Genomic DNA, 55132 nt, shown 5'->3' with positions numbered 1-55132 from the left:
CCAGTCCAGCACCTGCGGCAGGCGAACCCCGAGCGAATTGACGTTCCAGGTGGCGATCTTCATGAGGCGTGGGCGGTGGACGAAAGAGGCGATTATTCACCTCCAGCAAAACCCGGCTGGCGGCTCAAGCCTTTCGCAGCCGCTCGACGGCATCCGCCGGCACGCTGGCCACCAGCCAGGTGCCACTGCCTGCGCCTGAATGCACCTCGAAGCGTCCACCGATCGAGGCCATGCGCTCGCGCATGTTGCGCAGGCCGATGCCTCGGCGCGGATCGAGCTGCACCGCCGCGGCGTCGAAGCCGCATCCATCGTCGCGGATGTCCAGCCGCAGCGAGTGCGCATCGAAACTCAGCACGATGTCCACTTCCAGCGCGTCCGCGTGCTTGCTGATGTTGGTCACGGCCTCCTGGGCCACGCGGAACAAGGCAGTCTTCACCTCCACCGGAAGGTCGGACTGCGTGCCTTCGATGCGGACGCGAACCCGGGCGCTCGAGTGCTCGCCCCACTCGCGCCCCAGCAGTTCGAGGGCGGCAGGCAGCCCCAGCGTGTCCAGCATGGCCGGGCGCAGGCGGTGCGAGATGCGGCGCACTTCATCCAGCGAGTCGTTGAGCCGCGCCAGCGCCTTGGCCAGCGACAGCACCACTGCGCGCTCGCCGCGACCGAGCTTGTCCATCGCCGCTTCGATCTGCAGCTTGGCCGACACCAGGGTCTGGCTGGTGCCGTCATGCAGCTCGCGCGCCAGATGGGCGCGCTCGTCTTCCTGTGACTGCACGACCTGGCGCGCGAGCAGACGCAACTTGGCATCCGTCACCTTGTGCTCCGACAGGTTCAGCCACACGCCGCTGGCGGTGAGCAGGCCGATGCCCAGCGCCGCGATGCCGGCGATCCACAGCAGCGTCGTCTGGATGTGCCCGCCGGCCTGCCGGTCCAGCTCTGCCATGGTGGCATCGATGTCGTCGAGGTACAGGCCCGTACCGATCATCCAGTCCCAATCGGGCACCGTGACCACGTAGCCCAGCTTGCGCGCCATCAGTCCGCTCGATGGCTTGCGCCAGAAGTAGGGCACGTAGCCTCCACCGCTGCGGGCGCGAGCGATGAGTTGCTGGATGGTCTGCTGGCCCTCCAGGTCGCGCAGCGTCCACAGGTTCTGCCCGACGAGGTCGGGCTGGCGCGAGTGCATGAGCACGCGGCCTTGCAGGTCGTAGACGAAGAAGTAGCCGTCGTCGCCGTAGCTCAGCAGCGACAGCAGGCGAAGCGCCTCGCGCTGCACGTCGGCCGTGTTGCCGCCTTGCTCGCGCAAGGCGCGCACCATGCCCGTGGCCAGCTCGACGTAGTGCTTGAGCTCGGCCTGCCGTGCGGCCATGTAGGCTTGCTCGACGAGCAGGTGTTCCCGTCGAGCAAGCTCTTGCGACTGCGTCCGCACTGCTGCTGCGATCAGGGCGAGCGACAGCAGCAGCGGGACGGCCGCCAGCAGGATCAGCTTGGCCTTGAGGCGCACGAAGAAGGCATCATCAACCCGCTGCGCCTTGTGCAACGGCCTCCGGTTGCTGCTTGCCGGCCATGCCAAGCACGGCATGCACCAGCAGGGCAACGGCAATGTTCACCACCAGCGCGAGCAGCCCGGTGTAGACGGCGAAGCTGCTGCCACCCATCACCAGCGTGTGCACAGGCTTCAGGCCATCGGCCCAGGCCAGCCAGCTGCCTCCGGCAATGCCCACTGCCCAGCCCGCGAGCAGGGCGGTGGAATGCAGGCGCTTGAAGAACAGGCCGAAGACGACGGCGGGGAAGGTCTGCAGGATCCACAGGCCGCCCAGCAGTTGCAGGTCGAGCGCGAACTTGGTGGGCAGGAAGAGGATGAACACCAGCGCGCCGAACTTCACCACCAGCGAGACGATTTTCGCCACCTTGGCTTCACCGGCCGGGGACACGTTCGAGTCCACGTAGGGCTTCCAGAAGTTGCGCGTGAAGAGGTTGGCCGCACCGATGGACATCACCGCTGCGGGCACCAGCGCGCCGATGGCGATGGCCGCGAAGGCGAAGCCGCTGAACCAGCTCGGGAAGAGCGCGTTGAACAGCGCAGGCACCACGTCGTTGTTGCTCTTGACCGAGATGTGCGCCGCATGCGCCATGAAGCCCAGCAGCGCGATCAGGCCGAGCAGCACGGTGTACGCCGGCAGGAAGACGGCGTTCTTGCGGATGGTGTCCGCATTCTTCGCAGCGAAGATGCCGGTGAGCGTGTGCGGGTACATGAAGGCCGCGAGGGCCGAGCCCAGCGCCAGCGTGGCGAAGGGCAGCACCTGCGCCGACTTGAGCGTGAGGCCGGTCATGCCGCCCTTGGCCGCGAAGGCATCGCTTGCGGAGGCGAACACCACGCCGTAGCCGCCGAGCTTCATCGGCACGATCACCACCGCCACCAGCACCACGATGTAGATCATGATGTCCTTGACGAAGGCGATGAGCGCCGGTGCACGCAGGCCCGCCGAGTAGGTGTAGAGCGCGAGGATCACGAAGGCGGCGGCCAGCGGCAGTTCGCCGGTGAGCCCCAGCGCCTTGATGACCACCTCCATGCCGATGAGCTGCAGCGCGATGTACGGCATGGTGGCGACCACGCCCGTGATCGCGACCGCCAGTTCCAGCGCGCGCGAGCGATGCCGGCCGTACACCACGTCGGCGGCGGTGACGTGTCCGTCGCGCTGCGCCGCGGCCCACAGCTTGGGCATGATCATGAACACGATCGGGTACACGAGGATGGTGTAGGGCAACGCGAAGAAACCGTACGCGCCCACCGCGAACACGAGGGCCGGCACGGCGATCACGGTGTAGGCGGTGTAGAAGTCGCCGCCCACCAGGAACCAGGTGATCCACGTGCCGAAGTTGCGGCCGCCCAGGCCCCATTCATCCAGGTGTGCATCGCCGCTGGCCTTGCCGCGCTGCCAGCGCGAGGCGGCGAAGCCCAGCACCGTGACGAGCACGAAGAAGAATGCGAAGACACCCAGCGCCGTCCAGTCGAGGTGCTGTTCCATCACTCGTCTCCCTTCTTCACGCCGTGGCGGTACACGATCCAGATCAGCAGCGAAGTGAGCGGCACCCAGGCGAGCTGGTACCAGTAGAAGAAGGGAAAGCCCCACAGCGCTGGCGTGGTGTCGTTGTAGAACGGCACCCCCAGCAGGCCTAGGAACGGAAGCGCAAGCAGTATCCGCATGGCATGTCTCCTGAGATGAAAATCCTGTCGCGGCGCGTGCATTGCGCGCAGCGGCGTCCATGCGAGATCATCGGAAAGCGCGCCTCCCGGCGCATCCGTCGCAATGCGCGGCGGGACCGCGCCAGACCACCTAAGGGTTAGCCCGAGGACTTGTTGCCGTGGCGGCGCACGTGCTCCACGGCGTACTTGATGAGCTCGGCCTGGCCGTCCAGGTCCAGCTTGCGCTTGATGCTCTGGCGGTGCGCATCGACCGTGCGCACGCTCAGGTCGAGCTCGCGGGCAATCTGCTTGCTCGCCAGTCCCCGCGCGAGCGCGGAGAGGATCTGGCCCTCACGGGCCGAGAGCGCCGGCTCCGGCGCTTCCTTGTCGAAGAGCCGGCGCGACACGTCCGGCGCGAGGAAGGTGCCGCCCGCGGCGACGGCGCGGATGGCATTGACGATCTCGATCGACGGCGCGCCCTTGAGCACGTAGCCACGCGCGCCGGCCTGCAGCGCGCGCTGAACGTACTCGGCGTTGTCGTACATGCTGAGCATCAGCACGCGCAGCTGCGGATGCTCGCGCAAGAGCATGGCCGTGAGCTCGATGCCGTTCATGTCGCGCATGCCCACGTCCATCAGCACGATGTCGGGCGCGAGGGCGCGAACCTGTTCCTGCGCCTCGGTGGCATTGCCGGCCTCGCCGGCCACGTCCAGCCCGGCGACGCCCGACAGCCGGGCACGCAGCCCGTCACGCACCAGCGGGTGGTCGTCGACGAGCAGCAGGCGGATCATGCGTGCGGCGCGGTGGCCTTCAGTAGTGCAGCCAGGCGGCGATGCCCAGTCCCACGCCGACCACGCTCAGGCCGTACACGACGTACTCCGCCCATTGCTTCTTGGTCAGCAGCGCGATGGCCGCCATGGCGATGGAGATCTGCAAGGCGGTGGTGGCCTGGGCCCAGCGGTGGTGCTGGTGGATCTGCTCATCGCTCTTCTTGTCGAAGTCCTTGGCCTCGGCTTCGAGTTTCTCCGCGGCGGTCTTGATGTCGGCCTTCTCGGCCTTGTAGCGCTTGATCTCTTCCGTGTAGAACGGCTTGCGGCCCTCAGGCGCGAGTTCGAGCGCCAGCTCCGAGAGGTTCTGCTTGCTGCTCTTGGCCTGGTAGTAGTTCCACTGGTTGGACGCTTCCGTCTTCTTGATGGCCGCGTCGTTCTTCAGCAGGCCCGCATTGGCCTGCGTGGCTCCGCCCATGTAGCCGAAGATGGCGCCCACCGTGGCGAGGATGGCCGTCACCACCGCCAGCTGGCCGGCATGGCCGTCGCCATGCTGCGCCGCGTGTTCCAGTTCGTGGTCGTGCGGACCATGCACGTGAAAACCGTGTCCCGACATTGTTCAAGCTCCGTGTTGTCGTTGGTAGGTGACCCAGCGGTAGGGGTACCCGTGTTCGCTGGTCTGGGGTTCGCTGGCCTGCGAGGTGAACTGCGTGCGGTCCCATTCGGGAAAGAATGCATCGGCCTCGAAGTCTGCATCGATCTCGGTCAGCACGAGCTCATCGGCCATTGGCAGTGCCTGCCGGTAGATCTCGCCGCCACCGATGATGAAGACCTTGGGCGCATTCTGCACAAGCGACAAGGCTTCATCGAGAGACCCCGTCCGCTCCACGCCCTCGGCCTGCCATTGCCGGTTGCGGGTGATGACGATGTTGCGGCGCCCCGGCAGCGGCCGGCCGATGGAGTCCCAGGTCTTGCGGCCCATGATGACCGGCGACCCGAGGGTGGTCCGCTTGAAGAACTTCAGGTCTTCGGAAATGCGGCACAGCAGCTGGTTGTCGCGGCCGATGGCGCCGCGGCGCGCGACGGCGGCGATGAGGCTGAGGGTGGGGCGGGGCATGCCACGGATTGTATGTAGGGTGGGTCAAGCGCAGCGGACCCACGCGTTGACCATCGAAGTGGCAAAGTCCGCGTGGGCTATCGCTGCGAAGCCGCGTCCTTGCCTTGCGCCAGGTGTTGCTGCATCAGCTCGCGCACCTTGTCGGCGTCGCGTGCCTTCAACGCCGCCATGATCTTGCGGTGCTCCTTGAGCGACGCCTCCAGCCGGCCTTGCTTGAACAGCGAATGGTGCCGGTACAGCTTCATCACCTTGCGCAGGTCGGCCACCATCTGGTTGCGCCAGCGGTTGTCGGCGATCTCCAGGAGGCGCATGTGGAAGCGCTCATTGGCGGCGAAGAAGGCGTCGCGCTCGGCGACGGTGGCTTCAAGCTGGCCGTGCAGCGCAGCCAGCTCGGCCAACTGCTCGTCGCTGCCCTGGGCGGCCACCACGGCGGCGGCATCGCTTTCCAGCAGGGCCAGCAGGTGGAACACCTCGGACAGGTCGCGTTCGGACACCTCGGTCACGTACGCGCCGCGCCTCGGCTTCATGGTGACCAGGCCTTCGGCGGCCAGCACCTTCAGCGCCTCGCGCAAGGGCGTGCGGCTGATGCCCAGCTCGCCGGTCAGGGCTTGTTCGTCGATCCAGCTGCCCGGGGCCATGCTGTGTGCCACGATGCGCTCGCGCAGCCGTTCGGCCACCCGCTGGTACAAGGGCACGTCCGCCAGCCGGGCGGCAGGCGGGGCAACGGGGGCGGTGATGTCGGTGCGGGGAGCGGCCATGGCGGGCTGGTGCGGGAAAACAGCCTGAAGCTATAATTCAATTTTGAATTATGGAGGAGACGGCGCGGCACTTCAAGCCGCCAGCGGCAACAAGGCGTGATTCCCGCCACCCGTTTTGACGCTCGCCGTTCCTTCACGACGCAGGGGCATGCATGTCCGATGATCTGTTGAATTCGAAGTCGCTCGACGCGTGGGCCAAGGCTGCGGCCAAATCCGCGCCGGGCGGTGATGTGCAGGCGCTGGACTGGCACACGCCGGACGGCATCACCGTCAAGCCGCTGTACACCGCGGCCGACGTGCAGGGCCTGCCCCACACCGACACCTTGCCCGGCTTCGCACCCTTCGTGCGTGGCCCGCAGGCCACCATGTACGCCGTGCGGCCCTGGACCATCCGGCAGTACGCGGGCTTCTCCACCGCCGAGGCGTCCAACGAGTTCTATCGCAAGGCCCTGGCCGCCGGCGCGCAGGGCGTGAGCGTGGCCTTCGACCTGGCCACCCACCGCGGCTACGACAGCGACCACCCGCGCGTCACCGGCGACGTCGGCAAGGCCGGCGTGGCGGTGGACAGCGTGGAGGACATGAAGATCCTGTTCAACGGCATTCCGCTGGACAAGGTGAGTGTGTCCATGACGATGAACGGCGCGGTGCTGCCGGTGCTGGCGGGCTACGTGGTGGCCGCCGAAGAGCAGGGCGTGCCGCAGGACAAGCTGAGCGGAACCATCCAGAACGACATCCTCAAGGAGTTCATGGTCCGCAACACCTACATCTTCCCGCCCGAGCCGTCGATGCGCGTCATCGGCGACATCATCGAGTACACGGCGAAGAACATGCCGAAGTTCAACTCGATCTCCATCTCCGGCTACCACATGCAGGAGGCGGGCGCGAACCAGGCGCTGGAGCTGGCCTTCACGCTGGCCGACGGCAAGGAGTATGTGAAGACGGCGATCAAGAAGGGACTGGACGTCGACGACTTCGCCGGGCGGCTCAGCTTCTTCTGGGCCATCGGCATGAACTTCTACCTCGAAGTCGCCAAGATGCGCGCGGCCCGCCTGCTGTGGTGGCGCATCATGAAGGACTTCGGTGCCAAGAACCCCAAGAGCCAGATGCTGCGCACGCACTGCCAGACCTCGGGCTGGTCGCTGACGGAGCAGGACCCGTACAACAACGTCGTGCGCACCACCATCGAAGCCATGGCCGCGGTGTTCGGCGGCACGCAGTCGCTGCACACCAACGCGCTGGACGAAGCCATCGCGCTGCCCACCGAGTTCAGCGCCCGCATCGCGCGCAACACGCAGCTCATCATCCAGGAAGAGACGCACATCACCAACGTGGTGGACCCGTGGGCCGGCTCCTACATGATGGAGAAGCTCACGCAGGACATGGCCGACAAGGCCTGGGCCATCATCGAAGAAGTCGACAAGATGGGCGGCATGACCCACGCCGTGGAAAGCGGCTGGGCCAAGCTGAAGATCGAGGCGAGCGCGGCGGAGAAGCAGGCGCGCATCGATTCCGGCCGCGACGTGATCGTCGGCGTGAACAAGTACAAGCTGGCGAAGGAGGACCCGATCGAGATCCTCGACATCGACAACCATGCGGTGCGCGAGAACCAGGTGGCGCGCCTCAAGCAATTGCGTGCCACGCGCGACGTGAAGGCGGTGGAAAGCGCGCTTGCACAACTGTCGCGCTGCGCGGAGACTGGCGAGGGCAACCTGCTCGACCTGTCCATCCAGGCCGTCCGCCTGCGGGCGACGGTGGGCGAGGTGTCCGATGCGCTGGAAAAGGTCTGGGGGCGCCATCGCGCCGATACGCAAAAGGTGACCGGTGTGTACGCAGCTGCCTACGACAGTGCCGAAGGCTGGGCCAAGCTCCAGCAGGAGATCGCGGAGTTTGCCGAACAGCAGGGCCGCCGCCCGCGCGTGATGATCGCCAAGCTGGGGCAGGACGGGCACGACCGCGGGGCCAAGGTCGTGGCCACGGCGTTTGCTGATCTGGGCTTCGACGTGGACATGGGGCCGCTGTTCCAGACGGCCGAGGAGTGCGCGCGGCAAGCCATCGAGAACGACGTGCATGCGGTGGGCGTGTCCACGCTGGCGGCCGGGCACAAGACGCTGGTGCCGGCGATCATCAAGTCGCTCAAGGAACAAGGTGCCGACGACATCATCGTGTTCGTGGGCGGCGTGATTCCGCGGCAGGACTACGACTTCCTGTACGAAGCGGGCGTGAAGGGCATCTACGGCCCCGGCACGCCGATTCCGGCAAGTGCGAAGGATGTGCTGGAGCAGATCCGGGCCAACCTCACCAAGGCCTGACCGCGTGGAGATGAGTCCTGCCGACCTCGCGTTGACAAGTGGCGTTCGCCGAGGCGAACGCAGAGCCATTGCCAAGGCCATCACCTTGCTGGAGTCCACGCGGCCGGATCATCGCGAGAGAGCCGATGGTTTGCTGAATGCATTGCTGGCCGAAACCGGCAAGGCCCTGCGCATCGGCATCTCCGGCGTGCCGGGCGTGGGCAAGTCCACGTTCATCGAGGCCCTGGGCCTCGACTTGATCGCCAAGGGCCACCGCGTGGCCGTGCTGACGGTCGACCCGTCATCCACCATCTCCGGCGGCTCCATCCTCGGCGACAAGACGCGCATGGAGAAGCTCTCCGTGCATGACGCCGCCTACATCCGCCCCTCGCCCTCGTCCGGCACGCTGGGCGGCGTGGCCGAGAAGACGCGCGAGGCCATGCTCGTGTGCGAAGCCGCGGGTTACGACGTGGTGATCGTCGAGACCGTCGGCGTCGGCCAGAGCGAGACCGCGGTGGCCAACATGACCGACATGTTCGTGCTGCTGCAACTGCCCAACGCCGGCGACGACTTGCAGGCGATCAAGAAGGGCGTGATGGAGCTGGCCGACCTCGTGGTCATCAACAAGGCCGACATCGACCCCGATGCCGCCATGCGTGCGCAGGCCACCATCACCAGCGCCCTGCGTGTGTTCAGCTTCCACGGCAAGGCCGGGCACTGGACGCCGCAGGTGATGCAGATGAGTGCCCTCAAGTCGCAGGGCATCGACGAATTCTGGCAACGCGTGACGCAGTTCAAGGACCAGCGCCAGTCCAGCGGCGAGTTCGAAGCACGCCGCAAATCGCAGGCCTTGTCGTGGATGTGGGACCTGATCCACGCCCGGCTTCAGTCCGACTTCAAGCGCCACCCATCCGTGCACGACGCACTGCCCCACACCCTGCGCGACGTTGCTGACGCGCGCATCGCTCCGTCAGCCGCCGCGCGCGCGCTGCTCGACCTGTTCGAGAACCGATAAGCACCGAGGACCACACACCATGCACGACATCAATGCCCTGCTCGAGAAGAAGCGCGAACAGGCGCGCCAAGGCGGCGGCGAGAAACGCATTGCCGCCCAGCACGGCAAGGGCAAGCTCACCGCCCGGGAGCGCCTGGAGCTGCTGCTGGACGAGGGCACCTTCGAGGAATGGGACATGTTCGTGGAGCACCGCTGCCACGACTTCGGCATGGCCGACAACAAGGTGCCCGGCGATGGCGTGGTGACGGGCTACGGCATGATCAATGGCCGCCTCGTCTTCGTCTTCAGCCAGGACTTCACCGTCTTCGGCGGTGCGCTCTCCGAGGCGCATGCCGAGAAGATCTGCAAGGTGATGGACCAGGCCATGAAGGTCGGCGCACCAGTCATCGGCCTGAACGACTCGGGTGGCGCGCGCATCCAGGAAGGCGTGGCCTCGCTGGGCGGCTATGCGGATGTGTTCCAGCGCAACGTGATGGCCTCGGGCGTGGTGCCGCAGATCAGCATGATCATGGGACCCTGCGCCGGCGGTGCGGTGTACTCGCCGGCCATGACCGACTTCATCTTCATGGTGAAGGACAGCTCGTACATGTTCGTCACCGGTCCCGAGGTGGTGAAGACGGTGACGCACGAGGAAGTGACCGCCGAGGAACTGGGCGGCGCGGGCACGCACACCAGCCGCAGCGGCGTGGCCGACCTGGCCTTCGAGAACGACGTGGACGCGCTGATGATGCTGCGCCGGCTCTACAACTACCTGCCGCTCAACAACCGCGAGAAGCCGCCGGTGCGCCCGAGCAACGACCCGGCCGACCGCATCGACTACTCGCTGGACACGCTGGTCCCGGACAACCCGAACAAGCCCTACGACATCAAGGAGCTCATCATCAAGACCGCCGACGACGGCGAGTTCTTCGAGCTGCAGCCCGAGTACGCGAAGAACATCGTCATCGGCTTTTGCCGCATGGAAGGGCAAACGGTGGGCATCGTGGCCAACCAGCCGCTGGTGCTGGCGGGCTGCCTGGACATCAAGAGCAGCATCAAGGCCGCGCGCTTCGTGCGCTTTTGCGATGCCTTCAACATTCCCGTGGTGACCTTCGTGGACGTGCCGGGCTTCATGCCGGGTACCTCGCAGGAGTACGGCGGCATCATCAAGCACGGTGCGAAGCTGCTGTATGCGTATGCCGAGTGCACGGTGCCCAAGATCACCGTCATCACGCGCAAGGCCTACGGCGGCGCCTATGACGTGATGGCTTCCAAGCACCTGCGCGGCGACGTGAACTTCGCCTGGCCCAACGCGGAGATCGCGGTGATGGGCGCGAAGGGCGCGGTGGAGATCATCTTCCGTGAAGACAAGAACGATCCGGTCAAGCTCGCGGCTCGCGAAGCCGAGTACAAGGCCAGGTTCGCCAATCCGTTCGTGGCGGGTGCGCGTGGTTTCATCGACGACGTGATCCAGCCCCACGAAACCCGCAAGCGCATCTGCCGCTCGCTGGTGATGCTGCGCGACAAGAAGATCGAGAACCCGTGGCGCAAGCACGGCAACATCCCCCTCTGAACGACGAAGGACACCCCAAGATGTTCAGCAAGATCCTCATTGCCAACCGCGGCGAGATCGCCTGCCGCGTCATCAAGACGGCCCGCAAGATGGGCATCCAGACGGTGGCGGTGTATTCCGACGCCGACAAGGAAGCGCGCCACGTCGAGCTGGCCGACGAGGCCGTGCACATCGGCCCGGCGCCGTCGCGCGAGTCCTACCTCGTGATGGACAAGATCATCGCCGCCTGCAAGCAGACGGGTGCGCAGGCGGTGCATCCGGGCTACGGCTTCCTCAGCGAGAACGAGGAGTTCGCGCGCCGCGTCGAGGAAGAGGGCATCGTCTTCATCGGTCCCAAGCACGCTTCCATCGCGGCCATGGGCGACAAGATCGCGTCCAAGAAGCTGGCCAAGGAAGCGAAGGTCAACACCATTCCGGGCTACAACGCCGCCATCGACACGGCCGAGCAGGCGGTGGAGATCGCCAAGGGCATCGGGTACCCGGTGATGATCAAGGCCAGCGCCGGCGGCGGCGGCAAGGGCCTGCGCGTTGCCTTCAACGACAAGGAGGCCTTCGAAGGCTTCACTTCCTGCCGCAACGAGGCGCGCAACAGCTTCGGCGACGACCGCGTGTTCATCGAGAAGTTCGTGGAGGAGCCGCGCCACATCGAGATCCAGGTGCTGGGCGATGCGCACGGCAACACGGTGTACCTGTGGGAGCGCGAATGTTCCATCCAGCGCCGGCACCAGAAGGTGATCGAGGAGGCGCCCAGTCCCTTCCTCGACGACGCCACGCGCAAGGCCATGGGCGAGCAGGCGGTGGCGCTGGCCAAGGCGGTGAACTACCAGTCCGCAGGCACGGTGGAGTTCGTCGTCGGCCGGGACAAGAGCTTCTACTTCCTGGAGATGAACACGCGGCTGCAGGTGGAGCACCCGGTCACCGAGGGCATCACCGGGCTGGACCTGGTGGAGCTGATGATCCGCGTCGCCGCCGGCGAGAAGCTGCCGTTCACGCAAGGCGAGATCAAGCGCGATGGCTGGGCGATGGAATGCCGCATCAATGCGGAGGATCCGTTTCGCAACTTCCTGCCCTCCACCGGCCGCCTCGTGAAGTACGCACCGCCGCCGCAGGAGAACGGCGTGCGCGTGGACACCGGCGTCTACGAAGGCGGCGAGATCCCGATGTTCTATGACTCGATGATCGCCAAGCTCATCGTGCACGGGAAGGACCGGCGAGAAGCGATCGCGAAGATGCGCCAGGCGCTCAACGGCTTCGCCATTCGCGGCATCAACTCCAACATTCCGTTCCAGGCCGCGCTGCTGGCGCATCCGAAGTTCGTCTCGGGCGACTTCAACACCGGGTTCATCGCCGAGAACTACGGGCGTGGGTTCTCGGCCACCGACGTGCCGCATGACGACCCCGTGTTCCTGCGGGCGCTGGCCGCCGTGGCCAACCGCGTGCACACGCAGCGGGCCATGCGCATCAGCGGCCAGTTGCCCGGCCACGAGTACAAGGCGGGCGAGGATTTCGTGGTGGTCACCGGCCGCAACGGCGACACGCAGTCGGTGCCGGCAACGGTGAAGGTCATCGACAAGGCATTCGATGTCGAGGCCGGCGGCAGGCACTATCGCATCGAGATGTTCACGCCCTTGCGCGACCTGGTCATCCGCGGCAGCTGCAACGGCGAGCCGTTCGTCGCGCAGATCGAGCGCATCGGCCTGAGCTACCGCGTCATGCACAACGGCACGCAGATCGACGCCAAGGTCTTCACGCCGCGCGCTGCGGAACTGAACACACTGATGCCGTTCAAGGCGCCGCCCGACCTGTCGAAGTTCCTGCTCTCGCCCATGCCCGGCCTGCTGGTGGATGTGGCGGTCACGCCCGGCCAGACGGTGCGCGCCGGCGAGAAGCTGGCCGTCATCGAGGCGATGAAGATGGAGAACATCCTCCTGGCCGTGCAGGACTGCGTGGTGAGCGAGGTGGTCGCGAAGAAAGGCGAGAGCCTGGCGGTCGATCAAGTCATCGTGAAGTTTCAGTGAGGATGCAGCCATGACGACCGCACGTCCCTTCAAAGTCCTTGGCATCCAGCAGGTCGCCATCGGCGGCCCCAGCAAGGAGCGGCTGAAGACCCTGTGGGTCGACAAGCTCGGCCTGGAAGTCACCGGCAACTTCGTCAGCGAACGCGAGAACGTGGACGAGGACATCTGCGCGATGGGCCACGGCGCCTTCAAGGTCGAGGTGGACCTGATGCAGCCGCTGGACCCCGAGAAGAAGCCGGCTGTCCACACCACGCCGCTCAACCACATCGGCCTGTGGATCGACGACCTGCCCAAGGCCGTGGAGTGGCTCGCGGCCAATGGCGTGCGCTTCGCGCCGGGCGGCATCCGCAAGGGCGCCGCGGGATACGACATCTGCTTCGTGCACCCGAAGAGCAGCGATGAATTCCCGGTGGGCGGCGAGGGCGTGCTGATCGAACTCGTGCAGGCCCCGCCGGACATCGTCAAGGCACTGGGTGGTACCCAGGCCTGACGATCTTCATCAGACGATGTTGAGCTCCACGTCGATGTTGCCGCGCGTGGCCTTCGAGTAGGGGCAGATCTGGTGCGCGGCCTCGGCCAGTTCGCGGGCCAGCGCCGGATCCACGCCCGGCAGGCTGATGTTCAGCCGCGCGGCCAGGAAGAACTGGCCGTCCGTCTGGCCCAGGTCGACTTCGGCATCGATGGTGGCATTCGCCGGAACGGTCATGCGTCGTGCCGCGGCTGCGCGTCCCATGGCACCCAGAAAGCAGGCGGACCAGCCCGCGCCGAGCAACTGCTCGGGATTCGTGCCGGCGCCTTGGCTGCCGGGCCGCGTGAGCTTGACGTCGAGGCGGCCGTCGTCGCTGCGGGCACTGCCGTCGCGGCCGGAGATGGTGTGGGTGCGGCCGGTGTAGAGGACGTCCTGGATGTGGGGCATGGTGGGGGCTCCTTGGGGTGGGTGGTTGAAGGAATGGGTGTCTAGGTCCTGGCGACATCGACCACGGCCTGCGCGAAGGCCTGCGGCGCCTCCTGCGGCAGGTTGTGGCCGATGCCGCCGGACAGGTTGCGGTGCTCGTAGCGGTGGGTGAACTTCGTCGCGTACGACGCCGGTTCAGGATGCGGTGCGCCGTTGGCATCGCCTTCCAGCGTGATCGCCGGCACGGCGATGGGCGGCGCCGAAGCGAGCTTTGCCTCGATCTCGTCGTACGTCGACTCGCCAGCCGCCAAGCCCAGGCGCCAGCGGTAGTTGTGGACTGCAATCGCCACGTGGTCCGGGTTGTCCAGCGCGCGGGCGGAACGTTCGAAGGTCGCGTCGTCAAAGTCCCAATGCGGCGACGCCTGCCGCCAGATCAGCTTGGCGAACGCATGCGTGTTGCGCTGGTAGCCCAGGCGGCCGCGCTCCGTCGCGAGGTAGAACTGGTACCACCACTGCAGTTCCGCCTGCGGCGGCAGGGGCTGCTGGCCGAGCTTCGGGTTGGCCACGAGGTACCCGCTCACCGACACCAGGCCCTGCACGCGCTGCGGCCACAGCGCGGCGACGATGCAGGCGGTGCGCGCACCCCAGTCGCAGCCCGCGACGATCGCCCGGTCGATGTGCAGCGCGTCCATCAAGGCGATGACATCCGCAGCGAGCGCGGCCTGCTGCCCGTTGCGCGGCGTGTCGCTGGAGAGGAAGCGCGTGCTGCCGTAGCCGCGAAGGTAGGGCACGATCACGCGGTAGCCGGCCGATGCCAGCAGCGCTGCGACATCGGCATAGCAGTGGATGTCGTAGGGCCAGCCGTGCAGGCACAGCACGGGCTGGCCGTTGGCCGGGCCCGCCTGCGCGTAGCCGATGTCGAGCACGCCGGCATTCACTTGCTTCAGTGATGCGAACGAGGTGTGCGTGCCCGGCTTGATGCCTGGCAAGGTCGGCGACGACTGTGCAAACGCGAGGCTGAACTGGGATGTCGCGAGGCCGGCAGCCGCAGCAGTGAAGATGCGCCGGCGCTGAAGGTCGATCTCGGGTGTCATGGTGACGGTCCTTTCGGTGGATGTTCTTGGCGCCTCAGCCAAAGGTGAAGGCGTAGGCCCGCACACCGGGGTCGAGGAATTCGATCTCGAACGTTCGTTCGGCATGGGGCGATGCCTGGCGCACGAGTTGGTACAGCCGCTGCGACTGGACGGTCCCGCGGCCTTGCGCGTCGGTATCGGCCCCGTGGTCCTGGCCCGGCGGACGGCCGTCGATGCTCACGCGAAAGCGCACGGGTTGTCCGTTGTCTGAGCCGAGCACGAGGTGCAGGTCGCGGGCACGGAAGCGGTAGGTGATGCGCCCGCCCGGTTGGCGCAGCAGCGCGAACTCGTCCTCGACCTTCCAGGTGCCCGCGAGCGTCCATTCATTGGTTCGCAGGCTGGGCGCGCCAGCGTAGGTGTGCTCTCGCGCATGGCGCAGGGCGCCATCGCTCGAGGTGAAGCCGCTGGCGCGATCGAAGCCCACGTAAGTCTCGCCGGACTCTGCCGTGACCGCGCTCGGGGCCGCTTGCGTGCTGTCGCCTTGGGGTGCGACGAGACCGGTCGGCACAGCTTGGCCACGGCCGGCTTCCTTCAGCAACTGCTGGATCAGCCGCTCGGCATCCTCATATCCGCCTTCGCCGTACTGGCGATGCCGGATGCGGCCTTGTGCATCGACGAAGTACAGCGCCGGCCAGGCCCGGTTGCCGAAGGCCTGCCAGACGGCATGGCGGCTGTCCAGTGCCACGGGGTAGTCGATGCGCAGGTCGCTGACGGCACGCTGCACGTTGGCCGCCTGCTGCTCGAACTCGAACTCCGGCGTGTGCACCCCCACGACCACCAGCCCGGCGGCACGGTACTTCTGTGCCCAGGCCCGCACGTAAGGCAGGGTGCGCAGGCAGTTGATGCAGGAGTAGGTCCAGAAATCGACCAGCACCACCTTGCCGCGCAGGTCGGCCTGCGCCAGCGGGGCGGAGTTGATCCAGCCGGTGGCGGCGTCCAGCGAAGGCATGGCGGAGGTGGAGGGCAGTGAGCGGCTCAAGGGCGGGAGGTCGGGCGAGGCCGCGAAAGGCGAGGCCACCACGCCGATGGCAAGCACCGCGATTGCGCTTGAAATAAGTCGTATTAGATTAGATCGCATGCGAGTTAGTTTATCGGCGATTCGGACCTTGTCAAGCAGCGACGAGGATTCGTAGGACATCGCCGAGCCGGATGCACGGGACCGTCCGACTGCGCAGGTGCGTCGGCAGGGCCAGACTGGTGGCCACAGCAACATCAGGAGCGCACGATGATCCGCAAGCTGGCGTCTGGTGAATACCGCCTCTACTCGCGAAAGACCGACCCCAAGACCGGCAAGCGCCGCAACCTCGGGACCTTCGACACGCTGGAGCAGGCCAAGCGGCACGAGCGTGAAGTGCAGTACTTCAAGCGGCACTGAGCCGCTCAGCGCCGGTGCCTGGCGAACTTGTCAGGGCGCCGGCTTGAGCAGCGGCTTCCAGCCGTCGCCCGGTGCGCTGCGGAGCTGCACCACGGCCTCCCAGGTCGCATCGCTCTTCCACTGCGGCCCTTCGAACTGCAGGTCCCACAAGGCAATGCCGGCGCCCAGCGCCTGCACTTCCCTCAGGTGGGCCACCGCATGGCTGCCCTGGCCGCCTTGGCCCCAGGTGTCCACCCACGTCGGCATGCCGAGCACGATCTGGTCCACGCGGTAGCCGGCCTTCAGCCCGTACTGCAGCTGCCAGCTGTACTTGAAGATCCGTGCGCCGCCTTCGCAGACCGGCTTGCCCGGCGGCGTGAACGTGTCGGTGCTGCCTTCGTACAGGTCTGCATAGCCCATGCTGTGGATGGCGTCGATGCGGCCGGTCCAGTCGGCCCACCAGCTCATGTTGGGCGCGTTGTCGCAGGGGCTGTGGAAGCTGTCCACCGTGAGCAGCTTGCCGCGCGGCTTGAGCGCCGCCGACAGCTCGCTCACGAACCTGGCATACGCTGCACGGTCGGCGCTGTGGTCGCCTTCGCCTTCCAGGTCGATGTCGGTGCCGTCGAGCTGGTATCGGTCCATCTCGGCGACCAGCGCGCGCACGAACTCGGCACGGTGCTCGACGAAGGCATGGCGCGCCAGCGACCAGTCCCACTTCGCCAGCACCTGCGAGTTGTTGTAGACCGTGAGCAGCACAGGAATGCGCCGTTGCTTCGCCCAGTCTCGAAAGCGCGCCACGTCCGCGGCGGTGACGGGAGCGCCGGTCTTGTCGATGGGCGCAAAGACAAGGCCCTTGCCGTCCGAACTCGGGTTCCAGAACTGCAGGGCGATGCGTGTCAACCCCTTGGCCACGCCCGGCGCCGATTCCAGCCCGCGCATGGCGGCGTCCATGCCATAGGGCGGCACCCAGCCGATCACCGGCGGTTGCTGCGCGAGGGCCGATGACGCGGCGAGCAGTGCCAGCGCGGCGGCGGCCTTCGTGTTCACACCGCCACCGGCGCCTTGATCGCAGGATGGTGCTCGTAGCCCAGCACCTCGAAGTCCTCGTACTCGTAGTCGAAGATGGAGGCCGGCTTGCGCTTGATGTTCAGCGTCGGGTAGGCGAAGGGCGTGCGCGACAGTTGCAGCGCCACCTGTTCGGCGTGGTTGCTGTAGATGTGGCAATCGCCGCCCGTCCAGACGAAGTCGCCCACGTCCAGGTCGCACTGCTGCGCAAGCATGTGGGTGAGCAGGGCGTAGCTCGCGATGTTGAAGGGCACGCCCAGGAAGATGTCGGCGCTGCGCTGGTAGAGCTGGCAGCTCAGCCGCCCATTGGCCACGTAGAACTGGAAGAAGGCGTGGCAGGGCATGAGCGCCATCTTCGACAGGTCCGCCACGTTCCATGCGCTCACGATGATGCGCCGCGAATCGGGGTTGGACTTGAGCATCTTCACGACTTCGGCGATCTGGTCGATGTGACCGCCGTCCGGCGTGGGCCAGGAGCGCCACTGCACGCCGTAGACCGGCCCCAGGTCGCCATCGGGCTTGGCCCATTCGTCCCAGATGGTCACGCCACGCTCCTGCAGCCAGCGCGCGTTCGAGTCGCCGCGCAGGAACCACAGCAATTCGAGGATGATGGACTTCAGGTGCACCTTCTTCGTGGTGACCAGCGGGAAGCCCTCGTTGAGATCGAAGCGCATCTGGTGGCCGAACACGCTCTTGGTGCCGGTGCCCGTGCGGTCGGCCTTGGTCACGCCGTGCGTGTCCACATGGCGCATGAAATCTTCGTACTGGGAGCGGATGGGGCGGGTCACTTCAATAGGCTCCGAAGAGAGTGTCGAGGGCTTCGAGGACGAGCGCATGCTGGTCGCGGATGTTGGCCACCGGCTTGCGGAGCTCGGACAGGGGAATGGCGCCCATTGTGGCCGTGTCCAGCACCACATTGTCCGCGCCCACGGCCAAGACCGGGTTCAGTCCGCGGGCGCGCGGGCCGAAGGTCGCTTCCTTGCGCAGTGGGATGACCACCCGCGTGGTCAGTTCGTCGATGTAGTCGTTCTGGACGTCCAGCAAATAGGGAATGAGCTTGCGCTCGGCCGCGTCGGGATTGGGGTAGACGTCGTAGCGGGCCATTGACGTCAGCGGCCCTTCGCGAAGGTGCGGTACTTGGCCAACGGCAGGCCTTCACGCTCGATGCGGTCGTTGTAGGCCGTGATGGCTTCCTTGTTCTCTGTGTTCCAGCGCTGCCAGTACTGGCGCTTCACTTCTTCGGCGAGCAAGGCATCCACGGTCTGCGACACGTTCATGCCCAGTTCACGGGCCATGTCGAGCACCTTGGCGTTGAGGCTGAGGTTGGTGGGGCGCTTGGGGGCGTTGTCAAAACGAAGCATGGTGTGGCCTCATCAGGTATGCGCATGGATTATGCACATCTTTGAAGGCCGTCAGCCATCGGGAGACGCATTTGCCGCCCGAGCAAAAGCAAGGCGGGCATGCCCCATGGCATGCCCGCCTTGATGCGATGCGCAATTGCTGGATCAGCCTTGGCCCGGCTCGCGCAGGAACATTTCCACCCGGCGATTCTTCGCACGGCCGGCGTCGGTGGTGTTGTCGGCAATCGGCTCGTGCTCGCCGTGGCCTTCGGTGTGAATGCGGCTGGCCGAGACGCCTCGTGCCGCCAGGTAGTCGCGCACGCTTTGCGCACGTTCACGCGACAGCGGGTTGTTCACAGCATCCGAGCCGGTGCTGTCGGTGTGGCCGACGATGGTCAGCTGCGAGTTCGGATCGCCTTGCAGGCTCTGCGCGAAGGTGTCCAGCACCGAGCGCATGTTGGGCTTGATGGTGGCGCTGCCGGTGTCGAAGCTCACGTCGCTCGGGATGTTGAGCTTGAGCTGGTTGTCGGCCGTGCGGGTCACGTCCACGCCGGTGCCGCGGGTGGCCTGTTCCATGGCCTGCTTGCGTTCTTCCTGGCGCTTGGACCAGATGTTGCCGGCCACCGCGCCGATGGCGCCGCCAATCACTGCGCCGGTGCCTGCCTTGCCGCCCGTGGCCGAGCTCAGCACCGCGCCGGCTGCCGCACCGATGCCGGCGCCCGTGGCCGTGCCTTTCTGGCGCTCGCTCATGTCGGCGCAGCCGGTCATCAGGAAGGCTGCGGCGGTGATGCCCAGGGCGGTGGTGCGAATCAATCGTTGTTGCTTCATAGGAATCTCCTTCTGCGTCCAGAGTGTGGGCAGTGCCTTCGAGTATCGAAGGCGTTCCCATGGGGGTCTGTCGGACGCGGCTGGGCGGCCGTGTCAGCTCCTGTCCTACAACGAGCCGCACAGCGCGCTGCCGTGCGCGCTCAAGATGCAACTTGCATGTCGAACTGCATCGCCGCCAGTCGCGCATACAGCCCTCCCGCTGCGCTGAGCTGCGCGTGCGTGCCCTGCTCGACGATCTGCCCCGCGTCCAGCACCACGATGCGGTCCGCACGCTGCACGGTGGACAGCCGGTGGGCGATGACCAGCGTCGTTCGATCCCGCATGGCGGATTCGAGCGCGGCTTGCACCATGCGTTCGCTCTCCGCATCGAGCGCGCTGGTGGCTTCGTCCAGCAGCAAGAGCGGCGGGTTCTTCAGCATGGCCCGTGCGATGGAGATGCGCTGCCGCTGTCCGCCGGACAAGCGCACGCCGCGCTCGCCGAGGAAGGTGGCATAGCCCTCGGGCAAGGCTGTGATGAAGTCATGCGCGAATGCCGCCTTGGCCGTGGCCATGACTTCGTCGTCGGTGGCATCGGGCCGGCCATAGCGGATGTTCTCCATCGCATTGGCCGAAAAGATCACGCTGTCCTGCGGCACGATGCCGATGCGGTGGCGCAAGTCGTTGAGTGACGCCTCCTGCACCGACACGCCGTCCACCGTGACCTGCCCCGTGCTCACGTCATAGAAGCGAAGCAGCAGCTGGAACACCGTGCTCTTGCCTGCGCCACTCGGTCCCACCAGGGCCACGGTCTCGCCGGGTTTCACCTCCAGCGTGAGCTGGGACAAGGCCGCATGCTGCGGACGCGACGGATAGCGGAAGTTCACGTCACGCAAGGCCACGGCCGACCCGCCGCGTGCCGGCGGCAACGGCTTCGGGTTCGCTGGCGAGGTGATGGGCGAGCGCGCACGCAGCAGCTCCATCAATCGTTCCGTGGCACCGGCCGCGCGCAGCAGGTCGCCATAGACCTCGGCGAGCACGGCCACCGACGACACGAGGATGATGACGTACACCACCGTCTGCCCCAGGTGGCCGGCGCTGATCTTGCCTTGCAGCACCGCCTGCGTGCCCTGGTACAGGCCCCACAGCAGGGCACCGAAGGTCGCGGTGATGACGAAGGCCACGAGGAACGAACGCATGCGCGTGCGCTTGACCGCCGTGCCGAAGGCGTTCTCGGTGGACACGTCGAAGCGCCGCGCCTCGCGCGCTTCCTGCGTATAGCTCTGCACCACGGGAATGGCGTTGAGCACCTCGGCCGCGATGGCGCTGGAATCGGCCACGCGGTCCTGGCTGGCACGGCTGAGCTTGCGCACGCGCCGGCCGAAGTAGACGGAAGGCAGCACCACCAGCACCAGGATGCCCAGCACCTGCGACATCACATACGGGTTGGTGATGACCAGCATGATCATCGCGCCCAGGCCCATCACGCCGTTGCGCAGGCCCATGCTGAGGCTGGAGCCCACCACGGTCTGCACGAGCGTGGTGTCGGTGGTCAGGCGCGAGAGCACCTCGCCGGTCTGCGTGGTCTCGAAGAACTCGGGGCTTTGCTCCACCACGTGCGAGTACACGGCATTGCGCAGGTCCGCCGTGACTCGCTCGCCCAGCCACGTCACCATGTAGAAACGCGCCGCGGAGAACACGCCCAGTGCCGCACCCACGGCGAACAGCAGGAAGAAGTGCTCTCGCAAGGCCATGACCCGGTTGCCCGGATCGGCGGCGACGAAGCCCTGGTCGATCAGCGAGCGCAGCGCGGTCGGGAACACGAGCGTGCTGACCGCCGCCAGCACGAGGAAGAGGACGGCCAGCCCGATGCGCACACGGTAGGGCCACAGGAATGGCACGAGCCCGCGCAGCGAACCGACGGTCTTGTTGTCGTTGGATGAAGAGGACATGGTCGGGGAGTCTAGGGGCGTCCGTGACTTTTTCCTCCCGCGCGTCAGACGCACATGACCTTGGGACTTGCAGGGATTTGTCTGCCGTAGCAAAATTTGCCCAAGCAAATATTGCTGAGGCAACCGTATCCCATGTCTTCCTCCCGCGCACCCCGTCCCGTCTGCTTCTACGCCGGCGAGGACTACAAGATGGCCGACAGCCTGGGGCACTTGCTGTTCCAGCTGATGCTCAGCATGCGCCGCGAAGTGGAAGGGCGCATGACTGAACTGGGCCTGACCGACGCGCAGTGGAAGCCCCTGTGGTACCTCAAGGAAGGCAAGGCCGACACCGCCTTCGAGCTGGCCAAGGAGATGTCCATCGACGCCGGCGCCATGACGCGCATGCTCGACCGCCTGGCCGCCAAGGGCCTGATCGAGCGGGTGCGTTCGGAGACCGACCGCCGCGTCGTGCACCTGCGCATCACGCCCGAAGGCGAGGTGGCGGCGGCGCAGATTCCCCATGTGCTGGCCGAGGTCAACAACGCATTCCTGACAGGTTTCAGCAAGCAGGAGTGGTATCAAGTCAAGGAATTTCTGCAGCAGATGCTGCTCAACGGCCAGCGCATGCAGGCCGACAAGGAGGACCCACAATGAACAACAACTCGATGTGCCTGAACTCGCCGCTGCGTCGCGAGCAGGCGTCTCAGCCGAGAAGGGCCGGGCAGCCCGCACGCAAGCCGGGCGCGCAATCTGCCCTGTCGCACGAGCGCAAGGCGTCGCTCTTCACCGCCGCCACGATGCTGGGTGCCGTGCTCGCCACCGCACTGCTGGTCACCGGCTGCGCGAGCACCAGCGGCGCCGTGCCGCACTCGCATCAGTTGATGACGGCCGAGCAGGTTGGCGTCAAGGGCGCCGATGCGCCCTGGCCCAAGACCGATTGGTGGACCGGCTGGGGCGACGCGCAGCTCAATGCCGTGGTCGACAAGGCGCTCGCCACGCAGCCCGGCCTGCAGACGGTGCAAGCCCGCCTGGTGCAGGCGCAGGCTGCTGTTGATGCCACCAATGCCGCACGCCTGCCGCAAGTCAACGGCTCGCTGGACCTGACCGACCAGCGCTTCACCAAGAACGGCCTGGTGCCGCCGCCGCTGGGCGGCTCCATCAAGTGGAACAACTCCGCGCAGGTCAGCGCGAGCTGGGAGCTGGACCTGTTCGGCCGCCAGAAGGCGAGCGTGGCCTCCGCCATCGGCACGCTGCGTGCGACGCAGGCCGAAGCGCAGGCCGCCCGCGTCCTGCTGGCCGGCAACGTCGCCAACACCTACGTGAACCTGGCCCGGCTGGTCGATGCGCGCAAGGTGGCGCTGCAGGCGCTGAGCGAGCGCGACCAGACCTTGAAGCTGGTGCGCCAGCGCGTGGGCGCCGGCCTGGACACCAACGTCGAGTTGCGCCAGGCCGAAGGCATCATCGCGCAGACCCGGGTCGAGCTGGAGACGCTGGACGAGCAGATCGCGCGCACTCGCCACGCGCTGGCCGAGCTGAGCGGCCAGGCGCCGACAGCCTACGACACGCTGAGCCCGCAACTGACCGAGGTGAAGGCCGTGCCGCTGCCGCAAGGCCTGCCGGCGGACCTGATCGGCCGGCGCGCCGACCTGGTGGCGCAGCGCTGGCGCGTCGAAGCCGCAATGAAGGACGTGGATGTCGCGAAGGCGCAGTTCTATCCGAACGTCAACCTCGTGGCCTTCGCCGGCCTGTCGAGCATCGGCCTGGACAAGTTCGTGAAGTCCGGCGCCGAGACCTACGGCATCGGCCCCGCGGTGCGACTGCCCATCTTCGAAGGCGGTCGCCTGCGTGCCAACCTGAGCGCGAAGAACGCCGAGGTGGATGCCGCCATCGATGGCTACAACGCCTCGCTGCTACGGGCGCTGCGCGAAGTGGCCGACGAGGTCAGCACGCTGCAATCGCTGGAACGTCAGCAGGCGGCGCAGGCCGAGGCGACGAAGTCCGCCGAGTCGGCCTTCGACCTCGCCACGCAGCGCTACCAGAACGGCCTGGGCAACTTCCTGGTCGTGCTGACTGCCGAAACCAATGTGCTCGCGCAACGCCGCGCGGCATCCGACCTGAAGGCGCGTCACCTGAGCGCCGAAGCCTCCCTGGCGCGCGCGCTGGGCGGCGGATACCAGTCCGACGCGCCCGCCACGCTCACCGCCGTCAACTCACAACGATGAACTTGCAGGGAATCCGAGGAACACCATGAGCAACGAACAAGACAACAAGGCCCCCGCCACGACGCCCAATGCCGCGCCGGTGGCCACCGTGCCCGCGCCGGCCGTGTCGCCGTCCAAGCGCAAGCCCGCGCTGCTGGCCGTGGCCGGCATCACCGCCGCCGCCGCGATTGCCTACGGCGTGTACTGGGGCGTCGTGCTGCGCCACTACGAGAACACCGACAACGCCTACGTGCAGGCGCCGGTCGTGCAGATCACGCCGCAGGTCGGCGGCACGGTGCTGGCCATCCTGGCCGACGACACCGATGTGGTGAAGGCCGGCCAGCCGCTGGTCAAGCTGGACCCCGCCGACGCCAAGCTCGCGCTCGAACGTGCGCAGGCCCAGCTCGCGCAGACCGTGCGTGAAGTGCGCACCATGTACGCCACCAACGGCACGCTGGAAGCCAACATCCGCCTGCGCGAGGCCGAGGTCGACCGCATGCGCAGCGACGTGGCCCGCGCCAACGAAGACGTGAACCGCCGCCAGCCGCTGGTGGCCACCGGTGCCGTCGGCGGCGAAGAAATGAAGCACGCCGAGACCACGCTGGCCGCCGCCAAGAGCGCGCTGGCCGGTGCGCAGTCGGCCCTGGCCGCCGCGCAGGAACAGGCCATCAGCAACAAGGCGCTGACCGAAGGCACGAGCGTGGAAAACCACCCGAACGTGCAGCGCGCCGCCGCGGCCGTGCGCGAGGCCTACCTGTCGCTGCAGCGCACCGAACTGCCCGCGCCCGTGTCGGGCCAGGTCGCCAAGCGCACCGTGCAGGTCGGCCAGCGCATCCAGGCCGGCGCACCGCTCATGTCCATCATCCCGCTCGAGCAGGTGTGGGTCGAGGCCAACTTCAAGGAAGTGCAGCTGCGCAAGATGCGCATCGGCCAGCCGGTGAAGCTGCATGCCGACATCTACGGCGAGAAGGTGGAGTACGAAGGCCGCGTGGTCGGCCTCGGTGCCGGCACTGGTGCCGCCTTCGCGCTGCTGCCCGCGCAGAACGCCACGGGCAACTGGATCAAGGTGGTGCAGCGCGTGCCGGTGCGCGTGGAGCTCAACGCCAAGCAACTGGCCGAGCATCCCCTGCGCGTGGGCCTGTCGATGGAAGCGACGGTGGACATCGCCGAGCAAAGCGGCCAGCCGCTGGCCGCCGCCGGTGCCAGCGCGCGTTCGAACACCACGCAAGCCTTCGATGTGCAGACCACCGCGGCCGACCGCATGGTGCACGACATCATCTCGGCCAACCTGGGCCGCGGCGGTGCCACGCACGTCTCCGGCGCCAAGCCCTCGGCCAGCGTCGCGATGAGCCAGCCGGGCTGAAAGCGAGGACGCCATGAGCAACGCATCGGCCGTCCTTGACGGGCCGGGCTCTCCGCCCGCGCCCCCCGCACCGCCCACCCCACCTCGCGTGGTGCAGTCGGGCCCGCTGCACGGCACGCAGCTCGTGCTGGGCACGCTGGCCCTGTCGCTGGCCACCTTCATGAACGTGCTGGACTCGTCCATCGCGAACGTGTCCATCCCCGCCATTGCCGGCGACATGGGCGTGAGCCCGGCGCAGGGCACCTGGGTCATCACCTCCTTCGCGGTGGCCAATGCCATCTCGGTGCCGCTGACGGGCTGGCTCACGCAGCGCTTCGGCCAGGTGCGCCTGTTCGTCGCGAGCGTGATCCTCTTCGTGATCGCGTCGTGGCTGTGCGGCCTCGCGCCCAACATCGAATCGCTGATCTTCTTCCGCGTGGTGCAGGGCCTGGTCGCGGGTCCGATGATCCCGCTGTCGCAGACGCTGCTGCTGGGCAGCTACCCACCAGCGAAGGCCGGCAGCGCGATGGCGATGTGGGCGATGACGGTGCTTGTCGCGCCGGTGGTCGGGCCGCTCCTGGGCGGCTGGATCACCGACAACATTTCCTGGCCGTGGATCTTCTACATCAACATCCCCGTGGGCATCGTGGCCGCGGGCATCACCTGGTCCATCTATCACAAGCGTGATCCGGGACCCAAGCGCGTGCCGCTGGACTACGTGGGCCTGGGCCTGCTGGTGCTGTGGGTGGGTTCCCTGCAGATCATGATCGACAAGGGCAAGGAGCTGGACTGGTTCAACTCCACGCAGATCATCATGCTCGCGGTGATGGCGGTGGTGGGCTTCCTGTTCTTCCTCGCCTGGGAGCTGACGGAGACGCACCCCATCGTGGACCTGCGCCTGTTCTCGCGCCGCAACTTCGCGCTGGGCACGGTGGCGCTGTCGCTGGGCTACGGCCTGTTCTTCGGCAACGTGGTGCTGATGCCGCTGTGGCTGCAGCAGTACATGGGCTACACGGCCACCTGGGCCGGCATGGCGATGGCGCCGGTGGGTGTGCTGGCGATCATCCTGTCGCCCTGGGTGGGCAAGAATGTGTCGAAGATCGACCCGCGCAAGCTGGCGACGGTGGCCTTCCTCGGCTTCGGCCTGGTGCTGTACCTGCGCTCGCGCTTCAACACGCAGACCGAGTTCAGCGGCGTGCTCATCCCGACGCTGATGCAGGGCGCGGCGATGGCCTTCTTCTTCATCCCGCTGCAGGCCATCGTGTTCTCCGGCCTGCCTCCCCCGCGCATGCCGGCGGCGGCGGGCTTGTCGAACTTCGTGCGCATCACGATGGGTGCGGTGGGCACGTCGATCTTCACCACGGTGTGGGAGAGCCGCGCCAACATGCACCACGCGCACATCGCGGAGAGCATCAACCGCGGCAACGATGCGGCCACGGCCACGCTGGCGCAACTCGGCGCGACGGGCATGTCCCCGGAGCAGGGGCTGGCGATGGTCAACCGGCTCATCGACCAGCAGGCCTACACGCTCGCAGCGACGGACCTGTTCTACCTGTCCTCAGTGCTGTTCGTGCTGATGGTGTCGGTGGTGTGGCTCACCAAGCCCAAGACCGGCCAGGCGATGGGCGACGGCGGCGGGGCGCACTGACCGCGCTCATATCCGGAGCCGGCCGGCGTACCCGGTCATCTCCAGGTAGCCGCGTCCAACGCGCTTGCCTGAGGCATCCGTCAAGTCGCTCAGGCCCTCCCAGTAGATCGCCCCCGTGCTCGCACGGCTGTCGATCTCCTGGTTGTCGATCAGCGACTTGACGAGGAACTTGCCGTTGGGCGTCTCCAGCGCCCACTCCACCGGGTAGACCGCCCGCGTCGCTGCGCTGGTCCAGGTGCGGCCGGGCGTGAAGCGGACTTCCTCGGGCGTGAAGCTGCGGACCTTGCCTTTCGCATCGGTCCAGCTGCCGCCGGCGAACACGCCCGCGCCATCTGCCCGCCGCATGCGGAAGGCCATCAGCGACTCGCCGTTGTCCAGGTTCATGCCCAGCCAGTCCCAGCCCACGGCCTCGCTGTCCATGTAGATGTTGCTCCACTCGTGGTCCAGCCACGCACGGCCCTTGACCGTGAGCGGCTTGCCGTCGAGCGTGAGGGTGCCGCCCACTTCCAGCTGCGGCCGGCTGTAGTAGTGGCTGGCCTCGCCGGGCTTGCGGCCCTTGGTGGAGAGGCCGCCGTTGCCTTGCAAGACGATGCGCGAGGCCTTGGCCTCGAGTTCAAGCGCAAAGCCGCCGGCCTCGCTGCGCACGCTCATGTCGTAGCGGCTGTCTTCCGCGGGCCCGCTGCGGGCCATCTTCCAGTCGCGCAGGCGCAGGTCGGTGTCGCCTTCCTTGGCGCGCACGACGCCGAAGCCATCGCGCGCGATGCGTTGGTCGTGCCGCATCCGCTTGCCCTCGATGTCGCTCAGCGCCGCATGCGCGAACACGATCTGCCGCGGCGTGAAGCGGCTGGGGTGGTCGCCGGTGATGCCGGTGTTGGAGCGGAAGAAGGTGACCTGGAAGCCGAAGCTGCGGTCGCCGGATTGCAGCTCGCCCGTCACGTACCACCACTCGGTGCGCGTGTCGGGGTGCGCGCCGAAGTCCGCCGGAAACTTCAGGGGCCTCGGACGCACTCCGGGCTCGGCACTCCACGCCACCGGCAGCGCGAGGCCGGCGGTGGCAGCGATGAACGTGCGGCGTGGAATCACGCGGCGCTCGCGGCTTGCAGCTGCGCCATGCTGGCCGCGTCGATGCGCAGCTCGGCCGCGCGCAGCAACTCGTCGAGCTGTGCCACCGAGGTCGCACTCGCGATGGCGCTCGTGATCGACGGCTGCGCCATGGTCCAGGCGATGGCCACGGTCGAGGGCGTGGTGCCCAGCCTCGTCGACACTGCCAGCAGCGCTTCAAGGATGCGCATGCCGCGGTCGTTGAAGTAGTTCTTCAGGCGCGGCGCTCGTGCGCGGCCTTCGGTGTCTTCCAGTCGATGGTATTTGCCGCTGAGGAAGCCACTGGCCAGCGAGAAGAAGTTCGCCACGGCCACGCCATGCTTGAGGCACACCGGCGCGAGATCGCTCTCGAACGGTTGCCGGTCGACGAGGTTGTACTGGGGCTGGAGGCATTCATAGCGCGCCAAGCCTTCGCGCTGGCTGAGGGCCAGGGCCTGTTCCAGCCGCGCGCCGCTGAAGTTCGATGCGCCGATGGTGCGCACCTTGCCCGCCCTCACCAGCCGGTCGAAGGCCGCCAGCGTCTCCTCCATCGGTGTCTTGTCGTCGTCCTTGTGGGCGTAGAAGAGGTCGATGCGGTCCGTCTGCAGGCGCCGCAGGGAATCGTCCACCGAGCGCTCGATGCGTGCCCGGTCGAGCCCCTCGCCCAGTTCCGGCATCGCCATGCCGACCTTGGTGGCAATCACCACGCGGTCGCGCTTTCCGCTCTTGCGCAACCAGCGGCCGATCACCGATTCCGACTCGCCGCCCTGGTGGCCATCGACCCAGAACGAATACACGTTGGCGGTGTCGATGAAGTTGAAGCCGGCGTCGACGAAGCGGTCCAGCATGGCGTGCGAGGCTGCTTCATCGGCCGTCCAGCCGAACACGTTGCCGCCGAAACACAGCGGCGAGACCTCGATGCCTGATCGTCCCAGGGGGCGAAGCTTCATGTGCGTTCTCCTTGATCGTCCATGGTCTACCAGTCTTCCTTCACCGCCAGCGCCATGTCGCGGCTCGCGGCGCTGCGGCCGGCGAGCAAGGCAGTGGACGTGCCGGCAATGATCACCGCGGCGCACAGGAGCAGCAGCCGGCCCCAGGGCAGCAGCATGTCCATGGTCCAGTGGAAGCTCTGCGGATTCACCACGTGCACCAGCACCACGCTCACGCCGATGCCCAGCAGCAAGCCCACCAGCGCGCCGGCGGCTGTCCAGACCGCGCCTTCGGCACCTACCACCGTCAGCACCTGCTGGCGCGTGAGCCCCAGGTGCGACAGCAGGCCAAATTCCTTGCGCCGCGCCAGCACCTGCGCGGAGAAGCTGGCGGCGATGCCGAACAGGCCGATGGCGATGGCCACCGCCTGCAGCCAGTAGGTCACGGCGAAGCTGCGGTCGAAGATGCGCAGCGAGACGGCGCGGATCTCGCCGGGCGCGGCGAACTCCAGCAATGCGTCGTCCAGTCCCTGCTTGCGGGCGGCCTCGCGCAAGGTGGCTTGCACCGCGTTCACGTCGGCCTTCGGCGCCAGCCAGATGGCGATGTCGTTCACGCGATCGTCGGCGGTGAGGCGGCGGTAGTCGGCCAGGTGCATGGTGATGGCGCCATGCTGCCGCACGTAGTCGCGCCACACCGCACGCACGAAGGCCGGCACGCGGCGGCCGTCGGGCAGCGGCAGCTGCACGCGCGCGCCGGGTGTGAGGCGGTACAGCGTGCTCAGCGCCTCGCTCACGTAGATCGGTGTCGCGTCCTTCGGCGCGGGCAGCAGGTCGCTGACCAGCGGCAGCTCGGTGGCGGGGTCGTCGATGTCGCGGGCGATCAGGCCCACCGCGGGACGCTGCGGATCCAGCGTGATCGAGGCCACGCGCTGGGCCTTGGCGCGCGTCACGCCCGGTGCCTTGGCCGCGGCGTTCACCAGCGCAGGCGGCAGCACCACGATGTCGCCCGCGCCGCCGCTGGTGGCTGCATGGGCGTAGAGATCGGCCGGCAGCAGGGCGTCGAGCCAGCGCGTCACCGAATCGCGGAAGCTCGCGACCATCACTGTGAGTGCGACGGCCAGGCTCAGGCTCGCGACCACGCCAGCCACCGCGACGGTGGCCGTCTGGCGTTGATGCCGGGCGCGCTCCACCGCGAGCAGGGCGAGCGCGTTTTCGGGCGGCCGCATCGTGCGCAGCAGCAGGCCGATGCCTGAGGGCACGCAGGCGATTCCGCCCAGAAGCAGACAGGCAACGGACAGGTAGGCAGCCAGTGGCATCTCGGCGATCGGCGGCAGCAGCGCCAGCGGCAGGCTCGCCAGCAGCAGCGCCGGCCCGAACCAGCGCATGTGCGAGGCGGGCTGCACCGTGCCCAGGCCCTTCAGCGCCTGGGCCGGCGCCATGCGTTGCGCGTTGCGGGCTGGCACCCATCCGCCCAGCACGGCAGCCGCCACGCCCAGCAGGAAGTAGAGCAGCGCCGCCAGCACGTCGAAGTGCAGCGGCGGTGCGATGCCGGGGAAGTAGCCGCCGCCCAGGTCGCCCGCGAACATGCGCAGGCCCAGTGCGGCCAGCGCCGTGCCGAGCAGCAGGCCCACCAGGCTGCCGGCGCAGCCCAGCAACGCGGACTCCGCCAGCACGAGTGCCATGCGCTGCCGTGCGCTCAGGCCCAGGACGCCCAGCAGGGCCAGCTGCGGCTGCCGCTTCGCCACCGACAGCGAGAGGATGGAGAACACCAGGAACGCGCCCGTGAACAGGGCCACCAGCGCCAGCACGGTGAGGTTCACGCGGTAGGCGCGCGAGACGTTGGAGACGCGCTGCGCGCCTTCGTCCGGCGAGGCGGCGCGCACGCCTTCGGGCAGCTTCAGCTCGTCGATCACCTGCGAACGGTTGGTGCCCGGCTTCAGACGCACGTCGATGCGGCTGAGCTTGCCCAGCCAGCCGAAGCGCTCCTGTGCGGTGGCGATGTCGATGACGGCGATCGGCACGCCGCCTGCGGCCACGCCGCCGCGCACCGCGAACTCCACCAGCCCGCGCTGCGATTGCAGGCGCAGCGACTTCGCGTCATTGAGCCGCAGCCGTGCCGGTCCGTTGATGAAGATGGAGCGTTCGTCGAACATCGCGGCCCGGTCCACGCCGGCGGCAGGCTGCGGCATCAGCGCAGGCGACAGGGGGCCGGCCACCAGTGGGTCGATGCCCAGCACGCGCATCGGCACGCGCTGCTTCTGCGCATCGATGACGAAGGTGTCGATCTCGACCACGGGGCTCGCGATGTCGACTTGCGCATGCGTGGCGACGCGCTCGTACAAGGCTTCGTCGAAGCCGCCGCGCTGGCCGCGCAACTCGAAGTCGGGCTGGCCGTTGACCGAGCGCACCGCCGAGCTGAATTCGCTGAGCGCCGACTGGTTGATGAGCTGCACCGAGAAGGCCAGCGCGACGCCCAGCATCACAGCGAGCAGGGCCGCGGCGTTGCGCCACGGGTGGTGGCGCAGCTCGGGCCATGACAGTTGCTTGAGCAGCTCGATCATCAGACTTCGATGCCGTTGGCGGTGAGCGTGACGACCCGGTCGGCCCGCGCCGCCGCGGTGCGCGAGTGCGTCACCAGCACGCAGGCCGCCTTGTGCTCGCGCACCTGCTGCGAGAGCACGTCCATCACGCGCTCGGCCGTCTTCGGATCGAGGTTGCCGGTGGGCTCGTCGGCGAGGATGAGTTTGGGCTGGTGAACCAGCGCGCGCGCGATCGCCACGCGCTGCAGCTGTCCGCCCGAGAGCGTCTGCGGCAGGCGCGGGCCCAGGCCGGGCAGGTCCACCGCATTGAGCAGCGTGTCCACGCGCTTCCAGTCGGGTGCGCCCTTGAGCAGCAGCGGCAGGCCCACGTTCTTGTCCACGCTCAGGTGCGGCAGCACGTGGAAGGCCTGGAAGATGAAGCCCAGGTGGTCGCGCCGGAACAGCGCCTGCGCGGTCTCGTCCAGCGTGGTGATCTGCGTGCCGTTGATGCGCACGCTGCCGGCGTCCACCGTGTCCAGCCCGGCGATGCAGTTCAGCAGCGTGGACTTGCCCACGCCCGATTCGCCGAGGATGGCGACGAACTCGCCCTGGCCGACGCTCAGGTGGACGTTGCTGAACACCGCCGTCTCGCCATAGCGTTTGGTGAGATTGTTGACGTCAAGCATGGTGGCTCGATGAATGCAAAAGAGGTTGGAGCAGTTCGTGTGCGCGCGCGAGCACGGCGTCGACGGCACCGGGCAGGTCGCAGGCCACCACCTGGCGCTGCGGCATGCTGCGCAGCCAGGTGAGCTGGCGCTTGGCCAACTGACGGGTGGCTGCGATGCCTTTGTCGCGCAGGGTGGAGAGGTCGCCGTCGTCCAGCGCTTCCCACGCCTGCCGGTAGCCGACGCAGCGCATGCTGGGCAGCTCGGGCGTGAGGTCGCCGCGGGCACGAAGGCGTTTCACTTCGTCGATGAAGCCATGGTCGAGCATGGCGTCGAAGCGCTGGGCGATGCGCTCGTGCAGCCAGGCGCGGCTCTCAGGTTCCAGCGAGATGAGCGGCGGTGCATCGCGCGGCGCTTTCTCGCTGTGGAAGGAAGACAGCGGACGGCCGCTGATGCGCAACACCTCCAGCGCACGCTGGATGCGCTGCGAGTCGCCGGGCTTCAGTCGCGCGGCGGTGATGGGGTCGACCTCGCGCAGGGCGGCATGCATGGCGGGCCAGCCCAGGCGCGAGGCTTCCTCGTCGAGCGCTGCGCGCACGGCAGGTTCGGAGGCGGGCATCTCGTCCAGGCCTTCGAAGAGCGCCTTGAAATACATCATGGTCCCGCCCACCAGCAGCGGCAGATGGCCACGCGACTGGATCTGCTCGACCAACCGGTTTGCATCGGCCACGAATTGCGCGGCCGAATAGGCCTGCGAGGGTTCGATGATGTCGATGAGGTGGTGCGGTACGCGTGCCTGCTCTGCGGCGGTGGGTTTGGCCGTGCCGATGTCCATGCCGCGGTAGACCAGGGCTGAATCGACGCTGACGATCTCCACCGGCAGCACGCGGGCAAACGCTTCGGCCAGGGCCAGCGCAGCCGCCGTCTTGCCCGACGCCGTGGGGCCTGCGACACACAGGAGGGGCTTCATGGCTGGCTGTGCGTCAGGTTCGGAGGCATGTTCATAGGTTATCAGGCGGTTCCTGTTGCGCGGGCGCCGCGTTCACCCTCAAGGTTTCAATCCGAGACCGACAAGACGGGATCGGATGGTTACGATTCCTGCGTCGTCGGCAAATGCGAATCGTATTGCGGCGCAACATCACATCACGTCCTTTGAAAGGAACAACCATGAAACAAACGACCCGTTGGATGGCTTCCCTGCTCGTGGCCTGCATCAGTTTCGCCAGCGGCGTTCAAAGCGCCCAGGCCGCCGGCCTCGTCAGCACCGAGCAAGTGGCTGCCAGCGAAGGCGTGAAGAGCGCCACTGCGCAGCGCCAGCACCTGAACGAGACGCTGTCGCGCGCCGACGTGGCAGCGGCCCTGGCCGAGCGCGGCGTGAGTGTCGACCAGGCCCGTGCCCGCGTGGCCGCGCTGACCGACGATGAAGTCGCCACGGTCGCCAATACGCTGGACACCGCGCCTGCTGGCGCCAGCGACGTGCTGGGCGTGATCGTCACCATCTTCGTGGTGCTGCTGATCACCGACATCCTCGGCTTCACGAAGGTGTTCCCGTTCACCCGCTCGATCCGCTGATCCTGCGCCGGGGCGGTGAGCTTCACCGCCCCGAGCTTTGAATTTTCTTGATGCGTTGTCTGATCATCACAGCGCGGCCACTGGCGTGGGCCGCGCTGTTTCTTTGGGCCATCGTCAGCTTGATGCTGGGTGGCTGCGCGGTGCAGACGCGGGCATTGCGCGAGCACCCGCCGGTCGACTTGCCGCACAAGGCGGAACTGGCGAGCACACCGTTCTTCGCCCAGACCGAGTACCAGTGCGGTCCCGCCGCGCTGGCCACGGCGCTCTCAGCCATCGGTGTGGCGGCTGACCCTGCCGTGCTCGGCCAGGAAGTGTTCCTGCCTGCACGCACCGGCACCTTGCAAGTGGAGATGATCGCGGGCGCTCGCCGCCACGGTGTGCTGGCCACGCGCATGCCGCAGGAACTCGAGGCCGTGCTGCGCGAAGTGCAGGGTGGGCATCCCGTGGTGGTGCTGCAGAACCTGGGCCTGTCGTGGGCGCCGATGTGGCACTACGCGGTGCTGGTGGGCTACGACATCGATGAAGGCGATGTGATCCTGAGGTCGGGGCAGACCGAGCGGCAACTGCTGCCCATGCGCACCTTCGAGCACACCTGGAAGCGATCGGGCTCCTGGGCCTTCGTGGTCACGCCGCCCGGCCAGTGGCCTGCGCAGGCTGATGAAAAGTCCGCCGTGGAAGCGGCGGTCGGCTTCGAACGCAACGCCACGCCGTCGCAAGCGGTGATGGTCTACCGCAGTGCACTGGCGCGCTGGCCCGCCAACCTCAGCTTGCGCATGGGGCTGGGCAACAGCCTGTATGGCGCTGGCGACAAGCGGGCCGCAGCCGATGCGTTTCGCGAAGCGGCGACGACACATCGCAGTGCGCCCGCTTGGATCAACCTCTCTGCGACGCTGCTTGAACTGGGCGACAAGCAGGCAGCGATCGATGCGGCGCAGCAGGCCATCGCACTCGCTGACGATGCATGGCAAGGCCAGGCGCGCGAGGCGCTCTCGGCGGCTCAAACCGCCCGCTGATCCGTTCGCCGCGGGCCTGTCAGCCGACCCGGCTAACATCGCGGCATGCCCGCCGATGACGATCCACACCGCATCACCAGCCTCGAGCAGCTTGCCGCACTCTTCGGCGAGGTGGGCGAAGCCTCCGCAAAGAAGGAAGTCGACCACGTCCATCCGCACTACCGCGCGATGATCGAAGCGTCACCGTTCGCGATCCTCGCGACGGTCGGGCCCGAAGGCCTGGACGCATCGCCGCGCGGCGATCCGCCGGGCTTCGTGGTGGTCGAAGACGACAAGACCTTGCTCCTGCCAGAGCGCCGCGGCAACAACCGCGTGGACAGCCTGCGCAACATCGTGCAAGACCCGCGGGTGGCGCTGATCTTCCTCATCCCCGGCATCGGCGAGACGCTGCGCGTGCACGGCCGCGCGGCCATCAGCACCGAGCCGTCGCTGATCGACCGCTTCGTGATGCAGGGCCAGCGGCCCAAATGCGTGCTGCGCATCTCGGTAGACACGGTGTTCTTCCAGTGCGCGCGTGCCATCCATCGCTCGCGGCTGTGGAAGCCTGATGCCATCCGCTCGCGCGACAGCCTGCCGTCCACCGGCACCATGCTCTCGGCGCTGACCGACGCGGCCATCGACGGCGAGGCCTACGACCGCGAGTTGCCCGCCCGGCAGGCGAGCACCCTGTACTGAGGCCGCGATGACAGAACAGTCCCACGACGACGGCGATCTCGGCTTCACCTGGCTGGCGTTGAAGGACGGTTCGGTCATTGTTCATCACCATGGGCGGCTCGCTGCCACCCTGCGCGGCCAGGCTGCGGCAGAATTCATGGATGAGGTCTCGGGCGCGGACCTCGGCTCTCAGCAGCAACTGATGGCGCGCCTGACCGGCAACTACAAACGCGGCAACGAAAGAACCGCGAGCAACCATCCGCGCAACAGGCGCTGAAGGAGGCTCTTGTGATCGACCAGATCGACATTTCGTTGGCCGTCCCCTCGGATGCCGGCGCGATTGCGCAGTTGTCGCGCGACGCCATCGAGCATGGCCTGTCGTGGCGATGGACCGCACGCCGCGTGGCCCGCAGCATCCGCGACAGCGAGACCAACGTCGTCATTGCCCGGCGCGGCAGCGAGTTCCTCGGCTTTGCCATCCTCAAGTACGAAGACGACGACTCCCATTTGTTGCTGATGGCGGTGGCGCCGGCGCATCGCCGCAAGGGCGTGGCCAGCGCCATGCTGGGCTGGCTCGAAACGACGGTGCAGGCCGGTGGCTGGGCCACCATCGAACTGGAGGTGCGCTCGCGCAACGAGGATGCGATCGCCTTCTACCGGCACCATGGCTTCGACGAGGCGGGGCTGTACCCCGGCTACTACGAAGGCGTGGAGGATGCGCGTCGGATGGTGAAGGCGATGCGCAAGTTGGTGACCTGAGCCGACCGGCGATCAACCGAGTATGCGGCCGTAGGCCTCGCGGTCCGCGGCATAGCAACTGCATGCGGCTGCCTCCAGCCCCGCTCGATCGAGCACGGTGATCTGGCCGCGGTGATACCGGACCAGGCCGCGCTCCTGCAGGTCGCTGGCCGCGCGCGTGATGCCCACGCGTCGCACGCCCAGCATGTAGGCCAGGAATTCATGGGTCAGGTGGAAGCTGTCGGCATGTGCCCGGTCCTGGCTCATCAGCAGCCAGCGGGCGAGCCGCGGGCCGACGCTGTGGAACCGCGTGCAGGCAGCGGACGTGGCCAGCTGTGCCATCAGCACGTAGAGGTAGCGGTTCAGCTGGTCCTGCAGCAACTTGCTGGAGGCCAGCTCCCGCCGGAACGAATCAGCCTTGATGCGATGGGCGGTGCCCGGACCTTGCACCAGGGCATGCAGCGGGATGGCGCTCACGCCCAGGCCCAGTTGCACGCCCAGCATGCCCTCGCGTCCCACCATGCCGACTTCCAGCGACGGTGCGCCATCGATGGCGGTGAGCAGCGAGATGAAGCCATCGACCGGGAAGTACACATGGCGCGTGGATTGGCCGGGGTCGTACAGCACCGCGCCCAGTTCCAGCGCAACGGTTTCGCTGACGCGCAGCAGCGAGAGGCGGTCGCGGCGTGGAAGCAAGGAGATCAGATGGTTTTCGGCGGTGGTCATGCGACGGACTATGGTCGTCCTGTTCCGGTCTGACCGTCTGCCGCCGCACACACCGTCCCTGCTGCTTGGGCGCTGCGCGCTTATACGGCGGTGCGAACCGGAAGCAAGCGGTCGTATTCCTTCTTCACCACGGCATAGCACTCGCAAGTGCGGTGCTCGAGGCCTGCGCGATCGAGCACCGTGATGTGGCCGCGCCGGTACTGGATGAGCCCTGCACGCTGCAGGCTGGTCGCCGCCGCGGTCACGCCTTCGCGGCGCACGCCCAGCATGTTGGCAATCAGCTCCTGTGTCATCGCCAGTTCGGGGGTCTTCAGCCGGTCCAGGCTGAGCAATAGCCAGCGGCACAGCTGCTGGTCCAGCGAATGGTGGCGATTGCACACGGCGGTCTGCGCCATTTGCGTGATCAACGCCTGGGTGTAGCGCAGCAACAGGTGCAGCACCGACGCGGACCGGCTGAACTCCGCCTTCAGCAACTGTCCCCGCATGCGAAACCCCAGGCCCGCGCTTTGGACGACCGCGCGGCTCGGGGTGGTTTCTCCGCCCATGAACAGCGACACGCCGACGATGCCTTCATTGCCCACCACGGCGATCTCTGCGGACGCGCCGTCTTCCATCACATACAGCAACGACACGATGGAGGTCGTGGGGAAGTACACGTGCGTCATGGCGACGCCGGACTCGTAGAGAACTTCGCCGAGCGGCATGTCCACCGGTTCGAGAATCGTCGACCAGCGCGCCCATTCGTCGGCGGGCAACGCGGCCAGCAAGTGGTTTCCGCGAGGGTCTGGAAGGGGGGTCATGGCGCCTCCGCCTGCCGAGGGCATCCGGGATGCCGGAGCGGCATCCATGCTCGGAGCCACGAGCCGCTCCAGTATGGCAGGCGAGGCACAGACTGTGTGCGCTACCGCACAATGAAGGGTCTTGGCATGGATGCCACCATCCGCCGGGACGGAGCAACGGCACCCTGCCTTCGGTCACCGCGCCTTGGCGATGCCGTCCTCGTCCGACAGGACGATTTCCACGCGACGGTTCATCTGGCGACCGGCCACTGTCGTGTTCGTCGAGGCCGGATAGGCGGCTCCATATCCGCGAATGCTCAGCCGATCGGCGACCACGCCCTGAGCGATCAGGGCGTCCCGCACGGCCGCGGCACGACGCTGCGACAAGTCGTTGTTGAGGGCGTCGCTTCCCTGGCTGTCGGTGAAGCCTTCGATCATCGCCGTGCGCTTGGGATGGAGCTTGAAGAAGCTCACGAGCTTGGACATGTCGCGCAGGCCACCGGAGCGCAGCTCGGACCGGCTGGAGTCGAACAGCACGTCACCCAGCGTGATCACGTCGCCGCGGTCAGTCTGCTTGGCGTTCAGGTCCCTGAGCTGCATTTCCAGGTCGGTTGCACGCGCCTTGTCCTGCTGCGCGCCGGCCTTGGCCACCGCGAGTTCGGCGCTCTTGTCGCGCGTGTCCTGCCGGGCGACGGAGGCGTTGCCCCGGGCCTGGTCGATCTCGGCTTGTGCCTTGTCGGCGGCCATGCCGGTCTTGGCGGCGGCAATGGCCTTCTCCCAGGTCTTCGTGCCGGTGGTCTCGCGGGCGATCGCGATGCGCTGCTGGGCCAGATAGGCCAGGTGATCGACCGTCTGCTGCTTCTCGCCGTGGGTCCAGGCTGCATCGGCGGTTCTCAGTGCCTCGCTGGCCTGCGACATTTCAGACGGTGCGAGCACGGTCGCCTGCGGGTCGCTTTGCAGCGCGCGATAGCTGGCGTGGGCGCGATCGAGTGCCTGGTTCGGCTCTGCCATCGTGCCGCATGCAGCCAGGACGGCGGCGATGGCCGCTCCGGGCACTGCGACGCGAACGCACAGCGTGGCCCACTTCTTCATCGACAGCGTGTTCATTGAGGACCTCCTGGTGCTGTTCGCAGTGCGTTGCGGTCCAGTTCGTCGTGCCAGCTGCGAGCCGCAGCCTGCGCATCGTTGGCGACCAGACGGGCCTTGATGGATTGCGTCTTGCTGACCGCGAGCTGCGCATCGGTCTGTGCCTGCTCGGCCAGGCGCTGGGCGACGCTGTAGTTCTTGTCCACCATGGCCTTCTCGGCGGTTGCCAGCTTGTCGTTTGCCAGGCGCAGTTCAGTGGGGGCGTAGGCCTGCGCTCCTGCCGCATTGGCGGCTTCGACCGAGGCCTTGGCCACGGTCATCTGCACGGTGGGCGGCGGGATCGTGCTGCAGCCTGCAGCGCCCAACGCCACGGCGCCGGCCATGGTCAGTGCGCCGGGCAAGAATGAGTATCTGGATGTCATTGAAGACTCCTGGTTCGGAATGGTCAAACGGGGCGCCGTGACAAAAGCTTGTCGATGCGGACGGGGTGGACTGCGGCTGCACCCGTGAAGCATGCGCAGCTCAGCGCGCGTGGTGAGTCTGGCGCGGCTGATGCACGCAGCTTGAGGCCCGCCCAGGCGCTCGTCTGTCTGCCACCGCACCAACGTCCGTGGGGGCAGTTTTGGACGAGATGACCTGTGCTGCCGGAGATGCCGCCCGTGCAAGCGTGACGACGAACTCGCTGCCCTTGTCCATGCCGTCGCTGTGGGCCGAGACCACGCCGCCGTGCAGTTCGACCAGGTTGCGCACGACGGACAAGCCGATGCCCAAGCCGCCGTTGCTCCGGCCGTGCGATGGTTCTTCCTGAGTGAAGAGGTCGAAGATGGAATCGATCATGTCCGGCCGGATGCCGGAGCCTTCGTCGCGCACACGGATGCTGACCTGCTGGGTGCCTTCGCCGCAGTGCACGCACAGGTCGACGATTCCGCCGGCAGGGCTGAACTTGACGGCGTTGTGCAGGAGATTGCTGAACACCTGGGTCAATCGCACCGCATCGCCCCTCACCCACACATCCCCGGGCATCGTCACCCGCAGGTGCACACGCATCGACTCCGCCAGGAATCGGTGGGTCTCGATGGCGGCCTCGATCACATCGCCCAGGCAGATCAACTCCGGGCGCAACCGAGACTTTTCGTGCGTGACGCGTGAAACGTCCATCAGGTCATCGACCAGGCGGGTCAGGTGCCCGACCTGCCGTTCAATGATGGCGGCGGCCTGCTTTTCGGCGACCGGTCCATCGAGGTGCTGCCGCGACAGCAGCGCTGCTGCCCACCGGATGGGCTGCAGCGGATTGCGCAGCTCGTGTGCCAGCATCGCAAGGAACTCGTCCTTGCAGCGGGCCGATCGCAGCAGTTCCAGTTCCGCTGCCTTTCGCAAGGTGATGTCCTGGGACACGCCGGCGAAGTGCAGCAACTGCCCGCATTGCGGCCGGACCGGGAGCGTTCTTTCTTCGATCCATCGCTGGGCTCCGTCAGGCGTGGTCCTGCGGTACTCCAGCACATAGCCTTCGCTGCCGGCCAACTGGTCGATCGAGTCTCTCAGCAACTGCCTGTCCTCGTCGTGCACTGGAATGAGCCACTCGCGGGAATTTCTGTACAGCTCCTGCGAATCTCCCATCCAATCGCGGTCGTAGGCGGGGCTGACATACAGGAAGCTCCCGGTGCTGGGTTCGTAGATCCAGAAGACATCGGTCAGGCTGTCGGCGAGCTGGCGAAACGGCTCCGTCGACGGTGGCAGGCTGTCTGCACACAAGCCGCGTGGGGTGGAGGCCGAAGACATGTTGCACCTGCCTCTGAAGTTTTCCCGGGGGATCAGGGATCACGGAAGACTGTGGGCATGTGCCGCGACCTTCTCTGTGCGCTTTCGAACAGATGCCAGGTAACGAAGTGAATAAGCTGGTTCCCGATGCTCTCTGCTCACCTGCACCGACGCGACAATGGCTGGCCTGCTGGCCTGGGAGGCCGCGTGCTCGCCGCTCTCACGCCGCTGCTTCAGCGGCTTCGCTTCACTGCGAAGGACGAGACCCAGCAGCGCTACCCGTCCGATGAAGCGGGCGCCGAGGAACCTCCGGCCTTCGTCGATACCCAGGCGACCTGGATGTGCCGTTGATGGGCGGTGAATCACCCCATCAACGACGCAGGCATCAGCCGAAGTTTTCGTCCGGCCTCAGGTAGCGCCATTGTCCGGGCGGCAAATCGCCCAGCATCACGCGGCCGATGCGCACGCGCTTGAGGCCGACGACCTTCAATCCCACCAGCTCGCACATGCGGCGGATCTGCCGCTTCTTGCCTTCCTTGAGCACGAAACGCAACTGGTCGTCATTGACCCACTCGACCTGGGCAGGCCGCAGCGCCTCGCCGTCGAGTTCCAGGCCGTGGTTGAGCAGCGCCAGCTTGTCGTCGCTCAGGCGGCCGCCCTCGATCATCTGCACGCGCACCAGGTATTCCTTCTCGGTGTCGCTGTCTTCGCCGATCAGTTGCTTGGCGATGCGGCCATCCTGCGTGAGCACCAGCAAGCCCACCGAATCGATGTCCAGCCGACCTGCCGGCGCGAGGCTGCGCAGGTGTTCGCGCAGGAAGCGGATGCCCGAGTGGTCATCGCGCCATTGGTTCTGGGGCGTGACGAGCACGGACGCCGGCTCGTAGCCATCTTCCGCCTGGCCGCTGACGTAGCCGATCGGCTTGTTGAGCAGCACGGTCACGCGCTGCGCCTGCTGGTGGCGGGCGCGGGCATCGACGGTGATGCGCTGGTCCGGCGTGACGCGCGAGCCCAGTTCGCTCACGACATGGTCGTCCACGCGCACCCAGCCCTTGGCGATCCATTCGTCGGCTTCGCGGCGCGAGGCGATCCCCAGCTCGCTCATGCGCTTGGACAGGCGCATGCTGCCGGGGATCTCGGGGTGGATGTCCTGGTGATCGTCGACGTGGTGCCTCGCATCGGCGGGTTTTCTGTGAGGCTTCCTCGCCCCTGCATCGGAGCGGCGTGCATCCGAAGGTACCGGGCCGGCGCGCCTGGGCTCGTCGGGCCTGGCGCGGCGGGGCGCGGCATCGCGCCGCACTTCACTGGGGACGCGCTCGCTGCGTTGCGGCGGACGCGACGCCTCATCGCGCGGGTCGGCCGGGGCCATGCGCCGCACCGAACCACCGCCGGAGAAGGCCGTGTTCTTGCCGCGCGAACTCTGATCCACGCCTTCCAGCGGATTGCGCCGCGGGGCCGGCTTCCGGTCGAACGCATCGCCTTCGTCGCGCCGCTTGAACTTCTCCGGCGGCTTGTCGCCGAAGCGCTGGCGCAGCTGTTCCTGGTAGCGTGCCTCGCGCTCGGCGCGGGCGGTCTGCGCCTCGGCCAGCGTCGGCCGCTTGCGGGGCGCCGAGCCCATGCCGCGGACGGGCGAGCGTTTGGGCTTGAGCGGGTCCGCCGGTGTTGCGGATGATTTCTTCAGCTTGATCGTGGCCATGGCAGACGGTGTGAAGGCTTCAGCGACCGCGCCAGAACAGCGCGTCGAGTTCGCGCATGGTGATCTGGCGCCAGGTCGGCCGGCCGTGATTGCATTGGTCGGAGCGCTCGGTGCGCTCCATGTCTCGCAGCAGCGCGTTCATCTCGTCCAGCGTGAGCTGCCGGTTCGCGCGCACCGCACCGTGGCAGGCCATGGTGGAGAGGATCTCGTGCTGCGCGCGCTGGATGACGCTGCTGGCGTCGTACTGCGACAGCTCGCCGATGACGCTGCGCGCCAGGTCGACGATGTCGCCGCTGGCCAGCGCCGCCGGGCAGGAGCGCACGGCCAGCACGGTGGGCGACAGGGCGGAGATGTCCAGCCCCAGCGTGGACAGCGTGTCGGCATGGGCCTCGACGGTGGCGATCTCCTGCGGCGTGGCCGGGAAGGTCGCGGGGATGAGCAGCGGCTGGCTCTCGATCTTCGTGCTGCCCAGGCTTGACTTCAGCCGCTCGTACACGATGCGCTCGTGCGCCGCATGCATGTCCACGATGACCAGGCCCTGCGAGTTCTCGGCCAGCACATAGACGCCGGCGATCTGCGCGATGGCGCGGCCCAGCGGCCATTCAGTGTCGCTGGGCAGGGACTGCGGCTGCGGCTGCGTGCTGGGCTGCAGCGTGGGCATGCGCGAGGCGGCCACGGGCTCGGCGGCGGGGCGCACGGTCCAGGACGCAGGCGGTTCCTGCGCGTAGAGCACGGCGGCCTGCTGCAATCCGAGCTGCCCTTGCGCGCCTTGCGGATAGTTGCCGCGCCAGGGGGCAGGCTGCGAGTCCAGCGCGCTGGGCCGGGGCGTCGGGTAGGACGATGCGGCATGGCCGTCGGCTGCCACTTCGCCGGTCGATGCAACGGGCGTGAATTCGGTGGCTTTCGGAATGGCAAGCGCCGCTTCCACCGCACGCTTCACGCCCTGGTGCACCTCGCGCGATTCACGGAAGCGCACTTCGATCTTGGTGGGATGCACGTTCACATCCACACGATCGGGCGCGATCTCGATGAAGAGCGCGTAGCAAGGCTGCCGCCCGCCGTGCAGCACATCCTCGTAGGCCGAACGCACGCCGTGGGCGATGAGCTTGTCGCGCACGAAGCGGCCGTTGACGTAGACGTACTGCTGGTCGGCCCGTGCCCGCGCTGACTCCGGCGTGCCGGCGCGGCCGATGATGCGCAACACGCCCATGTCGATGGACACGGCGCGGCTGTGCTCGATGAATTCTTCGCCCAGCACGTCGCGCATGCGCCCGTCGTGGTCGGCTCGGCGCCATTGCTGCACCAGCTTGCCTTCGTGCCAAACGGTGAAGGACACGTCCGGCCGCGTGAGCGCATGGCGGCGCACGGCCTCCACGCAGTGCGCGAGCTCGGTCGCTTCGCTCTTGAGGAACTTGCGGCGCGCGGGCGTGTTGAAGAAGAGTTCGCGCACTTCGACGCTGGTGCCGACACCCCGCGCGAACGGGGCCAGCTCGCCGGAGCGCGCGTCCAGCCGCTGCGCGTGCGGGCCGTCGGCCGTGCGGCTGGCGATGGACACCTCGGCCACCGAGGAGATGGCCGCGAGCGCCTCGCCGCGGAAGCCCATGGTGGACACGCTCTCCAGGTCGACCAGCGAGCCGATCTTGCTCGTGGCATGGCGCTTCAAGGCCATGGGCAGTTCATCGCTGGGAATGCCGTGGCCGTCGTCCTCGACCACGATCGCGCGAATGCCGCCCGCCACCAGCTTCACCGCGATCTCGGTGGAGCCCGCGTCCAGCGCGTTGTCCACCAGCTCGCGCACCACGGAGGCTGGCCGCTCGACCACCTCGCCCGCCGCGATCTGACTCACCAGCTCGTCGGGGAGCTCCCGGATGGGGCGGCGAGGGGCGGCGGACAACACGGCATTCATCAGGCCATTGTACGGAGCACCCTAGAATGCGCCGCCATGGATCTCCTGCACACGCTGATCGACTTCATCCTGCACGTCGACGTGCACCTGCAGAACTTCGTCGTCACCTACGGCGTGTGGGTCTACGCCTTGCTGTTCCTCATCATCTTCGTGGAGACGGGCGTGGTCGTCATGCCCTTCCTGCCCGGCGATTCGCTGCTGTTCGTGGTCGGCGCCATGTGCGCGCAGGGCAGCATGAACCTGGGGCTGAGCATCGGCCTGCTCATCGCCGCGGCGGTGCTGGGCAACCAGAGCAACTACACCATCGGCCGCTACTTCGGCCCCAAGGTCTTCCAGTGGGAGAACTCGCGCTTCTTCAACAAGAAGGCCTTCATGCAGGCGCATGAGTTCTACGAACGCTACGGCGGCATCACCATCGTGCTCGCGCGTTTCATGCCCTTCCTGCGCACCTTCGCCCCCTTCGTGGCGGGCGTGGCGCAGATGACCCGCCGCACCTTCTCCATCTACGACGTGACCGGCGGCACGCTGTGGGTGGGCGGGGTCACGGTGGCGGGCTATCTCTTCGGCAACATCCCCTGGGTGAAGGGCAACCTGGAGAAGATCATCTGGGCGCTGATCTTCGTGCCCGGCCTGCTGGCGCTCTTCGGTGCGTGGAAGGCTCGCCGCAAGGACAAGGCTGCCGCGCAGTCCTGACGCCGGCGTGCCTGCCGCGGCGTGGGGTCTGCCGGACACAGGCTGCGGCAACGGGAGCAGAATCCCGTGACGGCCGGCAGATGCGGCGGCCGGCTCTCCACACAGGAAGGACGGTGCGCCATGGCCCTGACCCACGCCGTGCCCGGCCAGCCCATCGACATCCGCCCGCTGGGCGATGCGCTGGGTGCCTCGGCCTCGCATGCCCTCATGAAGACCCACGCGCTGGAGCTGATGCGCATCGTGCTGATGGAAGGCGACCAGCTGCCGCCGCACAGCGCCTACGGCGAATGCACGCTGCAGTGCATCGAGGGCCTGGTCGAGGTGGAAGAGGGTGGTGTGGTGCACGAGCTGTACCCGCAGCAGGTGGTGCTGCTGCGCGCCCGCGGCGAGCATGCGGTGCGGGCGGTGCGCGATTCGTCGCTGCTGCTGACGGTGCAGTTGCCGCAGGGGCAGCCGGGGAGCCGCTCCTCCACGACCCATGAGGAGGATGAGCTCGCGGCTGAGGACGATCGGCCGTTCCCGTAGACGCCGGCTGTCCGTCTCCGCGGTTCGCAGATTCATCCGCGGCTTCGTTTTCCCGCGACGCCTCAGCGTGATCCCCCGACAGCATTCGTGCGACACGTTCCGGCACCCGCTGGAGCGACCCAGCCAAAGCGAAGGGGCCGTCCATGAGGATGAACACCATGAACGCCGTGCCGGCCAGCCTGAGCAGCGCCGGCCACGAGAAACTGATGGCTGCCCGTTGCGGCGTCGTCAAGCCGGCGACGAGCGAGGAGGAGGGCATCAGCGAGGACATTCGAAGCCTGCTCGACCAGATCGGCAAGCTGCTCCTTGCCGACATGAAGGCCCAGATTGCGCAATTGACCAGTGCCGACCTCGGCGCCGCGAAGACGCAAGACACTGAAGAACCGCCGCCGCCCTACCACGAGGTGAAGGACGACAAGCCTCCCGCCTACGCCAAAGCGAAGGTGAAGACCGAGGCTCCTGCGGCCGAGGCGGAACCCAGCCCCGAGCAGGCCAAGGTCAACCAGGAAAAGCTCCAGGGCATCGGCAACCACCCGCTGGGCCCTGACGACAAGCTGCTGCCGCCTTCGGACAAGCGCACCGCGCAGCAGGTGCTCGACAGCAAGGAAGGCGCGATCCTGAAGAACCTGGGCAACCAGGAAGGCGTGCGCGACAAGCTCAAGCAGACCGTCGGCGACTTCGAGAGCGACCCGCAGGCGGCGGCGCGCGGCATTGCCTACCTGCGCAAGATCAAGAACATGCCCAACCCGGACGGCAGCAAGCGTCCGGACGATGTGACGCAGAACGACAAGGTCGAAGGTGCGACCAAGGACGGCGACATCCGCTCAGGCACCGAACTGGCCATCCTGAAGGACTCGTTCAAGGGCGGGCCGCAGGTGCCCGACAAGGACGCGCCGGCCACCGTCGACAAGTCCAAGGCCTATGCCTGGATGAACAGCCAGAAGGCGCTGGCCCCGACCAACGACCCGCATGTGAAGAACGGCGGCAACTTCGTGAGCGATGCAGCGGTCATCGGCCAGAAGATCCTCAACGGGCTGGCCGATGTGTTCGACTTCGCCGGCAAGCTGTTCAGCAAGACGATCGGCAAGATTCCCGGCCTGGGCAAGATCGCCGGCTTCATCGGCGACACGCTGGCGGGTGCCGCTGCAGGCGGACTGCGGGTGGCCGGCGTGGCAGCGGTGGGCGGCGACGTGGGTGCCGCCGCCAAGGACATGGGCAAGGACATGCTTCAGAACACCGTCGAGAACGTGGTGGGAATCGTCGACCCGACCGGGCTGGCGGCCAAGAAGGTCGGCGAGGAAGCGCGCAAGGGGCTGGACCAGGCGATTCCCAGCACCAACGACGGCGACAAGTCCAAGGCCAGCGGCTACGACAGCCAGTCCAAGCCGCAGGAGCAAAAGCCGCAGAACAACCAGGACCAGCACAAGCCGAACCACGCCGGCAAGCGCCGCTGACGCGCGGCGCAGGCCTGCGGGTCAAGCCAGCCGGAACACCGCCACCGCGTCGACCAGCTTGCTGGCTTGCTGCTGGAGGCTCTCAGCCGCGGCGGCCGACTGCTCCACCAGCGCGGCGTTCTGCTGCGTGACCTGATCGAGCTGGCTCACCGCCGCATTCACCTGGCTGATGCCCGAGGTCTGCTCGCTGGTGGCCGAGCTGATGGCCGCGATCATCTGGCTCACGTGGTTCACCTGCCGCACGATGTCGGACATGGTGCGGCCCGCGTTGTCCACCTGCCCGCTGCCCAGGCCCACCTTCTCCACGCTGTCGTTGATCAGCGTCTTGATTTCCTTGGCCGCCTGCGCGCTGCGCTGCGCGAGCGAGCGCACCTCGGAGGCCACGACCGCGAACCCGCGTCCCTGTTCGCCAGCGCGTGCGGCTTCCACCGCGGCGTTCAGCGCCAGGATGTTGGTTTGGAAGGCGATGCTGTCGATCACGCCGATGATGTCGCTGATCTTCTTGCTGGCCGCGGTGATCTGCTCCATGGTGGCCACCACCTGGCCCACCGTCTCGCCGCCGCGCGCGGCCGCGTCGCTGGCGGCCTTGGCCAGGCGCTCGGCTTCGGCCGCGGTCTGCGCGTTGTTCATCACCGTCGAGGTGAGCTGCTCCATCGACGCGGCCGTCTGCTGCAGGCTGCTGGCCTGCGTCTCGGTGCGCTGCGACAGGTCGGAGTTGCCGGTGGCGATCTGGCTGGAGCCGGTGGCGATGTTGTCGCTGCCCTGGCGCACGCTGGACACCACGGCGGCCAGGCTTTCGTTCATGCCCTTGAGCGCGCGCAGCAGCTCGCCCAGCTCGTTGGTGCTGTGCACCTCGATGCGCGAGCCCAGGTCGCCGCTGGCCACGCGCCGCGCGATGGCGATGGCCTGCGACAGCGGCACGGTGATGCCGCGGCTGAGCACGACCATGGTGCTCACCACCAGCGCGCACGACAGCAGCAGCAGCCCGGCCAGCATCCAGGTCATGTGGCTCACGCGCTCTTCCACCACCTGGTCGTTCTGCGCCGCGCGCTTGACGAGGAAGTCCGACAGTTCGGTGGATGCCGCCGTGCCCACGCGGTAGCTCGGATTGATGCGCGAGATCAGCACCGTCTCGGCCTCGTCCCAGCGGCCGGCCTTGATCGCAGCGGCGGCATCGGCCACCGCCTTCACGCCCAGGCCGGCGCTCTTGTCGAACCAGGCATCGGCCAGCCGGCGCTCATCGTCGGACTGGATGCCCGCGTGGTACTGCTCCCACAGCTTGTTGATGCCGGCCGAGGCCTTGTCGATCGCCGCGAAGTGCACGTCCAGCGCGTGGTCGTGCAGCTTGGACCAGTCGAAGCCTGGGTTGTGCTGCAGGGCCTGCAGCACCTGGCTGCGGTTGGTCTCCATCAGCAGGCGGATCTGCGCGAAGTCGTTCTCCGTCTTCGCGTCGCGCAGCGAGATCTCGCGGTACGCCTGCCGCGTGTGCGAGTTGCCGTACAGGCCGAAGGCGCCGACGGCGGCAACGAGGACCATCAGCAGGCTCAGCGCCGCGATGATGAGTGTCTTGATCTTGAGGTTGGACAGCATGGTGTGGTGCTCCCTGAGACTCTGAATTGGCTCTTGAAAACGCTCTGTGCGCGCTGCGGTTCAACGCCCGCAGCGGCGGAAGAATCCGGCGATGCCCGGCGCCAGCTCGGCCGGGTGCTCGAACTCCAGGTAGGTGACGTCGCACAGGTTGTCCATCTCCCTGAGCAAGGTGGTCTTGATGGGTGCGTGCTTCCACACGAGGAACAGCACCGGCGTGCAGGCGCCGCGGAACACGTGGTACGAGAGCTCGAAGGCACTGCTCTCGCTCATGCCCACGCGGATGTTGATGAAGGCGTCGGCCTGCGACAGCAAGTGCAGCCGGTGTGCGCGGAAGGCCTTGGGCGTGAAGCGCTCGCCGGTCTCGGCTTCGAAGGACTGTCGGAAGGTCTGCGCGCTCTCGGCCTGGCAGCCGGTGAGGTAGCGAAACGGCTGCGCCTGCGTGTCATGGTGGCTGATCATCGCCAGCACGCCGGCCACGAGCTGCTGCTGCGATTCATCGGATTCCGTGAAGGGTTGTCGGATGAAGAGGTTGAAGGCCTCGGCCTCGTTCGCCGCGGCGGGCGTGTCGAAGGCACCACCGGCGCGGGCACCGGCCAGGAACGCATGCCAGGCGCGATCGGACTGGTTGGCGGCCCGGTTCTTCATCAGCGTGCGGGCCTCGATGACGGACTGCGACACCAGCGAGCCGCGCGGGCGCAGCATCTGCGCATCTTGCGCCTCGGCCACGCCGGCGAGGAAGGCCGACGAGAGCTGGTGGCGCAGGGCGGGGCGGTCTTCGGTGCCGCCTTGCTCTGCGGGAAGCAACTCGCTCAGCAGCCCTGAGACCTGCTGGCGCGTCCAGTTCCGTGGCTTCAGCGGGAGTCCCAGGCTGGTCCACAAATTGGCGTCCAGCGGACTGCTGGCCGTGTTGATGAAACGGTCGATGCTTCCCATGTTTTCTCCCTGAGTTCCGGACCAGGGCAAGCCCGCGCCAGCGAAGCCGCGACTGCCGGTGCATCAGGAAATCATGAGAACGGGATGCGGTTGCCCGCGCCGAGCATGTCGGCGCGCAGCCGGGCAGAACAGGTCCTGCCCTGAGCGTCTTGGCAACCCCGCTGTCATGGCTTCGAGAAGCTGTAGACCGGAAGCTTTGCGACCCCGACTTTCGAACGGGTGTGCCTTTGTCTAACGTCAGCGCTCTTCGTCAAGCGCCTGTGCGCAGCTTATCGGCGAAGCGGGTTGCGCACTTGAGTACATGCAGTTGCAATCGTGACGCATTGGACATCACTGGCAAGAACGCGTGGCCCTTGTAAAAACGCACGCCCCTTGTAATTCTGACAAGGGGCGTGCAGCTGCATGAAGGCCTTCAGCTCACCACGCCGAAGCCCGCGAAGTATTTCTTGAAGGTGCCGATCTCCATCGCGAAGGTGCCGTCGGTGTCCTTCAACGCGATGGGCCGCCACCAACTCACGTCGTAGGCGTAGACCGTGGCATCCAGCGAGCCCACGGTGGCCTCGGTGCTGCCCCAGGGATTGCGCAGCAGGATGTAGCGGCGGCAGTTGCGGTAGGCCCAGCCCAGCACGGTGTAGCAATGCGAACCCACCACGTTCGCGGCGCTGTAGTCCACGTGGTCGGGCGAATCGGCGCCCGAGCCGTAGGTCCAGGCGGTCATGGGGCGGATGGTGCGGTAGCTCAGGCAGTTGCTGCGCAGCGTGTTCCACAACTGGTCGGCCGAGCGGCTCGCGGTGTCGTAGTAGGCGCGGCTGCCGCCGGTGAGCTGCGCCGTCGCCCACACGCAGTCGCCCCAGCCGGTGGCGGTGATGTCGGGGTGGTCGGTGGTGGTGCCGGTCTTGAGCTTGGCGAAGGCCTTCTCGTAGATCGCGGGCCAGGCCTCGCCGTCTTCGCTCGAGCGGGCATAGATGGGAAAGCCGCCGGCCGTCTTGGGCACCGTCTCGCTCACTTCGATGTCGCGGTCCACGCCCTGCCCGTCGGGCTTGTAGAAGGTCACGCGGTCGAAGAACTGGCCCTGGCCCTGGCCGGTGGCGCGCGTCTGCTGCGCGATGCGATACGGCTGCGACCACGCGATGGCCGACAGCGCAGCGATGAAATAGCAATTGGCCACCGCGCCTTGCACCGGGTCGAAGAACTCCGCCGTCTCGTTGAAGAAGCGGCCCGCGTCTTCCCAGGTGCCGCCCGGCGGCGACCAGTCGACGCTGTTGCCAAGACGCAATGCAGGATCGTTGCTGATGGTGCGCACGACATCGGGCGTGTAGTTGCGGGCCATGCGCAGGTCGCGCACCGCCTGCGGCAGGTCCAGCGTGATGCGCAGCCGGCTGATGGTGCTCCAGTCGATGCAGGCGATGGCGAGGTCATCCAGCGCGTTGACGTTCAGTGCCTTGGCCACGTCCTTGAGCGTGGCGAGTCCGCCCAGCTCGGCCATCGGTGCGCGCTCCAGGTCGTCGCCGCCCTTGGGCACCTCGACGTCCAGCAGCGTGGAGCGCTGCGCGCGCATGCTGCCGTCCTCCTGCCGCGCGCCGCCGATGTACAGCGGGCCACCGAATTTCGGATCGAACAGCTCCTCGTAGGGCACGCCAAGCACCTGCTCGAGCATGGCGGGCTTGTCCTCGACCTGCTTCCAGTCGATGCGCCGGCCGGTCATCACCTCGGCCAGGGCGTAGGGGTTGATGACGCAGCCCGGCGCGGCGGGCCCTTTGGGCGGCTCGGTGAGCGCGGGACCGGTGAGCGCGGAATCGATGGTGGTGGCGATGGGCATGCATGTCTCCCCTGGTGGATGCATCGCCGCGAGGTTGCGGCGAGGCGTGAGGCCAGTGTGGGTGGTGCATGAACGCAGGAGCATCCCCACGGTTGGGGGAGCGAGGCCCTTCGAGCTAGGGCCCCTAGTTTGGCGGTGATGCCTCAGTCGAGGAACGCTGGAGGCTTGGGCAAGGCGGCGAAGTCCTGCGGCGAATGCTGCACGATCACGCGTGCCCGAAGCCGCTTCGTGATGGCTTCGACGCGGTGCATGGAAGCGAGCGTCGCCGCGCGGTCGGCATTGACCGTGGGCACGTGCTGGTGCTCGCGGCCTTCGCGGGTGAGGTAGAGGTCGCCGGACAGGATGACCGGGCCCGAGCGGGCCAGGCGCACCAGCAGCACGCTGCTGCCCGGCGTGTGCCCCGGCGTCTTGAGGATGCGCACGCTGCCGTCGCCGAACACGTCGAAGTCGCCGTCGATGAACTTCGTTCGTTGCGGGGGCCGGTTGGCGAGCAGTTCGGCGGACATGCTCACATGGGCCGGCTTGGCCAGCGCCCAGTCGAGTTCATCGCGATTGACGATCCAGGTCGCACGCTGGAAGAGCGAGGCCTGGCCGACGTGGTCGAAATGCAGATGAGAGAAGGCGAGCCACCCGACGTCATCTGGCGTGATGCCGATGTCGCGGAGCTGATCGGTGACGGGGCGATCCAGCCAGGTGCGAAAGCCGAGTTGATCCGCCATGGCTTGCGGGCTCAGTCCACCCGTGACGCTGGCGGGCAAGGCGGCTGGCAAACCGGCGTCCCACAGCAGCCAGCCCTTGGGATGCTGGATGAGGAAGCAGGGATCGGCCAGTTCAGCCGCACGGCCGTCGAAGTCGCCGGTGTCGGAGGCGGCGCCGAAGTCCTTGAAGCTGGCGTGTCCGCAATCGAGCGCGTAGAGGCGGGGCGTGGTCTGGGCCTCTGCGGCAGCGGCGTGCAGCGTGGAAATGGCGAGCACTGCGGCGGCGAGGAAGCGGCATCGGGTCATGGTGAGTAGCGAGCGTTGGGCTGCCTGCACTCTGAAGCACTGCGCCGCGTCGATAAAGCCTGCTATGGTGGATTCATTCCAAACCAATGGTGTTGAATCCATGGATCGCCTCACCAGCATGCAAGTGTTCGTCCGCGTGGCGCAACTGGGTGGCTTTGCAGCGGCCGCGAAGGAGCTCGACCTGTCGCCCACGATGGTGGCCAAGCACGTCCAGGCCATCGAGGCTCGGCTGGGCACACGACTGCTTCACCGCACGACGCGGCGGCAAAGCCTCACGGACACCGGCCGCCTCTACCTCGAACGAAGCATGGCGACGCTCGCTGAATACGCGGCCGCCGAAGCCGCGGCTTCCGAGTTGCAGGACACACCGCGTGGCACCTTGCGCGTGACCGCGCCGGTCGTGCTCGGCACGCACGGCATTGCACCCCTCGTGGCGAGCTACGCCGCCAGGCATCCGGGCGTGCATGTGGAGCTGGCGTTGCACGATCGCGTCGTGGACCTGATGGACGAAGGCTTCGACGTCGCCATCCGCTCTGGCCTGATCCACGATGACGGCCTGGTGGCACGCCCGCTTGCGCCGCTGCGCATGCTGCTGTGCGCATCCCCTGCCTATCTCAAGCGCCACGGCACACCGCGCCGCGTGCAGGACCTGGCCTCGCATGCGTGCCTGGGCTTCACGCACTGGACGCACAAGGATCGTTGGCGGCTCATCGGCCCCGAGGGCGAGGAGACCGTCCGCATCACGAGCCAGGTGCTCATCAACAACGGCGAGGCGATGCGGCAGGCAGCGCTGGCTGGCGGCGGTGTCCTCATGCAATGGGAGCTGCTGTTGCGCGATGACCTGAAGGCGCGGCGGCTGGTGCGCGTGTTGCCGAAGCACCAGCCACCGCCGCGTCCGGCGCATGTGGTGTATCTGCCGGAGCGCAGGCCGTCGGCGAAGGTGCGTGGCTTTGTCGAGCATGTGCTGAAGGTGTTGGGTCACGCTTGACAGTGCAGCTGGGATTCGTGGAACGTACTGGCACAGCGACGGCCCGAATCAAGTGCGACTCACTGTGCTTCGGTTGTTCCAACAAGTCTTCAAGGAGGTTCAATGAAACCAATTCAATCGAGGCGACCATTCCTGCTGCACAGTGGTGTGATGGCGGTTGGCGCTTCAGTGGCCCGTCCCGCACATACATCTATGCAATTTGAATGCACCAGAAGAGCCAGGGTCCAGCTGGTATTGAGCATTGTTGGCATCACGCTCGCAGTGCTTTGCCGTGCACAGGACCATCCCGCTGCTCCATCCACCGTACCGATGACGGCGTACTCTTCACCAGAAGTCGGCATCGGCATTGAAAGTTCGGGCGAGGGTATGGCAGCTCTCAACACTTACACCATTGGTGCAGCGCCTGGAGTTGCGGAAGCAACGCGTTGCAAGTCCACGAGGTTCGTCGACATTCCTGTGGTGGTGGACCGTTGGCTGCAGTTGACTTTTTCAGTTCCTCGCGATCAAAGGGCTGCCTACGTGGCCTGGTTGAACGCCACCAGCGAAGATGTGAACGTCAAGTCCAATGAGCAACTGCTGAAAGGGGCGTGGCATGCCTTGGCGAGCGGCTTCGATGCACTCGCGGGGCACGACGGACGACCGCGGGTTATTCGCTACGTGGTTCGCATGACGCCAGCTGACTGCACCTACATCGAGAAGATGCAATTCACGCCATCTTCTGCCAAGCGGCAACTGGTGTTTCCCATCGCGGTTCATGCCCCAGGCCTCCTCGGTCCCGCTTCGGCTTCAGTGATTCAGTCGCTGTTCGAAGTGACGGCGCACGAAACAACGCATGCCTTCGACATTTACCCCTACTCCGTCGAGCGATTGAAATGGCTGAAAAGCTCGGAGCCTGTGGCTGCTCATGACCCAGCCTCACCGATGAACCTGAACGCGGAGATCAGGGCCGTGTCAGTCGAGCGCTGTTTGAGGCGACTGATCATGCCGCGTCCTGAAGGCTTCGACTATCTCGCGAGCTTGTGGCTGGAGCACAGAACAGAATTCCAGCTGAAGGTGCAGCAAGAACCCCGTTTGCGAATCTGGGAACGGACCTTTGAGCGAGAGCAATCCCTGGTTGGGCCGAACATTTTGTCCAATCGTGATGAGGACGTTGTTCGGCTGCTGGGGCAATGTGCCATCTACATGCAGGACAAGGACACCGTCGATTCCTATGCGGCATCCGGCGCGGGCCAACTGGCCGCCGCCAAGGTTTTCAGAAACGTCCGATCTTCCTGGGCTCCGGTGCACTTCAAAGACTATTCGTATCCCCCCTGATACATCCCTGCGAGGCCTCGGGGCTTTGTCGCCTCGCGGATCGCTTGCCACACAATCCGCCGCTCATTCCGAGCCAGCTTGCGGCATGAAGCTTGCAACCTGCGCCCACGTTCGAACAACAGGGAGGGTTCGTGGCGGAACGCAATGTCTTGTCCGTGCTGCTGGTGGCCGTGACGCTGCTTGCGAGCATGGTGTGCAGCCGTGCCGAAGCAGCGCAAGCCAGGTGCCTCACCGACTGCACGCCGCGCATCGGCATCGTCTCGGCCTTCGGGCAGGAGGCGGACATCCTGGTGGCGCAGACCGCACGCAAGCGCAGCGTGGTCATCAACGGCAACCGTTTCACCACCGGGGTCTTGCGCGGCAATCGCGTGGTCATCGTGCTGAGCGGGGTGAGCATGATCAACTCGACCATGGTGACCCAGCTCATGCTCGACCACTTCCGGGTCGAGCGGTTGATCATGAGCGGCATCGCCGGCGGCGTGAACCCGGCGCACCACGTGGGCGACGTGACGATTCCCGAGCGTTGGTCGATGCCGATGGAGGTCTATTGGAACCATGACGGCAGCCCGCCCGCGCCGTGCGGCTCCGCCGGTGACGTGTCCTGTCTGGGCCTGAAGCTGGCCAGTGTCGATGGCAAACCAGTGCCGTCCTTCAACTTGCCGGAAGCACCCACGGGTCTCTTCATGCGCGAGAACTTCGTGATGACGTCTGCCAATTCGCCCAAGGGGGAGTTCCGGTTCGACTACCCGGTCGATGAGGCCATGATGGGCGTGGCGCGCAGCATCCAACCGGTGCTTCAACGGTGCGGTCCCAAGGCAGTCCAGACGCCAGGCGCCGAGCCGGACCCCAAGCAATGCGTGGCCGCGCAACCCAAGCTGATCGTCGGCGGCCGCGGCGTGTCGGCCACCGTCTTCCTCGCCAACCCGCACTACCGCCGTTACCTGTTCGAGCAACTCCAGGCGCAGACCTTCGAGATGGAGACGGCGGCTTTCGCGCATGTGGCCTATGCCAACCAGGTGCCCTACATCGCCTTCCGCAGCCTGAGCGACCTGGCCGGCGCGGAGGAATTCAATGCCGACGTCGGTGCACTGTTTTCGAGCGGACTGGCCGAAGCCAACGCCTCGGCGGTGACGCTTGCCTTTCTCGATGCGTGGGCCCGGCAGCCCCGCAAGCACGGAGCCCGCCCATGACGCCAAGCCTCATGAAGACCCTGCGCGCCTGCGCCATCCTGGCCGGCCTGGCTGCCTCATGCGTGGGCGCCTGGGCGCAAGGCGCAACGCCC

The 55132-nt window shown here is 67.0% G+C and carries 55 protein-coding genes, 1 pseudogene and 1 riboswitch (2 of these 57 only partly in view); of the genes and pseudogenes, 23 read left to right on the top strand and 33 right to left on the bottom strand.

Annotated features, from left to right (window positions below; translation table 11 throughout):
- From DZC73_RS02295 to DZC73_RS02260, 8 genes are all read right to left on the bottom strand, one after another.
- Positions 1-63, bottom strand: the beginning of a protein-coding gene (locus tag DZC73_RS02295; RefSeq protein ID WP_124538571.1) for an exodeoxyribonuclease III. It extends 702 nt beyond the left edge of the window; 63 of the gene's 765 nt are visible here — the first part of the coding sequence; its start codon is at positions 61-63; its stop codon lies off the left edge, out of view.
- 61 nt (positions 64-124) lie between these two features.
- Positions 125-1498, bottom strand: coding sequence for a cache domain-containing protein (locus tag DZC73_RS02290; RefSeq protein WP_198414762.1), 1374 nt, complete (start codon positions 1496-1498; stop codon positions 125-127).
- Between the two features lie 13 nt (positions 1499-1511).
- Positions 1512-3023 (bottom strand): monocarboxylate uptake permease MctP, encoded by a 1512-nt coding sequence (gene mctP, locus DZC73_RS02285; RefSeq protein ID WP_124538569.1) that lies wholly within the window; start codon positions 3021-3023, stop codon positions 1512-1514.
- Positions 3023-3202, bottom strand: a complete 180-nt coding sequence (locus DZC73_RS02280; RefSeq protein ID WP_124538568.1) for a DUF3311 domain-containing protein — start codon at positions 3200-3202, stop codon at positions 3023-3025. The genes mctP and DZC73_RS02280 overlap by 1 nt, the downstream gene beginning before the upstream one ends.
- 137 nt (positions 3203-3339) lie before the next feature.
- Positions 3340-3972: a response regulator gene (locus tag DZC73_RS02275; protein ID WP_124538567.1), complete on the bottom strand. Its 633-nt coding sequence runs from the start codon at positions 3970-3972 to the stop codon at positions 3340-3342.
- 19 nt (positions 3973-3991) lie between these two features.
- Positions 3992-4564 (bottom strand): DUF4337 domain-containing protein, encoded by a 573-nt coding sequence (locus tag DZC73_RS02270; RefSeq protein ID WP_124538566.1) that lies wholly within the window; start codon positions 4562-4564, stop codon positions 3992-3994.
- Between the two features lie 3 nt (positions 4565-4567).
- A complete protein-coding gene (locus DZC73_RS02265; protein ID WP_124538565.1) occupies positions 4568-5065 on the bottom strand; it encodes a dihydrofolate reductase in 498 nt (165 codons plus the stop codon).
- A gap of 77 nt (positions 5066-5142) precedes the next feature.
- Positions 5143-5823, bottom strand: coding sequence for a GntR family transcriptional regulator (locus tag DZC73_RS02260; RefSeq protein WP_124538564.1), 681 nt, complete (start codon positions 5821-5823; stop codon positions 5143-5145).
- 152 nt (positions 5824-5975) lie between these two features.
- On the opposite strand from DZC73_RS02260, the gene scpA reads away from it, so the two are divergent.
- From scpA to DZC73_RS02235, 5 genes are read left to right on the top strand one after another with little or no spacing between them, the layout of a single operon-like run.
- Complete coding sequence (gene scpA / locus DZC73_RS02255) at positions 5976-8132, top strand: methylmalonyl-CoA mutase (RefSeq protein WP_124538563.1); 2157 nt, start codon at positions 5976-5978, stop codon at positions 8130-8132.
- 10 nt (positions 8133-8142) lie between these two features.
- On the top strand, positions 8143-9126 hold the full coding sequence (gene meaB, locus DZC73_RS02250; RefSeq protein WP_124538562.1) for a methylmalonyl Co-A mutase-associated GTPase MeaB: 984 nt from the start codon (positions 8143-8145) through the stop codon (positions 9124-9126).
- A 19-nt stretch (positions 9127-9145) separates the two neighbouring features.
- Entirely contained in the window at positions 9146-10678 is a 1533-nt protein-coding gene (locus DZC73_RS02245) for an acyl-CoA carboxylase subunit beta (RefSeq protein WP_124538561.1), read from the top strand.
- A 20-nt stretch (positions 10679-10698) separates the two neighbouring features.
- Positions 10699-12696 (top strand): acetyl-CoA carboxylase biotin carboxylase subunit, encoded by a 1998-nt coding sequence (gene accC / locus DZC73_RS02240; protein WP_124538560.1) that lies wholly within the window; start codon positions 10699-10701, stop codon positions 12694-12696.
- 10 nt (positions 12697-12706) lie between these two features.
- Positions 12707-13186: a VOC family protein gene (locus DZC73_RS02235; protein WP_124538559.1), complete on the top strand. Its 480-nt coding sequence runs from the start codon at positions 12707-12709 to the stop codon at positions 13184-13186.
- 9 nt (positions 13187-13195) lie between these two features.
- On the opposite strand, the gene DZC73_RS02230 is transcribed toward DZC73_RS02235, so the two are convergent.
- The 3 genes and pseudogenes from DZC73_RS02230 to DZC73_RS02220 form a co-directional block, all read right to left on the bottom strand.
- Positions 13196-13612, bottom strand: coding sequence for an Ohr family peroxiredoxin (locus DZC73_RS02230; RefSeq protein ID WP_124538558.1), 417 nt, complete (start codon positions 13610-13612; stop codon positions 13196-13198).
- 41 nt (positions 13613-13653) lie between these two features.
- The gene (locus tag DZC73_RS02225; RefSeq protein ID WP_124538557.1) at positions 13654-14685 is read right to left on the bottom strand and encodes an alpha/beta fold hydrolase; all 1032 of its coding nucleotides are present in this window, start codon (positions 14683-14685) and stop codon (positions 13654-13656) included.
- Positions 14686-14719: 34 nt separating this feature from the next.
- Positions 14720-15706: pseudogene (locus DZC73_RS02220) on the bottom strand (thioredoxin family protein); the annotation flags it as partial.
- A 243-nt stretch (positions 15707-15949) separates the two neighbouring features.
- On the opposite strand from DZC73_RS02220, the gene DZC73_RS29945 reads away from it, so the two are divergent.
- On the top strand, positions 15950-16099 hold the full coding sequence (locus tag DZC73_RS29945; protein ID WP_124538555.1) for a hypothetical protein: 150 nt from the start codon (positions 15950-15952) through the stop codon (positions 16097-16099).
- Between the two features lie 30 nt (positions 16100-16129).
- On the opposite strand, the gene DZC73_RS02210 is transcribed toward DZC73_RS29945, so the two are convergent.
- From DZC73_RS02210 to DZC73_RS02185, 6 genes are all read right to left on the bottom strand, one after another.
- On the bottom strand, positions 16130-17125 hold the full coding sequence (locus DZC73_RS02210; protein WP_124538554.1) for a glycosyl hydrolase family 18 protein: 996 nt from the start codon (positions 17123-17125) through the stop codon (positions 16130-16132).
- Positions 17122-17979, bottom strand: a complete 858-nt coding sequence (locus DZC73_RS02205) for a thymidylate synthase (protein ID WP_124538553.1) — start codon at positions 17977-17979, stop codon at positions 17122-17124. The genes DZC73_RS02210 and DZC73_RS02205 overlap by 4 nt, the downstream gene beginning before the upstream one ends.
- Complete coding sequence (locus DZC73_RS02200; protein ID WP_124538552.1) at positions 17933-18247, bottom strand: CcdB family protein; 315 nt, start codon at positions 18245-18247, stop codon at positions 17933-17935. Before DZC73_RS02200 ends, DZC73_RS02205 begins: the two co-directional genes overlap by 47 nt.
- 5 nt (positions 18248-18252) lie before the next feature.
- Positions 18253-18504, bottom strand: a complete 252-nt coding sequence (locus DZC73_RS02195; RefSeq protein ID WP_124538551.1) for a type II toxin-antitoxin system CcdA family antitoxin — start codon at positions 18502-18504, stop codon at positions 18253-18255.
- Positions 18505-18648: 144 nt separating this feature from the next.
- A complete protein-coding gene (locus tag DZC73_RS02190; protein WP_124538550.1) occupies positions 18649-19311 on the bottom strand; it encodes an OmpA family protein in 663 nt (220 codons plus the stop codon).
- A 140-nt stretch (positions 19312-19451) separates the two neighbouring features.
- Positions 19452-21239, bottom strand: coding sequence for an ABC transporter transmembrane domain-containing protein (locus tag DZC73_RS02185; RefSeq protein WP_124538549.1), 1788 nt, complete (start codon positions 21237-21239; stop codon positions 19452-19454).
- 132 nt (positions 21240-21371) lie between these two features.
- Between DZC73_RS02185 and DZC73_RS02180 the strand changes: the two genes are divergently transcribed.
- The 4 genes from DZC73_RS02180 to DZC73_RS02165 are packed head-to-tail and all read left to right on the top strand — an operon-like array spanning position 21372 to position 26409.
- Positions 21372-21872: a MarR family winged helix-turn-helix transcriptional regulator gene (locus DZC73_RS02180; protein WP_124538548.1), complete on the top strand. Its 501-nt coding sequence runs from the start codon at positions 21372-21374 to the stop codon at positions 21870-21872.
- Positions 21869-23440 (top strand): efflux transporter outer membrane subunit, encoded by a 1572-nt coding sequence (locus tag DZC73_RS02175; RefSeq protein ID WP_235834957.1) that lies wholly within the window; start codon positions 21869-21871, stop codon positions 23438-23440. Before DZC73_RS02180 ends, DZC73_RS02175 begins: the two co-directional genes overlap by 4 nt.
- A 25-nt stretch (positions 23441-23465) precedes the next feature.
- Positions 23466-24782 (top strand): HlyD family efflux transporter periplasmic adaptor subunit, encoded by a 1317-nt coding sequence (locus tag DZC73_RS02170; RefSeq protein WP_124538547.1) that lies wholly within the window; start codon positions 23466-23468, stop codon positions 24780-24782.
- A gap of 13 nt (positions 24783-24795) precedes the next feature.
- On the top strand, positions 24796-26409 hold the full coding sequence (locus tag DZC73_RS02165; RefSeq protein ID WP_124538546.1) for a DHA2 family efflux MFS transporter permease subunit: 1614 nt from the start codon (positions 24796-24798) through the stop codon (positions 26407-26409).
- Between the two features lie 6 nt (positions 26410-26415).
- On the opposite strand, the gene DZC73_RS02160 is transcribed toward DZC73_RS02165, so the two are convergent.
- From DZC73_RS02160 to miaA, 5 genes are read right to left on the bottom strand one after another with little or no spacing between them, the layout of a single operon-like run.
- Entirely contained in the window at positions 26416-27492 is a 1077-nt protein-coding gene (locus DZC73_RS02160) for a lipocalin-like domain-containing protein (RefSeq protein WP_235834956.1), read from the bottom strand.
- Positions 27489-28439 carry an aldo/keto reductase gene (locus DZC73_RS02155; RefSeq protein WP_124538545.1) on the bottom strand — a complete coding sequence of 317 codons (951 nt, stop codon included), beginning with the start codon at positions 28437-28439 and terminating at the stop codon, positions 27489-27491. Before DZC73_RS02155 ends, DZC73_RS02160 begins: the two co-directional genes overlap by 4 nt.
- Before the next feature lie 26 nt (positions 28440-28465).
- Positions 28466-30979, bottom strand: coding sequence for an FtsX-like permease family protein (locus tag DZC73_RS02150; protein ID WP_124538544.1), 2514 nt, complete (start codon positions 30977-30979; stop codon positions 28466-28468).
- A complete protein-coding gene (locus DZC73_RS02145) occupies positions 30979-31623 on the bottom strand; it encodes an ABC transporter ATP-binding protein (RefSeq protein WP_124538543.1) in 645 nt (214 codons plus the stop codon). Before DZC73_RS02145 ends, DZC73_RS02150 begins: the two co-directional genes overlap by 1 nt.
- A complete protein-coding gene (miaA, locus tag DZC73_RS02140; protein WP_124538542.1) occupies positions 31616-32572 on the bottom strand; it encodes a tRNA (adenosine(37)-N6)-dimethylallyltransferase MiaA in 957 nt (318 codons plus the stop codon). Before miaA ends, DZC73_RS02145 begins: the two co-directional genes overlap by 8 nt.
- 197 nt (positions 32573-32769) lie before the next feature.
- Here miaA and DZC73_RS02135 point away from each other — a divergent pair, with 197 nt between their 5' ends.
- From DZC73_RS02135 to DZC73_RS02115, 5 genes are read left to right on the top strand one after another with little or no spacing between them, the layout of a single operon-like run.
- Positions 32770-33174 (top strand): PA2779 family protein, encoded by a 405-nt coding sequence (locus DZC73_RS02135; RefSeq protein WP_124538541.1) that lies wholly within the window; start codon positions 32770-32772, stop codon positions 33172-33174.
- A 50-nt stretch (positions 33175-33224) separates the two neighbouring features.
- Positions 33225-34187, top strand: a complete 963-nt coding sequence (locus DZC73_RS02130; protein WP_124538540.1) for a PA2778 family cysteine peptidase — start codon at positions 33225-33227, stop codon at positions 34185-34187.
- A gap of 45 nt (positions 34188-34232) precedes the next feature.
- On the top strand, positions 34233-34862 hold the full coding sequence (locus DZC73_RS02125; RefSeq protein ID WP_124538539.1) for a pyridoxamine 5'-phosphate oxidase family protein: 630 nt from the start codon (positions 34233-34235) through the stop codon (positions 34860-34862).
- Between the two features lie 7 nt (positions 34863-34869).
- On the top strand, positions 34870-35118 hold the full coding sequence (locus tag DZC73_RS02120) for a hypothetical protein (RefSeq protein WP_124538538.1): 249 nt from the start codon (positions 34870-34872) through the stop codon (positions 35116-35118).
- An 11-nt stretch (positions 35119-35129) separates the two neighbouring features.
- A complete protein-coding gene (locus tag DZC73_RS02115; RefSeq protein ID WP_161974419.1) occupies positions 35130-35600 on the top strand; it encodes a GNAT family N-acetyltransferase in 471 nt (156 codons plus the stop codon).
- Positions 35601-35612: 12 nt separating this feature from the next.
- On the opposite strand, the gene DZC73_RS02110 is transcribed toward DZC73_RS02115, so the two are convergent.
- From DZC73_RS02110 to DZC73_RS02090, 5 genes are all read right to left on the bottom strand, one after another.
- A complete protein-coding gene (locus DZC73_RS02110) occupies positions 35613-36305 on the bottom strand; it encodes a Crp/Fnr family transcriptional regulator (protein WP_124538536.1) in 693 nt (230 codons plus the stop codon).
- 80 nt (positions 36306-36385) lie between these two features.
- Entirely contained in the window at positions 36386-37105 is a 720-nt protein-coding gene (locus DZC73_RS02105; RefSeq protein ID WP_124538535.1) for a Crp/Fnr family transcriptional regulator, read from the bottom strand.
- A gap of 174 nt (positions 37106-37279) precedes the next feature.
- On the bottom strand, positions 37280-38191 hold the full coding sequence (locus DZC73_RS02100) for an OmpA family protein (RefSeq protein ID WP_124538534.1): 912 nt from the start codon (positions 38189-38191) through the stop codon (positions 37280-37282).
- Positions 38188-38592, bottom strand: a complete 405-nt coding sequence (locus tag DZC73_RS02095) for a DUF4398 domain-containing protein (protein WP_161974418.1) — start codon at positions 38590-38592, stop codon at positions 38188-38190. The genes DZC73_RS02100 and DZC73_RS02095 overlap by 4 nt, the downstream gene beginning before the upstream one ends.
- 100 nt (positions 38593-38692) lie before the next feature.
- Positions 38693-39949 (bottom strand): PAS domain-containing sensor histidine kinase, encoded by a 1257-nt coding sequence (locus DZC73_RS02090; protein ID WP_124538532.1) that lies wholly within the window; start codon positions 39947-39949, stop codon positions 38693-38695.
- 186 nt (positions 39950-40135) lie between these two features.
- Here DZC73_RS02090 and DZC73_RS29570 point away from each other — a divergent pair, with 186 nt between their 5' ends.
- Entirely contained in the window at positions 40136-40279 is a 144-nt protein-coding gene (locus DZC73_RS29570; protein ID WP_161974417.1) for a hypothetical protein, read from the top strand.
- Between the two features lie 34 nt (positions 40280-40313).
- On the opposite strand, the gene DZC73_RS30550 is transcribed toward DZC73_RS29570, so the two are convergent.
- Positions 40314-41624 (bottom strand): pseudouridine synthase, encoded by a 1311-nt coding sequence (locus DZC73_RS30550; protein WP_124538531.1) that lies wholly within the window; start codon positions 41622-41624, stop codon positions 40314-40316.
- 19 nt (positions 41625-41643) lie between these two features.
- Positions 41644-43530, bottom strand: coding sequence for a DNA mismatch repair endonuclease MutL (mutL, locus tag DZC73_RS02080; protein ID WP_124538530.1), 1887 nt, complete (start codon positions 43528-43530; stop codon positions 41644-41646).
- A 36-nt stretch (positions 43531-43566) separates the two neighbouring features.
- Here mutL and DZC73_RS02075 point away from each other — a divergent pair, with 36 nt between their 5' ends.
- From DZC73_RS02075 to DZC73_RS02065, 3 genes are all read left to right on the top strand, one after another.
- A complete protein-coding gene (locus DZC73_RS02075) occupies positions 43567-44223 on the top strand; it encodes a DedA family protein (RefSeq protein ID WP_124538529.1) in 657 nt (218 codons plus the stop codon).
- Between the two features lie 120 nt (positions 44224-44343).
- Positions 44344-44748, top strand: a complete 405-nt coding sequence (locus DZC73_RS02070) for a cupin domain-containing protein (RefSeq protein ID WP_124538528.1) — start codon at positions 44344-44346, stop codon at positions 44746-44748.
- 158 nt (positions 44749-44906) lie between these two features.
- Positions 44907-46202: a hypothetical protein gene (locus tag DZC73_RS02065; RefSeq protein ID WP_124538527.1), complete on the top strand. Its 1296-nt coding sequence runs from the start codon at positions 44907-44909 to the stop codon at positions 46200-46202.
- A 21-nt stretch (positions 46203-46223) separates the two neighbouring features.
- Here the strand turns inward: DZC73_RS02065 and DZC73_RS02060 are convergent, their stop codons facing one another.
- From DZC73_RS02060 to DZC73_RS02045, 4 genes are all read right to left on the bottom strand, one after another.
- Positions 46224-47792, bottom strand: a complete 1569-nt coding sequence (locus DZC73_RS02060; RefSeq protein WP_124538526.1) for a methyl-accepting chemotaxis protein — start codon at positions 47790-47792, stop codon at positions 46224-46226.
- A 60-nt stretch (positions 47793-47852) separates the two neighbouring features.
- Positions 47853-48725, bottom strand: coding sequence for a hypothetical protein (locus DZC73_RS02055; RefSeq protein WP_124538525.1), 873 nt, complete (start codon positions 48723-48725; stop codon positions 47853-47855).
- Between the two features lie 148 nt (positions 48726-48873).
- Positions 48874-48961: riboswitch (cyclic di-GMP riboswitch) on the bottom strand.
- Positions 48962-49137: 176 nt separating this feature from the next.
- The gene (locus DZC73_RS02050) at positions 49138-50544 is read right to left on the bottom strand and encodes a C2 family cysteine protease (RefSeq protein ID WP_161974416.1); all 1407 of its coding nucleotides are present in this window, start codon (positions 50542-50544) and stop codon (positions 49138-49140) included.
- Between the two features lie 143 nt (positions 50545-50687).
- On the bottom strand, positions 50688-51548 hold the full coding sequence (locus tag DZC73_RS02045) for an N-acyl homoserine lactonase family protein (RefSeq protein WP_161974415.1): 861 nt from the start codon (positions 51546-51548) through the stop codon (positions 50688-50690).
- A gap of 118 nt (positions 51549-51666) precedes the next feature.
- On the opposite strand from DZC73_RS02045, the gene DZC73_RS02040 reads away from it, so the two are divergent.
- The 4 genes from DZC73_RS02040 to DZC73_RS02025 all read left to right on the top strand — a co-directional run.
- The gene (locus tag DZC73_RS02040; protein WP_124538522.1) at positions 51667-52536 is read left to right on the top strand and encodes a LysR family transcriptional regulator; all 870 of its coding nucleotides are present in this window, start codon (positions 51667-51669) and stop codon (positions 52534-52536) included.
- Between the two features lie 102 nt (positions 52537-52638).
- Positions 52639-53850: a hypothetical protein gene (locus DZC73_RS02035; protein WP_124538521.1), complete on the top strand. Its 1212-nt coding sequence runs from the start codon at positions 52639-52641 to the stop codon at positions 53848-53850.
- A 131-nt stretch (positions 53851-53981) separates the two neighbouring features.
- Positions 53982-55040: a 5'-methylthioadenosine/S-adenosylhomocysteine nucleosidase gene (locus DZC73_RS02030; RefSeq protein WP_235834955.1), complete on the top strand. Its 1059-nt coding sequence runs from the start codon at positions 53982-53984 to the stop codon at positions 55038-55040.
- Positions 55037-55132, top strand: partial view of a purine-nucleoside phosphorylase gene (locus DZC73_RS02025; protein WP_124538520.1) — the start only. The gene runs 960 nt beyond the window's last position; 96 of the gene's 1056 nt are visible here — the first part of the coding sequence; its start codon is at positions 55037-55039; its stop codon lies off the right edge, out of view. The genes DZC73_RS02030 and DZC73_RS02025 overlap by 4 nt, the downstream gene beginning before the upstream one ends.

It is taken from the genome of Rhizobacter terrae (genome assembly GCF_003852895.1).
GTDB lineage: Bacteria > Pseudomonadota > Gammaproteobacteria > Burkholderiales > Burkholderiaceae_C > Albitalea > Albitalea terrae.
Note: the sequence above shows the minus strand (reverse complement) of the source record. Positions and strands in the feature narration are given on the sequence as shown.

Excerpts from the sequence above, each read along its gene's own strand:
- mctP (WP_124538569.1), bottom strand. The coding sequence starts at position 3,023 with ATGGAACAGCACCTCGACTGGACGGCGCTGGGTGTCTTCGCATTCTTC.
- DZC73_RS02280 (WP_124538568.1), bottom strand. The coding sequence starts at position 3,202 with ATGCGGATACTGCTTGCGCTTCCGTTCCTAGGCCTGCTGGGGGTGCCG.
- DZC73_RS02275 (WP_124538567.1), bottom strand. The coding sequence starts at position 3,972 with ATGATCCGCCTGCTGCTCGTCGACGACCACCCGCTGGTGCGTGACGGG.
- DZC73_RS02270 (WP_124538566.1), bottom strand. The coding sequence starts at position 4,564 with ATGTCGGGACACGGTTTTCACGTGCATGGTCCGCACGACCACGAACTG.
- DZC73_RS02265 (WP_124538565.1), bottom strand. The coding sequence starts at position 5,065 with ATGCCCCGCCCCACCCTCAGCCTCATCGCCGCCGTCGCGCGCCGCGGC.
- DZC73_RS02260 (WP_124538564.1), bottom strand. The coding sequence starts at position 5,823 with ATGGCCGCTCCCCGCACCGACATCACCGCCCCCGTTGCCCCGCCTGCC.
- scpA (WP_124538563.1), top strand. The coding sequence starts at position 5,976 with ATGTCCGATGATCTGTTGAATTCGAAGTCGCTCGACGCGTGGGCCAAG.
- meaB (WP_124538562.1), top strand. The coding sequence starts at position 8,143 with ATGAGTCCTGCCGACCTCGCGTTGACAAGTGGCGTTCGCCGAGGCGAA.
- DZC73_RS02245 (WP_124538561.1), top strand. The coding sequence starts at position 9,146 with ATGCACGACATCAATGCCCTGCTCGAGAAGAAGCGCGAACAGGCGCGC.
- accC (WP_124538560.1), top strand. The coding sequence starts at position 10,699 with ATGTTCAGCAAGATCCTCATTGCCAACCGCGGCGAGATCGCCTGCCGC.
- DZC73_RS02235 (WP_124538559.1), top strand. The coding sequence starts at position 12,707 with ATGACGACCGCACGTCCCTTCAAAGTCCTTGGCATCCAGCAGGTCGCC.
- DZC73_RS02230 (WP_124538558.1), bottom strand. The coding sequence starts at position 13,612 with ATGCCCCACATCCAGGACGTCCTCTACACCGGCCGCACCCACACCATC.
- DZC73_RS02225 (WP_124538557.1), bottom strand. The coding sequence starts at position 14,685 with ATGACACCCGAGATCGACCTTCAGCGCCGGCGCATCTTCACTGCTGCG.
- DZC73_RS29945 (WP_124538555.1), top strand. The coding sequence starts at position 15,950 with ATGATCCGCAAGCTGGCGTCTGGTGAATACCGCCTCTACTCGCGAAAG.
- DZC73_RS02205 (WP_124538553.1), bottom strand. The coding sequence starts at position 17,979 with ATGCGCTCGTCCTCGAAGCCCTCGACACTCTCTTCGGAGCCTATTGAA.
- DZC73_RS02200 (WP_124538552.1), bottom strand. The coding sequence starts at position 18,247 with ATGGCCCGCTACGACGTCTACCCCAATCCCGACGCGGCCGAGCGCAAG.
- DZC73_RS02195 (WP_124538551.1), bottom strand. The coding sequence starts at position 18,504 with ATGCTTCGTTTTGACAACGCCCCCAAGCGCCCCACCAACCTCAGCCTC.
- DZC73_RS02190 (WP_124538550.1), bottom strand. The coding sequence starts at position 19,311 with ATGAAGCAACAACGATTGATTCGCACCACCGCCCTGGGCATCACCGCC.
- DZC73_RS02185 (WP_124538549.1), bottom strand. The coding sequence starts at position 21,239 with ATGTCCTCTTCATCCAACGACAACAAGACCGTCGGTTCGCTGCGCGGG.
- DZC73_RS02180 (WP_124538548.1), top strand. The coding sequence starts at position 21,372 with ATGTCTTCCTCCCGCGCACCCCGTCCCGTCTGCTTCTACGCCGGCGAG.
- DZC73_RS02175 (WP_235834957.1), top strand. The coding sequence starts at position 21,869 with ATGAACAACAACTCGATGTGCCTGAACTCGCCGCTGCGTCGCGAGCAG.
- DZC73_RS02170 (WP_124538547.1), top strand. The coding sequence starts at position 23,466 with ATGAGCAACGAACAAGACAACAAGGCCCCCGCCACGACGCCCAATGCC.
- DZC73_RS02165 (WP_124538546.1), top strand. The coding sequence starts at position 24,796 with ATGAGCAACGCATCGGCCGTCCTTGACGGGCCGGGCTCTCCGCCCGCG.
- DZC73_RS02155 (WP_124538545.1), bottom strand. The coding sequence starts at position 28,439 with ATGAAGCTTCGCCCCCTGGGACGATCAGGCATCGAGGTCTCGCCGCTG.
- DZC73_RS02150 (WP_124538544.1), bottom strand. The coding sequence starts at position 30,979 with ATGATCGAGCTGCTCAAGCAACTGTCATGGCCCGAGCTGCGCCACCAC.
- DZC73_RS02145 (WP_124538543.1), bottom strand. The coding sequence starts at position 31,623 with ATGCTTGACGTCAACAATCTCACCAAACGCTATGGCGAGACGGCGGTG.
- miaA (WP_124538542.1), bottom strand. The coding sequence starts at position 32,572 with ATGAAGCCCCTCCTGTGTGTCGCAGGCCCCACGGCGTCGGGCAAGACG.
- DZC73_RS02135 (WP_124538541.1), top strand. The coding sequence starts at position 32,770 with ATGAAACAAACGACCCGTTGGATGGCTTCCCTGCTCGTGGCCTGCATC.
- DZC73_RS02130 (WP_124538540.1), top strand. The coding sequence starts at position 33,225 with ATGCGTTGTCTGATCATCACAGCGCGGCCACTGGCGTGGGCCGCGCTG.
- DZC73_RS02125 (WP_124538539.1), top strand. The coding sequence starts at position 34,233 with ATGCCCGCCGATGACGATCCACACCGCATCACCAGCCTCGAGCAGCTT.
- DZC73_RS02120 (WP_124538538.1), top strand. The coding sequence starts at position 34,870 with ATGACAGAACAGTCCCACGACGACGGCGATCTCGGCTTCACCTGGCTG.
- DZC73_RS02110 (WP_124538536.1), bottom strand. The coding sequence starts at position 36,305 with ATGACCACCGCCGAAAACCATCTGATCTCCTTGCTTCCACGCCGCGAC.
- DZC73_RS02105 (WP_124538535.1), bottom strand. The coding sequence starts at position 37,105 with ATGACCCCCCTTCCAGACCCTCGCGGAAACCACTTGCTGGCCGCGTTG.
- DZC73_RS02100 (WP_124538534.1), bottom strand. The coding sequence starts at position 38,191 with ATGAACACGCTGTCGATGAAGAAGTGGGCCACGCTGTGCGTTCGCGTC.
- DZC73_RS02095 (WP_161974418.1), bottom strand. The coding sequence starts at position 38,592 with ATGACATCCAGATACTCATTCTTGCCCGGCGCACTGACCATGGCCGGC.
- DZC73_RS02090 (WP_124538532.1), bottom strand. The coding sequence starts at position 39,949 with ATGTCTTCGGCCTCCACCCCACGCGGCTTGTGTGCAGACAGCCTGCCA.
- DZC73_RS30550 (WP_124538531.1), bottom strand. The coding sequence starts at position 41,624 with ATGGCCACGATCAAGCTGAAGAAATCATCCGCAACACCGGCGGACCCG.
- mutL (WP_124538530.1), bottom strand. The coding sequence starts at position 43,530 with ATGAATGCCGTGTTGTCCGCCGCCCCTCGCCGCCCCATCCGGGAGCTC.
- DZC73_RS02075 (WP_124538529.1), top strand. The coding sequence starts at position 43,567 with ATGGATCTCCTGCACACGCTGATCGACTTCATCCTGCACGTCGACGTG.
- DZC73_RS02070 (WP_124538528.1), top strand. The coding sequence starts at position 44,344 with ATGGCCCTGACCCACGCCGTGCCCGGCCAGCCCATCGACATCCGCCCG.
- DZC73_RS02065 (WP_124538527.1), top strand. The coding sequence starts at position 44,907 with ATGAACGCCGTGCCGGCCAGCCTGAGCAGCGCCGGCCACGAGAAACTG.
- DZC73_RS02060 (WP_124538526.1), bottom strand. The coding sequence starts at position 47,792 with ATGCTGTCCAACCTCAAGATCAAGACACTCATCATCGCGGCGCTGAGC.
- DZC73_RS02055 (WP_124538525.1), bottom strand. The coding sequence starts at position 48,725 with ATGGGAAGCATCGACCGTTTCATCAACACGGCCAGCAGTCCGCTGGAC.
- DZC73_RS02050 (WP_161974416.1), bottom strand. The coding sequence starts at position 50,544 with ATGCCCATCGCCACCACCATCGATTCCGCGCTCACCGGTCCCGCGCTC.
- DZC73_RS02045 (WP_161974415.1), bottom strand. The coding sequence starts at position 51,548 with ATGACCCGATGCCGCTTCCTCGCCGCCGCAGTGCTCGCCATTTCCACG.
- DZC73_RS02040 (WP_124538522.1), top strand. The coding sequence starts at position 51,667 with ATGCAAGTGTTCGTCCGCGTGGCGCAACTGGGTGGCTTTGCAGCGGCC.
- DZC73_RS02035 (WP_124538521.1), top strand. The coding sequence starts at position 52,639 with ATGAAACCAATTCAATCGAGGCGACCATTCCTGCTGCACAGTGGTGTG.